The organism is Actinokineospora fastidiosa (assembly GCF_014648415.1).
In the GTDB taxonomy this organism is placed as follows: domain Bacteria; phylum Actinomycetota; class Actinomycetes; order Mycobacteriales; family Pseudonocardiaceae; genus Actinokineospora; species Actinokineospora fastidiosa.
Window position 1 is genome coordinate 1 of the sequence record NZ_BMRB01000004.1, and the last position, 57,436, is coordinate 57,436.

Here is a 57,436-nt window from a genome sequence, read left to right on the forward strand (position 1 = left end):
GGCATCGGCTGAGCCCGCCGACGCCCGCACCCGGCGTTGCCCTCGCCGCCGCCGACACCCTGACTTCTCCTGCGGCCCCGCCGGAGCCTCCTCGAACCCGCCCTGCCGAGCGGCCCTTCCCGTCGGTCAGGCAGGCTTGGCGGCCACGGTCACGGCCTGGACGCCGGGCACGGACTCGGCCAGGACGCGGGCCACGTGTCGGTCGGCGGGGTCGTCGTGCTCGTCCAGGACGGTCACCGCGCCGTCGGCCACGGTCACGGTCCAGCGGCGGCCGCCGCCGTAGGCGGCCAGCTTGCGGCGGAGCTCGGCGAGGATGTCGAGGTCGTCGCGGGCCAGCACGCGCAGCAGGTCGCGGCGGGTCAGCATCCCGACCAGCCTGCCGTTGTCGGTCACCGGGACCGAGCGCAGGCCGCGGTCCAGCATCAGCTTGGCCACGCGGGCCACGTCCGCGTTCGGGGCGACCCGGCAGGGATGGGCGGTCATCACCTCGCCGACGGTCCACTTGGGATCACGCGGGCAGTCGTGCGGGGTCCGGGCGTCGGGGAGCACCCGCCCGCGCAGCAGGTCGGCCTCGGTGACCAGGCCGACCAGCCGGTCGCCGTCCTCGACGACCGGCAGCGCGGTGAACCCGTGCGCGGCCAGCAGCGCGATCGCGGCCTTGGCGGGCGTGGCCGGGGTGACGGTGACCGCCGGGCTGGACATCAGGTCGTCGGCGCGCATGTCGGGTTTCCTTCCGTGACGGGGACGATGAGGTCGGAGAGCGGCTTGCGGGGGGTCACCCGCGCGGGCGGGCCGTAGCCCACGCGCAGGATCGCCTGGGGGGTGAGGCGGTTCCCGAGGAAGCGGCGCAGCTCGCCGCGCACCTCGGCCACCTCGATGGGCTGGGACAGCAGCGACGCCGAGAGCCCGAGCGAGGTCACGGCCAGCAGCACCCGCTGCAGCGCCTGCCCCGCCTGCACCTGCTCAGCCGGACCGTCCGAATAGGACTGGAGCACCATGATCAGCGGGGCGGGCTCGAAGTCCTTGCCCGGCACGCGCTCGCGGGCGTGTCCGGCGCCGAAGTCGCGCAGCACCCACTCGTCCTGCGGCTCCGGCGCGGGCCCGCTGGCGGTGCGCGGGACGCCGTCCGCCCGTCCGCCGTCATGCCCGGTCCACGCCGCCAGCTCGCGGGCGACGGCCGGGTCGGCGGCGTGGACGCGGTGGGCCCGCGTCACCAGCTCCCGCAGCCGGGCGCGGTCCTGCGGCTCGTCGACACTGTGCAGCCAGCAGCGCTCGTCGCTCGCGGCGCGGACCAGCCTGCCGCGGTGGGTCGCGGGCACGGCGGCGTCGTGGAAGGGCGCGCGGACGGTCCTGCGGTCCGGGATGGCCCGCGCCAGGGCCGCGGTCGGCGGGAGCACGCGCGAACGCCCGCCGTGGCGCACGACCGCGAGCGGCCGGTCCGGGTCGTCGCCGGGCCACGCCCAGTAGGTGAGGGTCACCAGCGGCCGCACGCCCTGCAGCTCCAGCGCCAGCCGGAGGTTGAGCAGGGCGGCGCCGCAGCCCAGGCGCAGCTCGCGGTCGTCGGGGTCGGTGGCGGGCAGGCGGGCGGCGGGGTCGGCGCGCAGCTCGATCCGGTCGGGCAGCACGGCGAAGCGCCACGGCTGGATGTTGTGCAGCGAGGGCGCCATCCCCGCGGCGGTGAGGACGGCGCTGACCTGCTCTGCGGTCAGGCCCAGCGCCGGTGGCACGGTGGTCATTGCGGTACTACCCATCGTCGGTCGTGCTCTGACACCCTCCACGATCCGATTCGGATGAAGGCGGGCAAACAGTCGAAGGTCCCGTTCGGCTCGGGACAGGTGTCGTCATGTCGGGTTGGCGTGCGTCCGTGTCGCCGTGAGAATGGCGGGAGCGGCGAAGGGATGCGTGGGATGTCCGACATGGGCGAGACGACCGGTTTGGGCGGGCTTCGCCTGGACGAGTTGTTGGCGGAGGTGCAGGAGCGGCTCAGTGAGATCGGCCGTACGCGGGATCGTATGCATGGCCTGTTGGAGGCCGTGATGGCGGTCGGTGCGGGGTTGGAGTTGGATTCGACGTTGCAGCGGATCGTGCAGGCCGCGGTGGATCTGGTCGATGCCCGCTATGGGGCTTTGGGTGTTCTGGGGGGTCGGGAGGGTCTGCTGCAGGAGTTCGTCTATGTGGGCATCAGCCCGGAGGAGCGGGCGCGGATGGGGCATCTGCCGGAGGGGCGGGGTCTGCTCGGGCTGCTCATCACGCATCCGAAGGTGATCCGGGTGCCGGAGTTGGGGGCGCATCCGGCGTCGGTGGGTTTCCCGTCGAACCATCCGCCGATGAGCAGTTTCCTGGGTGCGCCGGTGCGGGTGCGTGAGGAGATCTTCGGCAATCTGTATCTGACGGAGAAGCGGGGGGCGAGGGAGTTCAGCGCCGAGGACGAGGTCGTGTTGCGGGCGCTGGCGGCGGCGGCGGGGGTGGCGATCGAGAACGCGCGGCTGTTCGAGCAGGGCCGCAGGCGGCAGCGGTGGTTGGAGGCGTCCTCGGAGGTCCGCGCCGAGCTGCTCGCGGGGGCCAGCACGGACGACGCGTTGGAGTTGGTGGTGCGGCGGGCGTTGGAGTTGACCGAGGCCGACTGCGTGCTGGTGTTGCTGGCCGATGAGGAGGTGTTGCGGGTGCGCACGGGCACCGGTGAGCGGGGTCGGGCGCTGGTGGGGGCGCCGATCCCGCCGGAGACCCCGGTGCTGGCGGGTGTTCTGGAGGCGGGTGCGGCCGATCTGGTGCCGGACCTGGCCGCCGCGCTGGGCGATGTCCTCGGTGCGGACGCGCTCGGTTTCGGTCCGGCGTTGGTGGTGCCGTTGCGGACCACCGACCGGGTGAGTGGGGTGCTGTTGGCCGCGCGGGACAAGGGGGCGGCGCTGTTCGATCCGGACCTGGTGCCGGTGCTGGACTCCTTCGCCGACCAGGCGGGTCTGGCCCTGCAGGCCGCGCAGGCCCAGCGCGACCGGCGGCTGCTCGACGTGCTGGCCGACCGGGACCGCATCGCCCATGACCTGCACGACCATGTCATTCAGCGGCTCTATGCCTCGGGCATGACCCTGCAGGGCACCCTCCACCGGGTGAGCGGCCCGGAGGTGCGGGCCCGCATCATGCGGGTGGTCGAACAGCTGGACGAGACCGTCCGCGAGATCCGCACCAGCATCTTCGACCTGCACACCGCCGGACAGGAGTCCCCGGGCAGCGCGCGCAGGCGGTTGATGGACGCCATCACCCAGACCGCCGCCGACAGCGGCATCACACCCACGGTGCGCATGTCCGGGCCGGTGGACACCCTGGTGCCGCCCACGGTGGCCGAGCACGCGGAGGCGGTGGTGCGCGAGGCCGTCAGCAACGCCATTCGCCACGCCGCCCCGACCTCGGTCATCGTGACCATCGAGGCGGGCGATGACCTGGTGGTCGACGTGGTCGACGACGGCACCGGCCTGCCCGAACACTTCGCCCGCAGCGGCCTGGCCAACCTCCAACACCGCGCCACCACCTGCGAGGGCACCCTCACCCTCGCCCCTGCCTCCCCCCAGGGCACCCGGCTGACCTGGCGCGTCCCGCTGCCGTAGCGGACAGCTTCGCCGGGACAGCGGCGGGCGGGGCGGTTATGGTCGGGCGCGAACCCAGGCTGGAGGGATCGGAATGGCCAAGCGCACGTGGCGTGATCTCAGCTCGGGCAGGCGCCGGACCGTGATCGCCTTGGGGGCGGTGCAGGTCGCGATGGCCGCCGCGGCGTGGGCCGACCTCGCGAAGCGGGCGCCGTCCGAGGTCACCGCGAGCAAACCCGTGTGGGCGGCGATCATCGCTGTCAACTTCGTCGGCCCCCTCGCCTACCTGCGGTGGGGGCGGCGTGAGCGGGACATGGCGCGGCCGTAGACCGTGTCCGGCGGGGTCCGACGCTGCCACGGGGTGGGCGTCCGCGACGACGATCGACTCAGTCGCCCCACAGCGTCTCGCCCTGCTGGACGACGTGCTCGGAGTACACCCGGTAGTCGGGGACGATCTTGGGTCCGTAGACGACGGGGACGATGACCTTGTCGAGCTCGGCGCCGTCGTCGGGGGAGGTGTGGAAGACCTCGACGAACAGTCGGTCGAGGGTGAAGGCCGCGCCCGCGACGTCGACGGTGATCTGGAACTAGCCGTGGCCGCCGATGCCGTCGCCCGCCATGAAGTGCCCGGTCACCTCGTCGTGGGCAGGAAGACCTGCGCGGCGTCGGCCGATCGTCAGTGGCCGAGCCGCGGACCACACGGCGCGGGCAGCAGGGGCGTTTCAGCTCACTTGTGTCCGCCTGACGACGACGTTGTCGATCGCGACGGGGGTGTTCGGGGGTGCTCGGTGAGTGGGCCTCTTGCCTGCTCGCGTTTGCGGGCGGCGGATGCGGCGAGGGCGGCGGGGGCGATCAGCATCGCGATGAGCCCGACGAAGCCGACCGCGAACGACAGGTCTGTCAGCTCGGCGACGCCTCCCAGCATCGGGGGGCCGATGAGGAAGCCGGAGTACGCGATGCTCGTGACGAAACCGACTTCCCGCGCTCCGCCGTTGCCGTCGTCCCGTTGACCCGCCGCGCCCGCGAGTTCGATCACGAGGGGGAACACGAACGCGACACCGGCGCCCGCCACCACGTACCCGACGTAGGTGAGCCAGGCGACCGGCACGATCGCGGCCGTCAGCAGGCCGGTCCCGGCGAGCAGTGACCCGACGGCCAGGATGCGGACGGCGTCGAAGCGGCGTTGGACCGGTTCGCCGAGCAGCCGCACCACGGCCATCGCGCCTGCGAAGACCGAGTACATGAGCGCCCCCGCCGCCTCGGACATGCCGCGCTCGTGGACTGCGAACAGCGCCGACCAGTCGGCGTTCGAGCCCTCGACGATGGCGGAGACGAACGCGATGCCGCCGAGCAGCCACAGCACCGGGCGGCGCATCAGGCCGCGGTCGAGTCCGCTGCTCCCTCGGGTGTCGGCGGCGGGCTCCTCCCGGGGCACGAACCGGATCACCCCGGCGATGACGATCACCGAGGCGACCATGACCGTCGTGAAGTACGGGAGCAGCTCGACGCGATAACCGGCGGCCAACGCCGCGCTCAGCGAGCCCGCCAGCCCGCCGAAGCTGAACCCGGCGTGGAAGACCGGCATCAGCGGGCGCTCCACCCGGCGGATGACGGTCAGGGCGGCGACGTTCATCGACACGTCGAACACGCCGAAGGCAGCACCCAGCACCACCAGGGCGATGCCGAGCTGCACCGCTGTCGTGACGACGGCGAGGACGGGCAACATCCCCGCGGCGGCGAGGGCGGACGCGAACACGACGACCCGGGCGCCGAACCGGGCGCACAACCGGCCCGCGAACGACGCGGACACCGCCAGGCCGATGCTGGCGCCGAGCAGCACCAGGCCGAGCACGCCCGGGCTCGCGCCGATCTTCTCGGCCAGCGTCGGTATGCGCGGCGCCCACGAACCCGCGATGACACCGTTGAGCACGAACACGATGAACACCGACACCCGTTCGGAGCGCACCCGTCTTCCCCTCGCCTGCTCGCTCTGACTACCCGACACCTGATGCCGAACGGATCGACTCGGCCACCCATGCCGCGAGCGCGACCGTGCTGAGATGGGTGTTGGCCCGCGGGATCACCGGCATCAGCGAGGCGTCCCCGACGTATACATTGGACAGACCGTGCACTCTGCCGTGCGCGCCCGCGACCGCAGCCGGGTCGTCGGCGGGACCCATGGCACAGGTGCCGACCGGATGCCAGTACCCGCCCGCCGTCCTGCCGATCGCCGCTCTGCGCTCGGGCGACCACGGGGTCAGGGTGGCCAGCTCGCGCACCGGGGCGGTCGCGGCCAGGTCGTGGGCCACATCGACGCCGTCCAGCGCCACCTGCCGGTCGTGGCCGTCCGGGTCGCTGAAGTAGCGGGGATCGATCGACGGCGCGGCCATCGGGTCGAGGGAGCGAGCCCGCACCACGCCGCGGGACCGGGGCGCGAGCACGAACACGTACAGCGAGACCGCCAGCGGACCGATATAGCGGCCGCGCTCGTCCTCCTCCGGTCCTGCGGTCGGCACGATGTGCAGGTCCCAGTGGTCGTCGGCCATGCTCGACCGCACCTTGAGCAGCGCCTGGGGCACGTACACGCGGTCCGGCAGGACGAGCGCCGCCGTCGGGTCCAGCGCGAGGTGGACCTTGGAGTGGTCGATGAGGTTCTCCCCGACGCCTGCCAGGGGCAACACCGTCGTCGCGCCCAGGTCGCGCAGCACCGGTTCGGGCCCGATTCCGCTGCGCATCAGCAATGGCGGGTTGCCGTACGCGCCCGCGGCGAGCACCACCGCGCCCGCGGCGATCGTCTGGGACCGCCCGTTCCGCACGATCTCCACCCCGGTCGCGCGCTCGTCCCGCACCAGCAGCCGCACGGCCAGCGCGTCGGGCACCACGTGGAGGTTCGGCCTGTCCCGGGCCGGGTCGAGGTAGGCGAACGCGGCGTTCCAGCGGGTGTGGCCGACGGCGTTCAGCGGCACCCACCCCGCGCCCTCGGCGGCGTCGGTCCCGTTGACGTCGGCCAGGGCGGGCAGGCCGATCCGCGTCGCCCCGGCCACCACGGCGCGGTGCCAGGCGCCGCGATCGGCTTCCGGGACCGCGCGGACCCGCAGCTCGCGCAGCGCGTCGGCCAGGTAGGGGGCGAACGCGGCATAGTCCAGCGCGCCTGCGGAGTAGGCGCTCCAGGCGTCGTAGTCGGCAGGCGCGCCGATCGTGGTCCAGCACGCGTTGCTGACGGAGGAACCGCCGATCACCCGCGCTCGCGAGCAGTACGCGGGCCCGTCGGGGTCCCAGTCGTGGCTGCGCGCGGGCAACCGGCAGTCGAGCAGATCGGCGGGCCACCGGCCCGCGTGGTACGGCCCGTAGTCCGGCCCGGCTTCGAGCAACAGGACCGAGCACCGGTCGTCCTCGCTGAGTCGGGCGGCCAGCACGCATCCGGCGGCGCCGCCGCCGACCACGACGATGTCGGCGCGCAGGTCCTCGGACAACGCCTCTTCCTCCACTTCGCGCCGAGCAGGCACGCGAAATCCCCCTGACGTCACGGCGGTAGCCTTGCTGTGCACCGGAATTCGCCGAGCGGTCACCCGTCAGTGTGACCGCGGCACGGCAGCACGATGTGGGCTGCGGACAGATCAGACCATGCGGTTGCCCGACGACGGCGCGAGCCTGCCGAGCGCGCGGTGTCCAGCATCCCCAGATCCCCCCGGTGGACTGCGCGAAGACGACTGTACCTTGTCGGGTTCCTTCAGTCGAGTGTACTTGTCTTTCATGGAGTCGACCACAAATATGCAGCGTCACCGTCGAAGACATCCGTTCGGCCTAACGGGCGTCCGAAGGTTCACTCCTCCGGGGCATCGGAGGGCTGACCGGGGTGGGATTCTGTCTCATGTGGACGATAGCGCCCACATGGTTAGTGAGGGTCACTCGTCCTTTTGCGACAAACAGCGGCCATACCTGGCTCCCTCAGCGGGAATGCGGATCGCTTGTCGTGTTGACATTCGACGTCGTCCCGCTGCTAGGCTCGATCCAACTCGGTAGCTGCCGTGTGCAACGGCTTTCTGCGTCCATCGATCTGAAGAGGCACGGTAAATGCTGGCACCGGTGTGGGAAGTCGAACCCAGGGCGGACCGGCCGCTGATCGTCCACGTGAACTCGACGGCGACCGGCGGCGGCGTGTCCGAACTGCTCCGCGGGCTCCTGCGTCACCAGGACGCGGGCTGGGCCGTGATCGCGGGCACCGCGGACTTCTACGCGGTGACCAAGTACCTGCATCACCTGCTGCACGGGAACGCCGACCCCGCCCGGCTCGACGATCCGGCGATGCTGCGGACCTACCGCTCGACGATCGCGCCGCAGGCCGACTGGTTCGGGGAGCGGGTGAAGCCGGGCGATGTCGTCATCTTGCACGACCCGCAGACGCTCGGCCTGGCCCCCGCGATCAAGGCCGCGGGCGCTCGGGTGGCGTGGCATTGCCACATCGGCGGCGTCGTCGCGCCCGAACGCGGGCCCGGCGCGGTGTGGCGGGCGTTCGATGCCGAGCTCGGCGCGCTGGACGCCGTGGTCACCACGCTGCCCGAGTTCGCCCCGCCGAACGTGCGCGAGCTGTTCGTGATCCCGCCCGCGATCGATCCGCTCGCGCCGAAGAACCGCGAGCTCGACCCCGACGAGGTCGCCGCGCTGCTGGCCGAGATCGGCCTCACCGCCGACCGGGTCTCGGCAGGGGTGACGGTCACGCAGAGCGCGCCGCTGCCGCTGGACGCGCGCGTCGTGCTCCAGGTGTCGCGGTGGGACCCGCTCAAGGACATGCCCGGCGTCGTCCGGTCCGTCGTCGGCCTGCCCGAGGACGTGCACCTCGTGCTCGCGGGGACCGATCCCACGGAGATCCCCGACGACCCCGAAGGGCTGGAGGTCCTCGGCGCGGTGCGCGCGCTGCTGGCCGAGATGTCGGAGGGGGATCGCGCCCGCGTGCACCTGCTGAACATCTCGATGAAGCAGCCGGAGTACAACGCGCTCGTGGTGAACGCTTTGCAGCGCAGGGCCGACGTGGTGGTGCAGAAGAGCCTGCAGGAGGGTTTCGGGCTCACCGTGACCGAGGCGATGGTCAAGGGCCGCGCGGTGGTCGCGTCCGACGTCGGCGGCCTGTCTCAGCAGATCACGCACGGGCACAACGGCCTGCTCGTCGATCCGGCCGACATCACGGGCCTGCGTGCCGCCCTCGTCCGGCTGCTCGATGATCCCGGGTCGCGGCGGACGCTCGGCGAGCGTGCGCGGGCCAGCGTGCTGGAGCGGTACACGATGCGGCGATTGGCCGGGGACTACCTGCGGGTGATCGCGGGAGGTCCCTGAGCCGGGGACAGGTTCGGCGGTCTGGGGGAAGGCTGTGCTGATTACGGTTCTGGATGTCGGTGGCACCCATGTGCGCTGGGCGCGGTGGTCACCGGAGCAGGGGCTCGGCGAGGTCAGGCGTGTGCCGTCACCGAGTTTCCTGCGCTGCGCCGACACACCCGTCGAAGAGTTGCAGGCCAGATTGGTGCGCACCATGGCCGACGCGGTGCCGCCCGAAGGCGTCGCGGGCGTGTCGTTCGGGGCGGCGCTCGACCACCGCACGGGGACGGTCTACGCGTCCGCCCCGCTGTGGGGAGCGCATGCCGCGCCGTTCGACCTGCTCGAAGCGCTGAGCGCCGCCAGGCCGGACGTGCGCTGGCACGTCCTCAACGACGTCACCGCGGCACTGCTGCACCTGGCGAGCACACCGCGGGCCCGACACCTGCGCAAGGTGCTGCTCGTGACGATCAGCACCGGCATCGCCTGCCGCACGATCGACCAGCGCACCGGCGAGATCCCCCTCGACGGCTGCGGCCTGCAGGGCGAGATCGGCCACCTGCCCGCGACCGTGACCATCGACAACGCGGCGGTGGACCTGTCGTGCGCCTGCGGACGGCCGAGGCACGTGGCCGCGTACTCCTCAGGACCAGGCATCCGGCGGCTCGGCGAGGTCCTGCGGCAGCGCCGTGGCCCGGTCTGGGACAACTCCGCCCTTGGCCGTGCGCTGGCGCGGGGCGCGGCCTTCGAGTCGGCCCTGCCGGCCGCGCTGCACCGCGGTGACGCGGTGGCCGGGGAACTGCTCGACGCCGCGACGAAGCCGATCGCCGATGTCGTGCGCACGGCGCTCTGCCTGGACCCGGAGATCGACCTCGTCGCGCTCACCGGCGGGGTCGCGGTGGGTCTCGGCGAGCATTACCGCGGTGCGCTGCTCGCCCACCTGAGCCGTGATGGTCTGTACCTCACCAGCGAGCGCGCGCCGGAGTGGGTGCGGGACCGGGTGGTCGTCTCCGAGGCGAACGGGCTCGTCGGGGCCGGGATGGCCGCAGCGACCCGCGAGTCGGCGTGAACCGCGCTATCGTGCGCGCGCACGGCACGGTGTCCGTGGCGCGGCTGCCGATCGCCGCCCCGGGGCGGGGCGAGCTGAGCGTCGCGACCGAGTACGCCGGACTGTGCGGCACGGATATCCAGATGCTGCGCGGACTACGGGACGATCCCGCGCGGGTGATCGGACACGAGGGCGTCGCGCGCGTGGTGGCGGCAGGCGCGGGCGTGCCCGCGCGACTCGCCCCGGGCACGTTGGTCGCGATCAACCCGACGCACCCCACGGACCCCGACTTCCTCCTCGGGCACAATGTGGACGGCCTGTTGCAGGAGCGCACGCTGGTACCCGCGACCGCGGTCTCCTGCGGCCTGGTGCTCCCGTTGCCGGAAACGACCGATGCCGCGGTGGCGGGCCCGCTGCTGGAACCGCTGGCTGTGGTCCGGTACGCGTTGGCCGAACTGGGCGCGTTCGCCCCCGCGACGCTGCTCGTCATCGGCGACGGGATCGTCGGGCACCTCGCCGTGCGGGCCGCGGGCCGGTGGCTCGGTCCGGGCATGCGAGTGGCGTTGGCGCACCACACCGGTCCCGGCCTGGCGTTCAGCGCGTCCCGCCCCTACCGGGCCGACCTGCTGCTGGACACCGTGTTCGAGGTGAAGCTGGACGGCCCGGTCGCCGCGCTGATCGCGACGCCGCGCGATGCCACGGTGGCGGCGCTGGAGTCGGCGCTCGGGGTCGGGGCGGAGGTCGTCGACATCGTCGGCGGACTGCCGCCCGGCGCCACGACCCCCTTGCTGCCAGGGGTGGACCTGACCGCCGTGCGCGCGGCCAATCGCGGCGGGCTGCCCGACCCGGTCCGCGTGACCACGGCGCGGCTGGGGACGGGCAGACCGGTTCGGCTGTTCGGCCACCGGGGGGTCGGGAACCGGCATCTGCTGGACGCCGCGGCCGAACTCGCCCGCGATCCCGGCCGCTACCGCGACCTGATCACCCATGAGACCGACCTCGACGGCGCGGCCCGCGTGATGCGGGCGCTGGCCCGCTCGCGCGAACGCACGATCGACGGCCGTCGGCTGATCAAGCTCTCGGTCCGAACCGCGGAGGACACTCGATGACATCGCTGGCCGGGCGACGCATGATCGTGGTGGGCGGCACGACCGGGATCGGCCGCGGCATCGCCGACGCCTGGGCGGCGGCGGGCGCCGACGTCGTGGTGTGCGGCCGCAGCAGGCCTGCCGACCCCGGGCGGCTGCGGTGGGAGCGGGTGGACCTCACCGAGCCTGATCACGCCCGCGACCGGCTGGCCGCGCTCGGCGCAGGCCCCGTGCACGCCGTGTGCTTTTCCTCGGTCTACTACGGCGAGGGGCGGGCCGACTTCCGCGATGTGTCGATCGGGGAGTGGCGTGCCCAGCTGGCGGTCAACGTGACCGGGCTGTGGATCACCCTGCAGGCCTTCCTGCCCGCGCTGCGGGACGCAGGGCCGGGTCTGGTCGTCGGCGTCTCGTCGGAGGTCGCGTTCAACGCCGGGCCGGGAAGGTCGGGCTACGCCGCCTCCAAAGCTGCGGCGAAGACGCTGTTGGACTCCATCGCCCAGGAGGAGGACGAGGTGCGCGTGGTGCAGGTGCTGCCCGCGGGCATGGTGGACACTCCGGGCATCCGCAGGCGCAGGCCCGTGGGCTTCGACTACAGCTCCTACATGACCCCGTCCTGCTTCGCTCGGGTGGCGACCGAGCTGGCGGCGACCTCGGGGGAAGGCCGCCACGGGGACAGCCTCGTGGTCGACGGCGACGGCGGCTGGTGGTCGGCCTACGACCGCCCGCCGGTGTCGCAGAGCCGGAGGCCGGTGTGACCTGCCTGGTGGGGCTCGCCGAGTGGCGGCTGCCGGTGTCCGGCGTCGAGGCCGTGCGGCTGGCGGCGGCTGTGGGCGCCGACGGCGTGCAACTCGACCTCGGCGGACCAGGCCGGGGTCACTGGGTCGACGCGCCGGGCCGCGTGGACGCGCTGCTTGCCGCGGCGCACGCCCAGGGAGTGCGGCTGCTCGCGCTTGCGGGCAACCGGTTCAACGATGTCGGCCTGACCTCCGACGCCGCGACCGTCCGGCCGTTGCTCGAGCGGTTGCTGGACGCGGCGGTGGCGTTGGGCGTGCCGCTGGCGTTCGTGCCGAGCTTCCGCCGCGGCGCGATCGACGGCCCGGACGCGTTCGCGCGCACCGCCGAGGCGCTGCGCTGGGGCGCGGCCGAGGCGGCCGCGCGTGGCCTGGTGCTGGCCAACGAGAACGTGCTCGCCCGCGATCAGGCCCGGGCCCTCGTCGACCGGGTCGGCTCGACCGCCTTCCGGCTGGTGCTGGACACGTTCAACCCCGTGACGGCGGGGCTGCGCGCGGACGCCCTGGTCGCGTCGCTGGGCGACGTGGTGGCCGATCAGGTCCACCTCAAGGACGGCCCTTCCGACGGCGGCTCCTCCCCGTTGCTCGGCGCCGGGGAGGGGAGGCTCGACGACGCCGTGCAAGCGCTGCACGCCCACTCGGTGGCGGTGCGCGCGCTCGTGGTGGAGAACGACTACCGCGACGGAGATCTCGCGCGGATGTCCACCGACCTCGCCTGGGCGCGGCGCCGTGCCCGGCGTTTCACTCCGACAGAGGCAGGGAGATGACCGATACCCAGCTGCCGATCACCGTCGAGGTGTCGGCGTTGCTGTTCGACATGGACGGCACGCTCGTCGACTCGACGGCCGTCGTCGAGCGCACTTGGCGCTCGTTCGCCGCCAGGCACCGCCTGGACCCCGAGCGGATCCTCGCGGTCTCGCACGGGCGCCGCACCGAGGAGACCGTCGCCGAGTTCGCGCCCGCGGGCGTCGATGTCCGCGCCGAGGCGCTGCGGGTGATCGCCAGCGAGGTCGGCGACACCGACGGGATCATCCCGGTGCCCGGCGCGCCCGAGCTGCTGGCCGCGCTGCCCTCGGCGGGCTGGGCCGTGGTGACCTCGGCGGGCCGCGCGCTCGCCGAGGCCAGGATGGCCGCGGCCGGGCTGCCCATGCCCGCCGTCGTGATCAGCGCGGATGACGTGCGGGCAGGCAAGCCGAGCCCGGAGGGCTACCTGGCCGCCGCCGACCGGCTCGGCGCCGCGCCGGAGGACGCGATCGTCTTCGAGGACGCCGAGGCGGGAGTGCGGGCCGCGCGGGCGTCCGGCGCCCGCACCGTGGTGGTCGGCGCGTGTGCCGCGCCCTCCACCGAAGGGCTCGACCGGGTCGCGGATCTGCGCGGCGTCCGGGTCGAGCAGGCGGCCGGACGGCTGCGGGTGTCGTACCCGAGTATCCGAATATGGGGGATGGGGAATGACTGAGACGACCGGACTGCACGTCGACGGGGCCGGGTCGTGGCTCGTCCGCGCCCGGAAGGAGGTCAGCTATGAGGTGCGGGTCCGCGACAACCTGTTCCGGCCCGACCGGTCCGACCTGGTGGAGATCGGCTCGGACTCCCCGGGTGGTCGCCGCCGGGTCGTCGTGATCGACGGCAACGTCGATCTGCTGCACGGCGAGCGGATCCGCGCCTACTTCGACCACCACGCCGTGGACTGCGCGATGGTGGTGGTCAAAGCGGATGAAACGGTGAAAGACCTCGCGACCGCCGCACGGGTCGCCGAGGAGCTCGACCGGTTCGGCATCGCGCGCAGGCGGGAGCCGGTCATCGTCATCGGCGGCGGCGTGCTCATGGATGTCGTGGGCCTGATCGCGAGCCTCTACCGGCGCGGGACGCCGTTCGTGCGGGTGCCGACCACGCTCATCGGACTCGTCGACGCCGGTCTCGGCGCCAAGACCGGGGTGAACTTCAACGGCCACAAGAACAGGCTCGGCTCCTACGCGCCCGCGGAGCTCACCCTGCTCGACCGGTCGTTCCTGTCGACTGTGGACCGCAGGCACATCAGCAACGGGCTCGCGGAGATACTGAAGCTCGCGTTGATCAAGGACCGGGCGCTGTTCGAGCTGCTGGCCGAACACGGACAGGTGCTCCTGCGCGAGAAGTTCCAGGGCCGCACGCCGATCGGCGACACCGCCGCGGTCGCTGTCCTGCACGCGGCCACGCAGGGGATGCTGGAGGAACTGCAGCCGAACCTCTGGGAGTCCGAGCTGGAGCGCTGCCTGGATTACGGGCACACGTTCAGCCCCACGATCGAGATGCGTGCGCTGCCCGCGCTGCTGCACGGCGAGGCGGTCTGCGTGGACATGGCCCTGACCACCGTTCTCGCCTATCGGCGGGGATTGCTGAGCGAGGACGAGCGCGACCGCGTCCTGACGGTCATGGCGGCGCTGGAACTGCCGACCTGGCATCCCCTGGTCGCGCCCGACGTCCTGCTGCAGGCGCTTGCGGACACGGTGCGGCATCGCGACGGACAGCAGCGGCTGCCGCTGCCCGTCGGGATCGGCGACGTCACCTTCGTGAACGACGTCAGCGCGCAGGAGCTCGAGGCGGCGGCAGTCCTGCAGCGAGAACTGAGCGAAACGCGTTTTCGTCGCATCGCCGCAGGTAAATGCGTATAACCGAATAGCGCTCAAGCGGGGAGTCGGGCAGTCCGCCGGTGAGTCGTCTGTCTTGACGGTCAATACGGGATAGTCTAGTTTTGTAGTGGGGGGTACAGTTTAGGTCGCGCCAGTGCGGCGGCCCACTCCTCTGTCCAGAGTAAGCACTCCGCTGTTCGTCCTTTCTCCTGTTCATGTCTGACAACAACCTGGGGGTTGTCTAGATGTCGACAAGGCTTGCCCTGCTCGCCGACACCGCGGTCAAAGTCCCGGTGAAGACCCTGCTGGACGCGGATTCTCCGAGGTTGGCGGGCATCGATGAATCCCACGCGCAATTGCTTGCCGCACTGCACACTTCTTTGCCTCCTATCATCGCCCACCGCGACACCATGCGGGTCATCGACGGTATGCACCGCCTGCGCGCCGCCATAATCCGCGGCGACGACGCGATCGAGGCGCGCTTCTTCGAGGGGAGCGAAAAGGACGCTTTCGTCGTCGCCGTCGAGGCCAACGTCGGGCACGGGCTCCCGCTGACGATGTCCGACCGCATGGCGGCGGCCAAGCGCATCGTCCGCACCCATCCGGAGTGGTCGGACCGGGCGATCGCGACCGCGAGCGGGGTCGCGGCGAAGGTGGTCGCCGCGATGCGGTGTGCAAGTGCGGATATTCCGCATTTGCACACCAGGATCGGCCGGGACGGCCGAGTCCGTCCACTCGACTCCGCCGCGGGCCGCAGGCTCGCTGGCGACCTGTTGCGGGAGAACCCGCAGGCCTCGCTCCGCGAGATCGTCCGCGCGGCCAACATCTCCCTCGGCACCGCGCGGGACGTGCGGGAACGGTTGCGGCGGGGCGAGGACCCGGTCCTGCCGAGGCAGCGCGACGCGCGCGACAGGCGGCGGCGGCCCGCCCCTGAGCCCAAGGTGATCGGCAGCGTGAACGACGGGGACCGCGGACGCGTGGCGGGGGACATGGTCTCGGTCCTGCGCAGGCTCCGCACCGACCCGTCGCTGCGCTTCAGCGAGGACGGCCGGTTCCTGCTCCGCCTCCTGGATGTCCACGCCATCGACGCGGACACCTGGAAGCGGCTGACCGACAACACCCCGCCGCACTGCCTGCGGACGGTCGCGGAGTTGGCCGAGGGCTGCGCCGACGTGTGGCGGCGGTTCGCGGACCAACTCAAGCAGTACCAGCGCGAGTCGGCCTAGTCGCCGAGGATGACCGCAACGGCACCGGGCGCCGCGCCCACATCGCCAACCGAGCAGCAGCCGCCGTTCCTCGGCGCGTCATCCCGTCGCAGGCGGGCAGCGCTGGTGGTGCTCGCGGTCTCGGCGTTCGTCGTCGTGACCACCGAGATGCTCCCCGTGGGGCTGATGGCGCTCATCAGCGAAGACCTCGATGTCACGCCCGCGAACGTCGGACTGCTGATGACCGGCTACGCGTTCACCGTGGGCCTGTCGGCGAGCCCGCTGACGGCGTGGACCTCCCGATGGCCTCGCCGCAGCCTGTTCCTGGTCGTCTGCGCTGTCTTCGCGAGCGGAACGGTGCTGGCCGGACTGGCGACGAGCTATCCCATGCTGTTGGCCGCCCGGCTGCTGTGCGGGGCGGCGCACGGGGTGTTCTTCTCGATCGTCAACGGGTACGCCGCGGCGCTCGCGGGTCCCGCGCGCGCGGGACGGGCGGTGGCGGTGATCGTCGCGGGGAACCTGGTGGCCATCGTGCTCGGGATGCCGCTGGGCAGCGCGTTGGCCTCCGTCGCGGGGTGGCGGGTCGCGTTCGCCATCGTCGCCGCCGTGTGCGTGGCGATGCTGGTCGCCGCCTTCTCCATCCTCCCCGCGGTGCCCGCGCAGCCGACCGTGCGGCTGGTCGACCTGCCGCGGGTGGCGCGCACGCCAGGTCTGCGCTCGATCGTGGTGGTCACCGCGCTCGTGTGCCTGGCGCACTTCACCGTCTACACGTACGCGACACCGCTGCTGCACAACGCGGGCATGTCCAGCGGAGCGACCAGCGGGGCGTTGCTGCTGTACGGGTTGGCGGGGCTGGCCAGCACCTGGCTCGTCGGCGTCGTCGCCGACCGGCGCATGCGACTGTGCCTGTTCGTCGCGATCGGGGCGCACGTGAGCGCGCTGGTCGCGCTCGCACTGGGCGCCGAGGTCGGGCTCGTGACGGTCGTGGCCTTCGCCGCCCTGAGCGCCGCGTTCACCGCGCTGACCATCGGCCTGCAGGCCGTGCTGCTCACCATCGCCGACGGCCACGTCGACGCGGCCAGCTCGCTGTACGTGGCCACGTTCAATATCGGCATCGGCGGCGGCGCCTTTATCGGCGGACTCGTCGTCGATCGCGCGGGTGTCCATTCGCTGCCCTCTGTGGCAATCTTGTTCGTAACCGCTGCGGCTGTGGTCATGTGGAGAATTCGCGACCCCCGAGCGTGACTTCTGGCAATCCGTGGACAAGCAGAGATACGGAGATCTCCTTGAGTGCACAGCGTCACCCCGTGCCCGCCGGGGGCACCGCGGACAATAAGAGCTGGTTCAAGAGCGCGGTCTTCTACCAGCTCCACGTGCGCGCGTTCCACGACTCGAACGGTGATGGGGTAGGTGACCTGGAAGGGCTTCGGCAGAAGCTCGACTACCTGGAATGGCTCGGCGTGACCTGCATCTGGTTGCTGCCGATCTACGAGTCGCCGCTCGGCGACGGCGGATATGACGTGTCCGACTACGAGACGATTCAGCCGAAGCTCGGCACCACGGCGGAATTCCGGCGGCTCGTCGCCGACGTGCACCGGCGCGGAATGCATATCATCACCGATTTCGTCCTGAACCACACGAGCGTCGAGCACGCCTGGTTCCAGGCGTCGCGCTCCGACCCGGACGGGCCGTACGGGGACTTCTACGTCTGGTCCGACACGAACACCGGGTACCCGGACGCGCGCATCATCTTCAACGACAGCGAGCACTCGAACTGGGCCTACGACCCGGTGCGGAAGCAGTACTACTGGCACAGGTTCTACACGCACCAGGCCGACCTGAACTTCGAGAACGAGCGGGTGCAGCAGGCGCTTCTCGACGTGATGCGGTTCTGGCTGGACCTGGGGGTGGACGGGTTCCGCCTGGACGCCGTGCCCTTCCTGTTCGAGAGCGAGGGAACCAACTGCGAGAACCTTCCCGGGACGCACCAGTACCTGAAGCGGCTGCGCGCCGAGATGGACCGCCTCTACCCCGGGCGACTGCTGCTCGCCGAGGCCGACGAGTGGCCGAACGACGTGCTGGAGTACTTCGGTGATCCGGCGGTGGGCGGCGACGAGTGCGACATGGCCTTCCACTTTCCGCTGACCCCCCGCGTGTTCATCGCGCTGCGCCGGGAGGAGCGCTACCCGATCTCGGAGATCCTGGCCGAGGTGCCCAAGATCCCGGACAACTGCCAGTGGGCGATATTCCTCCGGAACCATGACGAGCTCGCGCTGAGCATGGTGTCGGAGGAGGAGTACGAGTACATGCATTCGCAGTACGCGCCCGAGCCGAGGATGCGCGTCAACACCGGTATCCGACGCCGAATGGCGCCGCTACTCGACAACGACCAGGACAAGCTCCGGCTGGTCACCGCCTTGCTGTTCAGCTTCCCCGGCTCGCCGGTCCTCTACTACGGCGACGAGATCGGTATGGGCGACAATATCTGGCTGCCCGACAGGGACGGCTTGCGCACGCCGATGCAGTGGTCGGCTGAGGCGAACGCCGGATTCTCCGAATGCGCCGCCGATGAGCTCTACCTGCCGGTGGTGTCGGACCCGGAGTACGCCTGCGACGTGGTGAACGTCGCCGACCAGCGGAACCGGGAGGGGTCGCTGCTGCGGTTCGTGCGCTCGATGATCGCCATCCGCAAGGCGCACCCCGAGTTCGGTCTGGGGTCGTACGAGGAGCTGGACACCGGAAATCCGGCGATCCTAGCGTTTGTCAGGAGGCACCAGGGTTCGTTCGTGCTGTGTGTGAACAATCTGTCCTCGGTCGAACAGTCGGTGAGGCTGGACATCGAGCGGTACGGCGTGGCGAGCCTGACTGATTGTCAGGACCACCAGACAGTCGTGAGGACCGACGATGGCGCCTACGAGCTGGTTCTTCCCCGGTTCGGATTCCGCTGGCTGCAAAATCAAACCCTGACCAAGGCCTTCATCGACGATTTCACGTCGGTCAGCGCGCTGACGGCAGGAGATGGTGAGAACATAGCGGCCGTGAGTTGACGAGTTCCGGTGAGCCGCGACACGCCCAACCCCGGCGTGGAGTCGGAAGGGATTACCGTTCATGCGCTTGCTGACGTGTAGTAATAGCGGGCCGATCGCATCGTCATCGGGAAGTCGGGGAGGTGCGGGCACGCCACCGCCGGGCGGTCTCGTGCCCATGCTCTCCGCGCTCCTCGACGACTTGGGCGGTGCGTGGTTCTTCTCGGCGACGGGGGACCAGCGACCGTCCCAGCCGACCCGGAACGACGTCACCTGGTTTCCGGTGACGGTGTCCGGCCAGGAAACGTCCATGCGCAGCAGGGCCGCCGCCATCAAGCTTTTCCTGTGGACGTTCCACTACCTCCACGACACCTCGGTGGAGCCCGCGTTCGATGCGCGGATGCTGGCCGATTGGCGGGCATACCAGGAGGTGAACGCCCAGTTCGGCGATGCGCTGGCGAGGGGCGGCGATGACTCGGCCGACGAGGTGGTGCTGGTGCACGACTTCCACCTGATGCTGGTGCCGGGACTGTTCCGCTCGCGCCTCGGTCGGCGGAACAGCACGCTCGTCTACTTCCACCACGTTCCCTGGTGCGACCCCGGCTACTTCGGCCTGCTGCCGGATGAGGTGCGCGGCGCTGTCCTTCGCAGCCTGCTGAGTTGCGACGTCGTCGGGTTCCACAGCTCGCTGTGGGCACAGAACTTCATGAGGTGCTGCGAGCGGTATCTGCCCGGGGTCCAGGTCGACGGCCACGTCGTGGCCTATCGGGACAACGCCACCAAGGTCGTCGCGGCACCGGGGCCGATCGATGTCGACAGCGTCCGGTCGTTGGCCGACGGTGCGCTGGTCCAGCAGTGGCGTGAGACCTTGACGGCACAGGCGGGGAACCGGAGGATTGTCGCGAGGGTCGACAGGGTGGATCTCTGGAAGAACATCGTCCGGGGTTTCGACGCCTATGAGCTCGTGCTGGACCGCACACCGTCGATCGCCGACGAGCACTGGTTCTGCGCCATAGTCAGCCCGCCTCGGTTTCCCAATGCCAGGCACGCGGAATACGAGGCACGGTGCCGTGCCGCCGAAAGTCGCATCAACGCTCGATTCGGCAGCGCCGGGGACGCGGTGACCATGGTGTACCCGACCGGTTCGGAGAACCACCGGGCGCGCGCGATCGCGGCGCTGTCGCTGGCCGACGCCGTGCTCGTGAACCCCACGTTCGACGGCCTGAACATGGTGGCGAAGGAGTCCCTTGTGGTCAATCCGCAGGCGCCCTTGCTGCTGTCGCGCAACGCGGGGGCCTTCGACCAACTCGCGCCCGCCGCGATCGCGGTGGATCCCTTCGACGTCCTGTCGACAGCCGACCTGGTGGAAACCGCGCTGCGGACGCCGCCGCGCCCGCGCGACGCCACCCACCGCGCCTGCCTCGACGACCTGGCGGCCGAGACCGCCCGCGCGTGGTTCGACCGGCTCTTGTCCGGGTGACCCCGTCGTGTCCCTGAGCAGGAAACCGCAGCAGTAAGAGCAGGTAATCCCGAATGGGGGTCAGGTGACCGAGATCGTCAAACCGCCCGTGGTGCCGTCACGACTCGGGGTCGGCCCGATGTCGCGGCACGTGGTCGAGGCCGTCGTCCGCGCGGCCTACCGCCACGACCAGCGCCTCATGCTCGTCGCGAGCCGCGGGCAGATCGACGCCGAGGAGCTCGGCGGCGGCTACGTCGGGAACTGGTACACGGAGGCCTATACGCGTTTCGTGAGGTCCATCGACCCGGAGGGCCGTGTCGTGCTCTGCCGGGATCACGGCGGGCCGTGGCAGCGGCAAGTCGAGGTCGACAAGTCCTACAGCGAGGCCGAGGCGATGGCGGCCAGCCTGGCGTCGTTCCGGTGCGACATCGACAGCGGCATGACGTTGCTGCACATCGATGTCTCCAAGGACGCCGCCGGTCCCGCCGAGTTCGAGACGGCCCTCAAGCGCCTGGTGACGCTGTACGCGGAGTGCCATGAGCACGCCAAGGGCCGCGGCCGCGAGGTCGCGTTCGAGGTCGGACTCGAACAGCAGGAACCCTCGATCGACGACCCGGCGAACTTCGCGGACGGACTCGCCGACATCATGCGGGAACTCGGCGGCGCGGCCCTGCCGCGTCCGGTGTTCGTGGTGGCGCAGACCGGGACCAAGGTCGTCGGGAAGGACAACACCGGCGATTTCGAGGGGCACGGGAAGCAGGTCCACGACGTGCGGGCCATGGCGCGCACGTGCTGGTCGTACGGCGCCGCCTTGAAGGTGCACAACGCGGACTACCTCAGCCACGCGCGGTTCAGCCAGCTGGTCTCGGCGGACATCGGCGCCGTGAACGTCGCCCCGGAGTTCGGTGTCCTGGAGACACAGGCGATCCTCACCTGGCTCAGGGCGACGGGGCTGCGCTCGGCGGAGGAGCAGTTCCTGGAGTTGGCGCTCGCGTCCGACGCCTGGGGCAAGTGGTTCCCGGACGGCAGCGGCACCGACCACGACAAGGCAGTGGTCGCGGGTCACTACGTCTTCAGCACCCCGGAGTTCCGGGAACTGAAGGGCAGGCTGGACCGGGCGGCCCACGGCGAGGCCGGCCTCGACCATGCCATCAGAACGACGCTCGACGCACACCTCGACCGGTACATCACGTGGTTGCGGCCGCGCTGAACTTGGAGGAACCGTGGTGGAGTTGGATGTCCTGCTAGGTCTCACCGACGGCGCCGAGCGGCCGGTCGAGAGCTCGGCGCCTGCCGGATTGCGGCGGCTGGCCTCGTCCAAGCGCATCGTCAAGCCGTGGGGCGAGGAGCGCTGGCTGGTTCCGGAGGGCAGCCCGTTCGGGTTCAAGGCGATCCTGGTGCGGGCGGGCGCGCGCACCAGCCTCCAGTACCACGAGGTGAAGGAGGAGGCGAACCTGGTCCTCCGAGGCCGCGGGCGGTTGACGTTCGCGAGCACGACCGAGGCGGCCCGCACGGAACACGAGTTGGCGCCGGGGGACATCGTGCACGTCGCTCCCGGCGAGGTGCACCGCATCGAGGCGCTTTCCGACCTCGTGCTCCTCGAGGTGTCCACACCGGAGCTGGACGACGTGATCCGGATCGAGGACGACGCGGCTCGGGGCAACGGCCGGATCCCCCAGGAGCACCGTGGCTGACCGGGCGGCCGACCACTGGCGAATCGGTGTCCTGTCCGGCACCGGTACCGCGCTGAAGCGAACGATCCCTGCGCTGCGGGAGTCCGAACTCTGCCGGGTGTCGGTCGTTCACGGACGGAACCCCGACCGCCTGCGGGCGGCCGCCCAGCACGCTCCCCACGCGAAGCTGGTCACCGACGAGCGGGAGTTCGAGGAACTCGCCGCCCACTACGATGTCGTCTTCATCGGATCCCCGCCGTTCCTGCACCCGCGGCACATCGCCCTCGCGGTCCGGCTCGGCAAGCCGATCCTGTGCGAGAAGCCGCTCGTGTCACGCCCGGACGACCTGGCCGCGGTGGTCGACACCCTGTCGGGTCACGACATCCCCTTCATGCTGGCGCACCAGCTGCGGCACCAGGAAGCGGTGCGGCACATCTCCTCGCTGGTCACCGGCGGCGAACTGGGCGTGCCGGTCGCGGCCACGCTCCAGTGGTGCTTCCGGATGAACCATGACGCGCCCAACGCCCGCTGGAAGGCGGACCCGGCCCGCGGGGGCGCCAGCGCACTGACCGACTGCGGCGTGCACTGCCTTGATCTCGCCGCGGCGTTGTTCGGCCATCCCGAGTCGGTGGCGGCCTCGGCGCACTCCGTCAAGAGCGCCTCGACGATGGACACGGTCGTGGTTCTCCTGTCGTGCGGCGGACTGCCGGTGATGGTCGTCGCCTCCCAGCAGGGCCACCCCGGAGCCAACGACCTGACCATCACGTTCTCCGATGGCCTGGTCCAGGCGAAGGGGATGCTGGGCGAGGCGGCGCTTCCCGCTGTCACCTGGACGCAGGGCTCGGCGACGACCACCCGCTCGTTCGACCCGGTCAACCTGTACCGAGCGGAGGTGGAGGACTTCTGCCGGTCGTTGTCGAACGGGCACAGCGTGGGGACCACGTTGGCGGACGCGGTCGCCGTCTGCGCGACCGTGTTCGCGGCGGAGGAGTCGGCCCGTCGCGGTGAAACCGTGACGATCAAACGCTAAGCCCGCACGCGGACCGGCGGCTCGGCGATGGCGCCGCCGTCGATCAACCGAGCAGCTCCGCCAGTTCCACGCGGTGCTCGGCCAGCCAGCCGTAGGCGGCGGCGATCCTGGCCGGTGTTCCGTTGTCGCGCAGTCTGACCATCGCCGGGTCGCCCGCCGCGGCGCCGGTTTCGATGCCGCGGCGGCTGCGGTCCTGCCACCAGAGGATGGTGTCGACCACGTCGCCGTGGTCGATCGCCCCGTAGCCGTCGCAGATGGTGCGGATGAGTCGGGCGGCCTCGGTCACGTCGATGACGGCGTGGCCGAGGTCCAGGTACTGCCAGCAGATGTGGGCGATGTCGTGGACGCGTTCGCCGGGTGCGGCGAGGTCCCAGTCGACGAAGGCGAAGGGCTCAAGCCCACCCGCGGCATTCCGATAGACGGTGTTCCTCGGCGACAGATCGTTGTGGCAGACCACTGCCGCGCCGTGGGCAAGTGGGGTGCCCTCGGTGAGATCGTGCAGTTCGCGGGCCAGGGCCGCGACCCTCGCCAGGCTCGCTCCGGTCCGGACGACCGCCTGGTGTTCGGGGCGCCAGACCGCTTGGCCGGGAAGGTAGGTCAGGATCTCGCGGTTCTCGCTGTCGACGCCGAGGAACCGGGGCGCGCCGGACCAGCCTTGGGCCGCCAGGTGCTCAAGCAATCGGTGCACGTATGCGGAACGCGGTTGCTGCGGCCTGCGAACGGTATCGCCGACGCGGGTCACCGCGTTGATCCAGCCGCCAGGCAAAGACTCCGACACCCGCCCATAGTGCCCCAGCGGGCATGGATTTGCCGACCTGTGTCGAAGGTCTTGACGCTGCGCGACATCCGGTTTCGCGCTGAATGCGCTCACTGCGGAAGCGTGGATGTCGGCAGTCGCGGTCACCACCGACAGTCTCGACAGATGTCGTCTCTTTGCGTGATGATGTCGATAGGTTGCAGATCGTCGCCTCGCTGCTGACGACGACTCCCTCCGGGACCCCTCCCGCCGCAGCCCGATCCACGTTCGCCCTGCCCGCGCCGCGGACTCATCGCCGCAGAGTCGGCGTGATCCGGTCCGTTCCCGCCCGCGTGCGCCGTACGACCAGGACCGCGCGCCGACCCCAGGATTCCGAAGGAGCTGCACGATGGCGCTCAGAATCACCGTGATCGGCGCCGGGTACCTCGGCATCACCCACGCGGCCGCCATGGCCGAGCTCGGCTTCGAGGTGCTCGGCCTCGACATCGACCTGGACAGGGTGCGGGCGCTCGGCGAAGGGCGCCTTCCGATCTACGAGCCAGGACTCGCCGACCTGGTCCACCGGCATCTCGCCGGTGGCCGGGACAGCACGGGAAGACTGCGGTTCACGAGCGAGTACGAGGAGGCGGCCGAGTTCGGCGACCTCCACTTCATCTGCGTCGACACACCGCAGGAGCGGACCGGCTTCGCCACCGACATGTCCAAGGTGGACCGGGTCGTGGACACGCTGGGTCCGCTGCTGCGCAGGCCCGCACTGGTCGTCGGGAAGTCGACGGTCCCGGTCGGGAGCGCGGGCAGGCTGGCCGCCCGGCTGGCCGGGCTGTCCCCGGTCGGGGCCGACGCCGAGCTGGCCTGGAACCCCGAGTTCCTGCGCGAGGGCTTCGCCGTCGCCGACACCCTGCGGCCGGACCGCATCGTCATCGGCGTCGCGGGCGACCAGGCCGAGAAGCTGCTGCGCGAGGTGTACGCGGTGCCGATCGCGAACGGCGTGCCGTTGCTCGTCACCGACCTCGCGACCGCGGAGCTGGCCAAGACCGCCGCGAACGCCTTCCTGGCCACCAAGATCTCCTTCATCAACGCCATGGCCGAGATCTGCGAGGCCGCGGGCGGCGACGTCGTCCAGCTCGCCGACTCGCTCGGCCACGACGAGCGGATCGGCAGGCGATTCCTGCAGGCGGGCATCGGCTTCGGCGGCGGCTGCCTGCCGAAGGACATCCGGGGGTTCCTGGCCCGCGCCGACGAGTTGGGCGCGGCGTCGGCCTTGGGCTTCCTGCGGGAGATCGACTCGATCAACATGCGCCGTCGCACCCACATGACCGAGCTGGCCCGCGCCGCCGTGGGCGGAAGTCTCCTCGGCAGGCGGGTCGCCGTCCTCGGCGCCGCATTCAAGCCCGACTCCGACGACGTGCGCGACTCGCCCGCGCTCAACATCGCAGGCCAGCTCCACCTGCAGGGCGCGCAGGTCACCGTGTTCGACCCCAAGGGGATGGACAACGCCCGCGCCGCGTTCCCGACCCTCGCCTATGCCTTGAGCGCCACCGAGGCGGTGACCGGCGCGGACGTCGTGCTGCACCTGACGGAGTGGTCGGAGTTCCAGGAGCTGGATCCGCTGCGGCTCGGCCGGGTCGCGGGCGCCCGCCGGATCATCGACGGCCGCAACACCCTCGATCCCGAAGCCTGGCGGGAGGCGGGGTGGTGGTTCCGGGCGATGGGCAGGCCGACCCTCTGACCAGAAAAGAGCCGAAACATGCGTCCAGACAAGCGGGTTCTCGTCACCGGCGGCTGCGGCCTCATCGGATCGCACCTGTGCGAGCGGCTGCTCGCCGACGGCTGCGAGGTGATCTGCCTCGACAACTTCAGCACCGGCACCGCGAGGAACGTCCGACCACTCGTCGATGATCCCGCGTTCCACCTCGTCGAGGCCGACGTCACCGCGGGCATCGGGCTCGACGGCCCCCTCGACGCCGTCCTGCACCTCGCCAGTCCCGCCTCCCCGTACGACTACCTCCGACTGCCGCTGGAGACCATGAAGGCGGGTTCGCTCGGAACGCTGCACGCACTCGACCTCGCCGCGGCCAAGGGCGCGACGTTCCTGCTCACCTCGACCAGCGAGGTCTACGGCGACCCGCTGGTCCACCCGCAGCCCGAGTCGTACTGGGGGAACGTGAACCCGGTCGGGCCGAGGGCCGTCTACGACGAGGCCAAGCGGTTCAGCGAGGCCCTGGCCGTCGCCTTCCAGGACGCCAAGCAGGTGGCGACGAAGATCGTGCGGGTCTTCAACACCTTCGGCCCCCGGATGCGGGCCGACGACGGCCGGATGATCCCGACGTTCATCTGCCAGGCCATCGACGGCAGGGCGCTGACGGTCACCGGGGACGGCAGCCAGACCCGCTCGCTGTGCTACGTCAGCGACACCGTCGAGGGCATCGTCAGGACCTTGTGGTCCGACGACGAGCACGGGCCGGTCAACATCGGCGGTGGGCTGGAGATGTCCGTGTTGGACACCGCCCGGCTGATCCTCGCGCTCACCGGTTCCCGCTCGCCCATCGAGTTCGTCGACCGGCCGCAGGACGATCCCGCGGTCCGGCGGCCGGACCTCACCCGTGCTGCCACCTCGCTGGGCTGGCGGCCGGTCGTGGACGTCGAGACCGGGTTGCGGCGGACCGTCGACTGGTTCCTCGCCACCAGGACGGTCAGCACGCTCGCGGGCTGACCACCCCCGGCCGATCGAAAGGTTTCTCCCAGTGCCCCCTCTGACAGAGCCCTCGGGCATCTCGGTGGTCATCCCCACCCGCGGCGACCCGGCTTCGGTGGCCAGGCTGCTCGCCTCGCTCGCGCGCTCGGCGAAGGAACTGCCGCCGCAGGTGGACCACGAGGTCATCGTCGTCGACGACACCCCGCAGCCGGAGCTGCGGGAGATCAGGCAGGTCTGCGCCGACCACGGCGCCCGGTACCTCGCGGGCCCGCGCCGGGTCGGCGCGAAGCGCAACGCCGGGGTCAGCCGCTCTCGGCATCCGCTGATCCTGTTCATCGATTCGGACTGCGTCGCCACGCCCGACCTGCTGCGCCACCACCTCGACGCGCACCGCGCCGAGGTCGCGCCGTCCGGGCGGCCGGTCGGCGCGGTGGCCGGTCCGACCCTGGTGGTGGAGCCGGACGAGAGCCCGGCCTGGCGGACGGTCAAGCACTCCGTCGTGGTCAATTCGCCCTGGCTGTGGCCACAGCGGTTCGCGGAGGTGTGGTGGGCGGCCACGTCGAACCTGTCGGTGCGCCGCGACGCCTTCGAGGCGATCGGCGGGTTCGACCCCGACACCTACACGGTGGTCGGGGGCGAGGATGTCGACCTGGGGGTGCGGCTGCACGCGTCGGGCTACGCCACGGTCTGCAGGCCGGAGGCCGTGGTCGGGCATGCGACCGACGGGATAACCAGTATCCGCCAGTTCCAGCGCAAGATGCTGTTGTACGGGCGCGCCTGCGTCTACAACTGCGCGCGGCAGCCGGAGCACGCGCGCTGGTCGGCGAACCCGGTCTCGTTGCTCGGCCTGCTCTGGGCGGTGAGCCTGCCGGTCCGCCGCGGCGCGCTGGTGGGGGCGCTGGGCACGGCGGCGGCCCTCGCCTGGTTCGGCGCGCAGGCCGCCCGCAGCGCGGGCGATCACGGCACGAGTCTGATCGAGGGCGTGCGCGCCACCTCCGTCGACTGGTGCTTCCACCTCGGTATCACCAGGGAAGCCCTGGCCAGGAAGCGCCCGGCGCTGGCGTTCCGCCGCTTCGACTACTTCCGGGCAGGCAACTTCATCCCGCTGCCAGCGGACGCCGAGACGACGGGAAAGGACACCGACGAATGACGCCCATGCTCGTCGTGCAGACGGGGATATACGGCTACGGCATCTTCGGAAGCCGGGCCGAGGAGAACCTGGAGGCGGCGCTCGACCTGGTCCGCGCGACCGGGTACGACGGGATCGAGGTGATGACCTCGCTGACCGGCGATCCCGGCCGCCTTGTGGCGGCCTGCGCCGACCGGGGTCTGGTGATCGCGGGTTTCCACGTGTTCTGGCACGAACTCGACGACTGCTGGGAGGCCGCGCGGCGGATCGGGGCGCCCCGGCTCATCCTGTCGGGGATGCCCGCGGACAGCGAGGAGAACGTCAGGGCGGCGCTCCCCGCGCTGCGCTCCACCGCCGCCAAGGCTCGTGAGCACGGGTTGCGCCTGCTCGTGCACAACCACGCCGAGGAGGCCCGCCCACTGGCGAGCGGGCGCTCCACGCTGGAACTCCTCGCTGATGAGCTGCCTGCGGAGGACCTCGGCTTCGTCGTGGACCTGCATTGGGCGTCGGTGGCGGGCGACCTGGCCAGGACGATCGCGGCCACGGCCGGACGCTGCGACTACTACCACGTCAAGGACGGCCTCATCGCCGAGCCGGAGAACAGCCGTTCCTTCGACCTCGGCGCCGGGGAGGTCGATCTGGCCGAGGGCTGGCGGCTGGCCACGGCTGCCGGTCCGATCGCCGTGGCCGTCGTCGAGCGCGGCATGCCCGCAGAGCCCCTGGAACCCGCGCTCCGGCACGACGCCGCGTTCGTACGCGGGCTCTTCGACCAGCGGCCGCGGGTGGCGCCCCGATGAGCGGGGAACGGGTCCGGATCGGGCTGGTCGGGTGCGGGGCGATCAGCGAACTCGGCCACGCCGCCGCCTTCCGCGCGCTCGAAGCGGACTGCCGGGTCGTCGGCGTCGCCGACATCGTCGCCGATCGCCGGGCCCGGCTCGGCGACCTGCTGGACGTGCCCGAGGCCCACCGGTACCCGGATGCCACGGCGCTGCTGTCCGATGGCCCGACGACCGACCTGGTGGTGGTGGCGTTGCCTCCCGCGCAGAGCGCGGAGGCGGTCACCGAGACGCTGGCTGCGGGAGCCCGGGTCCTGACGGAGAAGCCGATGGCCGCGAAACCCGCCGAGGCGTGGGCACTCGCGCGCAGCGCGCCCCGCAACCGGCTGGGCGTCGTCCACAACTACCGCTACCGCAGCGATGTCCGGCAGGCCATGGCGCACCTGCGCGCCGGGCGCATCGGCGCACCGCGGTTCCTCCGGCTCGAACGACCGGATCCCGGTCACTTCGCGGGCGCGGGCGCGGAACCGGACTGGCGGCGGACCGGTTCGGTGTCGGGATGCCTGCTCGACAACGCCTACCACTGGATCTACCTGGCCGAGGAGCTGGCGGGCTCCGCGATCGTGGAGGTCGGCGCCGTGCTGGCGCCCGACGACGGGACCGCGAACGATCTGGCCCTGCTGACGCTGACCCACGCCCGCGGCGCGCTGACGTCCGTGCAGGCGGCCTGGTGCGCGGCCGACGCCGCGCCCGTGATCGAGGTGCACGGCTCCCGCGGCTCGCTGCGGCTCACCGGGGACTGCGGCGAGTGCTTGAGCAGCGTGCCCGCGCCCGCCGCCGAATCCGACCGGGAGCCCGCCTACCTGGCCATGTACCGCGACGTGCTGGCCGCGGTGCGGGCGGACCTTCCGTTCGGCGCGCCCGCGGCGAGGTGCGCCGAGGTGCTGGAAGTGCTCGACGCGGCGGTCCTGGCCGCGAGGACGCGGCGCGCCGTGCCGCTGACCGCGCGGACGGGGTCGGCGGCGAACGACATGGACGAGCAGACAGGGAGTGCATAGATGGCGGACCCCGTTCTCCACGAACCGACCCTCCCCGACGAGGACCAGCTGACCGTCGCGATGTGTTCGGTGGGCAGACCGGCGCTGTCGCGTACGCTCACCGAACTGCGCGCCGGGGACATCGGCCAGATCCGGGAAGTCCTCATCGTCGACAACACCCCCGGCGGGACCCTCGACGGTCCGCGGCTGCGGGAGATCCTCGACCCCCTGCCGCTGCGCCTGCTGCGCAGCAGCGGGCCCGCCTCGATCGGGCGCAACGCGGCGCTCGCCGCCGCGACGACCGATGTCGTGCTGTTCATCGACGACGACTGCCTGCCCACCAGCACCTGGGCGAAGGCGATGGCCGCGTACCTGGCGGCCGAGCCGTCCGTCGCCGCGGCCTTCGGCGCTGTCGAACCGGTGCCCGTGCCGGGCGGGCACCTGGAGTGGACCGAGATCCCGAAGCTGGGCACGGTGGCGTGGGGGACGGCCTACACCGAGGGCAGGCAGCTGTGGTGCCCCGCTGTCTCGGCGCCGCCGTGGAAGGGCGGGATCACGCGCGGCGAGCCGACCGTTCCGTGGTGCGTCGTCGGCTCGTCCAACAACCTCGCGCTGCGTCGGAGCCGCCTGCTGCCCGACCGGCCCGCTTTCCTCACCCATCTCGGCCCCGGCACCGGGGCGGGCTCGGGGGAGGACACCGAACTCGGCTACGCGCTGATGGCGAGCGGGCGCGATGTCGCCTACCTGCCCGAGTCGGCCGTGTACCACGACTCCTGGCTTGAGATGCACCACGCCGAGCGGGCCCACCGCTGCTACTTCCGGGGCAACACCGAGGCGTTGGGGCACCACGCCCTGGCGGGCGACCCCCGGGCGGTGGAGCTCCTGATGGCCTACTGCACCCACTTCCTCGCCAACAACGCCTTCGGGCTTCGCGACCTCGGCGCGCTGATGGAGTGGGCGTACGGCGATCTGCGGGCGGGCGCGACCCGTCCGCCGCTGCGGAAGTCGGACCTCAAATGACGGCCGCGGAGCGGCCCCTGCGCTGGGGTGTGCTGGGCGCGGCGCGGATCGCCGAGGGATACGTGCTGCCCGCGCTGCACCGGTCGACGGGTTCGGTCCCGGTGGCGGTCGCCAGCAGCAGGCCGCAGGCAGGCAAGCGGCTGGTGGACACGTTCGCCTTGGAACGCGCCTACGACGACTATGGCGCGTTGCTGGCCGACCCGGACGTCGAGGCCGTGTACCTGGCCCTGCCGAACGCGTCGCACGCGCGGTGGACCGTCGCCGCGCTCAAGGCGGGCAAGCACGTGCTCTGCGAGAAGCCGCTCGCTGTCTCGGTGGAGCAGGTGGACGCCATCGCCGAGGCCGCAGGAGCCGCGGACCGGGTCGTGGTCGAGGCGTTCATGTACCGGTGTCACCCCCAGTTCCGGCACCTGCTCGAGCTGCTGGGCGCCGGTGTCATCGGCCAGGTGCGCGCGATGCACGGCGCGCTGTCGTTCGTGCTCGACGATCCCGGCGACATCCGGATGGCCGCCGACCTCGGCGGCGGCGCGCTGCTGGATCTCGGCTGTTACGTCGTCGACGCCGCGGTCGCGGTGTACGGCGAGGCTCCGCGGGGCGGGCTCGGCGTGCTGACGCCGGGTCCCACGGGAGTCGACACCCACTCCGGCGGGGTGCTGGACTTCGGCGACGGGCGCACCGCCGTGGTCGAGGTGAGCTTCCGGTTGCCGTGGCTGGGTTCCCGGCTGGAGGTCCGCGGCGAGCGCGGCAGCCTGGTGCTGCCGCAGGCGTTCAACCCCGGCACCGCGCCGACCGAGCTGCTGGTCGTCGACCAGCACGGCGCGCGCGACCGGATCGAGTTCCCGGGCGTGGACATGTACCAGCTCATGGTCGAGGAGTTCACCGCCGTCGTCCGCGGCGGCGGGCGACCGTTCCACCGCATCGGCGACTCGCGAGCTGTCCAACTCGGACTCGACTACCTGCGTACGGCAGTGCGCTGACCAGAAGGAGACCAGATGCGGTCCGACAGCGAACTCCTGGACATCCCGGTCGCACCCTTTGAGCTGACCGAGCGTCGGCGGCGCAACCAGGAACTCAACATCGCCGAGTACCGCGACCGGGCGGTGCGACTGGAGAGCCGTCCACTCGCGCTTTTCGTCGAGCTCACCCAGAACTGCAACCTGAGCTGCCCGATGTGCCGGTTCGGCGAGAAGTACCAGAAAGAGTGGAACATGACGGAGGAGCTCTACGAACGGCTGGCCGACGAGCTCTTCCCCTCCGTGCACCTGGTCGACATCCGCGGCTGGGGGGAAAGCACCATGCTCCCCCTGTTCGGCAGGCATGTCGCCCGCGCGCTGTCCTACCGGGTCAAACTCCGCCTGGTGACGAACGGGCAGATCAACCGGCCGCCGGTCTGGGACATGATGATGCGCGCCCACGGCCTGGTCACGATCTCGGTCGACGCCGCGGACCCGGAGCTGTTCACCAAGCTGCGCGGCGGCGGCACGATCCCGAGACTGGAGCGGACCCTCGCCGAACTCGTGTCCGCGCGGGACCGGCACGGCGTCCCGCGCGACCACCTCAGCTTCAACACCGTCGCCAGCCTGGACAACCTGCACGACCTGGCCAACGTCGTCTCGCTGGCGGCGCGGATGGACGTGCCGACCGTGGTCATCCATCCGATGGTCGCCTCCCTCGACGACCCGTCGCACCTGCGGCACGACCTGGACCGGACGCAGGAGGCCTACGCCGCCGCCGCGGAACGCGGCAGGCGGGAGGGCGTGGTGGTGCAGCTCGGCGCCGCGCCGGACCCGTCGCTCGCCATCCCGGAGATGGTGCGCCGACCAGCGTGCATGCACCCCTGGAGCTACGCCTACGTCCGCTACGACGGTTCGGTCGGGTTCTGCGACCACCTGCTCGGCTCGGACGACTACACGCTGGGCAACCTGCGCGACAGCACCTTCGAGGAGATCTGGAACGGCGAGCGCTGGCAGCGCCTGCGCCAGGCGCACACCACCGGGGACATCCCGGACCAGTTCGCGCCGTGCCGCTACACGTACGCGCAGCGGTACATCGACTTCGAGTACCTGGTGCATCCGGACCGGGAGGCGGGCCTGGTCAGCAACCAGACCCACCGGGAGGTGACCTTCCGCCGTGATCCCCGCGAGGCGCCGTCCGTGCCGTGGGTCCCGGCGGCCGACGGTCCGGAGGCGCTGATCCCGCTGGACGCGGTGACCGGGCGGATGCGGGAGGCGCGGGACTGAGCGGCATGGCGGGGAGGAACAAGCCGACGACACGCCGGGACCCATCCCGCGTCGCGCGGTGGGACACGGGCGTACCGGACGCCCGTTCGCCTGCCCGCTACCTGCTGTGGATCGCTCGCGGTCAACTCGGCGCGATAGCGGGTGCGACCGTGTTCGGCACCGTGTGGATGGTGACGCTCGCGCTGATGCCTGCGCTGGTGGGCGAGACGATCAACCGCGCCTTCGCGCGCGGGGATGAGCCGGACCTGGGCGCGGCGGGGCTCGGCTGCGCGGGCATCCTCGCGCTCGGTGTCGTGCACCATCTGTCGGGGACCCTCCGACACCGGTTCTCCGAGTCGAGCGCCCGGACCGCGGGCATCCGCACGATCCTGGTGCTGACCAGGAAGATCGCCGCTCTCGGCTCCGCCCTGCCCGCGCACGCCGACACGAGCGCGGTGGTGAGCGTCGTGACCGCCGACATCGTCCCGATCGGCGACTTCGTGCGGATGGCGGGCCGGGCGGTCGGCGCCCTGGTCTCCTTCGTCACGGTCGGCGGCCTGCTGCTCGGCACCTCCCTGCCGCTGGGGATCATCGTGCTGGTCGGCATGCCCGCGCTGACGCTGTCCGTCGGGCCGCTGCTGCGCCCTCTCCACCGACGGCAGGACGCCCACCGGGCCGTGTTGAGCGACCTCGGCAAGCACACGGTGGATCTGGCGTACGGGCTTCGGGTGCTGCGCGGCATCGGGGCCGAGCGGGTCTTCGCGCGCCGCTACCGGGAGCACTCGCAGCGGGCACGGGCGGCGGGGGAGCGGCTGGCGCGCGTGGAGACCCTGGCAGACCTGGCGCAGGTCCTGCTCCCGGGCCTGTTCACGGTGCTGACGCTGTGGCTGGCCGCCAGGCTGGCGTTCGCCGGGACGATCGCCCCCGGTGACCTCGTCACCCTGTACGGCCTGGCGGGCTTCCTGGTGCTGCCGATCCAGACCGCTACCGAACTGGTCGACAAGACGGCGAAGGGACTCGTGGCGGCGCGCCGTGTGGTCGACCTGCTGGCGGCCCCGCCCGGCGGTCCGGCCGAGGGCCTGCCGGTCCCCGGGCGACCGTCCGCGGGCGGGGTCGAGTTGGCGGACCCCGCGTCCGGGCTGGTGGCGCGGTCCGGCGAGATGACGGTGGTGCGCGTCGACGACACGGAGGCGGGCGCGGACCTGGCGGACCGGATCGGCGGCTACACCGAGTCGGCGGTGACCCTGCGCGGGGTTCCGGTCACCCGGCTCGCGACGCCCGCGCTGCGTCGGACCGTGCTCGTGGTGGACAGCAGAACGGAGCTGTTCGCGGGCGTGCTCAGGGACGAGCTCGATCCCGGGGGCAGGCACGACGACGCCCGGATCCGCGCAGTGCTCGACGCGGTGTGCGCCACGGACATCATCGACGCGCTGCCGGAAGGGGTGAACAGTCGGATAGGCCCGCGCGGGTACGCCTTCTCCGGCGGCCAGCGGCACCGCCTCGTCCTGGCCCGGGCGCTCCTGACCGACGTGGACGTCCTGGTCCTCGTGGAGCCGACCTGCGCGGTCGACGCGCACACGGAGGCGGAGATGGCACGGCGCCTGTCCCAGGTGCGGGGCGGGGCAACGGTGGTGGTGGTGACCAGCGGCCGGGCCTTCGACACCTTCGCGGACGCCGTGCTCAGGCAGTCAGACGGCACGGGGATGGAGGCGGACCGATGAGCCGTGGCCTTCCGGTCGCCTCCCGTCAGCTGGTCAGGGCGTATCTCCGGGGCGTGGTCGCCCGGCACCGGCGCGAGGTCTTCGGGATCCTCTTCTGGCTCGCGCTGTCCGTGACAGCGGGTCTGGCACTCCCGCCGTTGCTCGGGCACCTGGTGGACGCGGCCGTGACGGGACGGGAGCCCGCGCCGCTGGAGGCGGTCATCCTGCTCGGCGCGACGCTGCTCGTCGTCCAGGTCGTGTTGGCCCGACGGGCGCGGCTGCGCACCCGCGACCTCGGCGAACGGCTGCTGGCCGAACTCCGGGAGGATTTCGTCGACCGGGCGCTCGCCCTGCCGATGGCCGAGATCGAGCAGGCGGGAACCGGTGACCTGCTCACCCGCACCACCCGCGACGTCGCCGCCCTGTCCCGGAGCATCCGGCTCACGTGCCTGGAGATCCTCTCGTCGCTGCTGATAATCGTGCTCGTGGTCGCGGCGATCACCGTGGTCGACCCGCTCTTCCTCGGTCCGGTGCTGGTGTCCCTGCCCGCGGTCTGGCTGGTGACGCGGTGGTACCTGCGCAGAGCACCCGCCGCGTACCTGAGGCAAAGCGCGGCTTACACCGCGCTCAACGAGGGGTTGACCGAGACGGCGCACAACGCGCGCACGGTCGAGGCGCTCGACCGGGCCGAGGCTCGGGTCCGCCGGACGACGACCGATGTGGAGGAGGTGTACCGCACCACCCAGCACACCCTGAACCTGCGCACCGTGTGGCTGCCCGGAGCGGGCCTGGCGAGCCTGGTGCCGTTCCCGGTCATCCTGCTCATCGGGGTGTGGCTCTACGCCAAGGGCTGGGCGAGCGTGGCACAGGTGACGACCGCGACCCTCTACGCGCAGCAACTCGCCGAGCCGATGAATCGGATCTCCTACTACATCGACGACCTGCACCTGGGCCAGGCGGCGCTGACCAGGCTGCTCGGCCTGCCCGCTCCCGCGCCGCCACCGGAAGGCCACCGGGCGCCCACCTCCGGTTCGCTCGTGGCCTCCGGCATACGGTTCGGCTACGGGAACGGCCGCGAGGTCCTGCACGGCATCGGCATCACCGTGCGCCCCGGAGAACGGATCGCCGTGGTCGGGCCGAGCGGGGCGGGGAAGTCGACCTTCGGGCGGATCCTGGCCGGGCTGCACTCTCCGACCCACGGGTCGGTGCTGGTCGGTGGGGTGCCACTGCTGGAATTGTCGCCGCGGCAGTTGCGCGAACAGATCGCGATGGTCACCCAGGAGCACCACGTCTTCGCGGGCTCCATCCGCGACAACCTGCTCCTCACCGATCCCGATGCCGACGAGGGCGCGTTGTGGGCTGCTTTGCGGGCGGTCGGCGCGGAGCCCTGGGTTCGTGGTCTGCCGGACGGTCTGGACACCGCGGTCGGCCTCGGCGAGCCCGAGCCTGCTCTCAGCCGGGTGCAGCAGATCTCGATGGCGAGAATCCTGCTCGCGGACCCCCGTGTCCTGGTGCTGGACGAGGCCACCGCGGCACTCGACCCCGGTGCCGCGCGGGACCTGGAACGGGCGGTCGCCGCGGTGGCGGCGGGCCGCACGGTCATCGCCATCGCGCACCGCCTGCACACGGCGCGCGACGCCGATCGCGTGGCGGTCATGCACGAGGGGAGGCTGACCGAGCTGGGCACGCACGAGGAACTGCTCGCCGCGGGCGGCGCTTATGCCCGATTGTGGGAGACCTGGACGGCGGACGTGCGGCGGTGAGACCGGTCGATCTCCCGGCGCGAATGAAAGTCTGCGCAAGCGCCGTGTAAGTCCTGTCATACACTTGCGATCATGAAGAAGAGGCTTGCCGAGGTCGCGAGCAAGGTGGGGGTGAGCGAGGCGACCGTGAGCAGGGTGCTCAACGGGAAGCCGGGCGTGTCGTCGAGCACGCGCACCGCGGTGCTCACCGCGTTGGACGTGCTGGGTTACGAGCGGCCGACCCAGCTCCGCGGGGAGCGGGCGCGGCTGGTCGGCCTGGTCCTGCCCGAGCTGCAGAACCCGATCTTCCCGGCCCTGGGCGAGATCATCGGCAACGGGCTCGCGCAACAGGGGTTCACGCCCGTGCTGTGCACGCGGACCGCGGGCGGCGTGTCCGAGGCCGATTACGTGGACCTCCTGCTCCAGCAGCACGTGTCCGGCGTGGTGTTCGCCGGCGGCCTCTACGCGTTATCCGGAGGTCACCACGCGCAGGCCGACGCGGGCCATGACCACTACCGGCGGCTGAGCGAACGGAAGCTGCCGACGGTGCTGATGAACGCGGCGGTGGAGAACCTCGGCTTCCCGCGGGCCTCATGCGATGACGCCGTGGCGGCCGAGCAGGCGCTGGCGCACCTGGCCTCGCTGGGCCACGAACGGGTGGGCATGGTGCTGGGCCCGCAGGACCACGTGCCGTCGCAGCGCAAACAGGCAGCGTTCGCGGCGGCGGCCCGCGCTTGCGGGCTCGATCTGCCGCCCGAGGCGTTCGAGCACGCCATGTTCTCGCTGGAAGGCGGGCAGGCGGCGGCCGCTCGGCTGGTGAAGCGGGGGATCACCGGCGTCTTCTGCGCGAGCGACCCGCAGGCGCTCGGCGCGGTCCGCGCCGTCCGCAGGCAAGGCCTGTCGGTCCCGCACGACGTCTCGATCATCGGGTACGACGACTCGGCGTTCATGAAGTGCGTCGATCCGCCGCTGACCACCATCCGGCAGCCCATCGAGGCGATGGGCCGGGCCGCCGTCGACCTGCTGACCATGCAGATCAACGGTATCGCGGTGACCGATGAGGAGCTGCTGTTCGAGCCGGAACTGGTGGTGCGCGCGTCGACCGCGCCCGCGCGACGCTGAAGTCCGCTCGTCACCCATGTTGCTGTAGCCGCAGATCTCTTGCAACCCCAAGGACTTTCGATACCGCGATCACGTCGCCTAACATCGCGGAAGTTCGTGGCGAGACGTGGTGTTCCGGCCCCGCTTTCCGCTGAGCGGGTGGTTCCACGGTGTCTTCCGTGCCGTCGTCCCTCGGTTCGCAAAGGTGAGTGATATGCGGAACGACAAGGTCCAAGTGGTGTTCGCCGTCAACGACCTCTATTGCTTGCCGCTGCTGGTGACGTTGCAGTCGCTGCGGGAGAGCAATCCGGACATCGCGGAACACGCGCACGTCACCGTCCTTCACCAGAACCTGAGACCAGAGTCGGCGGAGCGGATCGGGGTGCGCTGCGACCGGCTCGGCCTGTCGGTGGAGCTGCGTGCGGCCCCGCTGCCGGACCTGCCCTACAACCTGTGTTTCGGCGCGACCCTGACGCACTACCTCCGCTTCGCGATCCCGGAACTGCTGGCCGGGCACGACCGGGTCCTCTACCTCGACGCGGACCTCGTCATCAAGGACGACCTGCGCCCCCTGCTCACCGCGAACCTGCACGGGCTGCCGTTCGGCGCGGTTCGCGATCCGAACAACCCCTTGTACCGATACGGCCGCGCCGCGCCGGGCTGGAGAGCCCTCGGCATCCCAGACGATCGTGAATACTTCAACAGCGGTGTGATGCTCCTGGATTTCTCGGCAGGCGCAGGGGAGGTCTTCGACCGCGCCTTGCGCGTGATCGAAGACCACTCGGAGATGCTGCGGCTGCACGACCAGGATGCTCTCAACATCGCCGCCGCCGACCGGTGGTGCAGGCTTCCCCGCAGGTGGAACGCGTTCCCGTTCTCGGCGCTCCTCCGCACGGAGTGGATCCAGTACGGCGCCGAGGACCTCGTGCCGATGGCCGACCTGCTCGCCGAGGAGCCGGACGCGGCCATCCTGCACTACGTCACCCCGTCCAAACCATGGCTCGGCCTGCTCCCTGATGGTCCGGCCAACGACCTCTACCAGGCCCATCTCACCACTGTCCTCAATGCTGAGTCGGAGCTGTCGATCGGCTGACTCAGCCCACCTGCCACGCACGAGGTCCTTGTGTCCCACGGGCATCACCCTTTAGGTGGAAGAGATCAAGCCGGGCCATCCGAAAACGGGTAGCGGGTCATCCGTCTCCGTCAGACCGCTCGGTGGAGATGAACCCGGAAGCGACGGGCCCCTGTTCCAGGCGAGCAGTTCACAGGCGCCGGACGCGCAGCACGCAGGTCAGCATCGGGAGGGTGAACTCGCCGTCCGCGGTTTTTGGTTCGCTCGCAAGGAAAGCGCGGATCCGGCCGAGCGTGGTCTCTTGTTCCTGTTCCGGCATGACGAGCATGCCCGCCCGCGTCGCCAGTGTCGCAACGAGAGAGTCGGCGGTGCGGCGCTGCCCGTGCGGGAACTCGGCCTGCTCCGGCGCGCCGAACCGGGCGGCCCCGCCCGTCTTGGGCAGATGCACGTCGGCTGTCTCGGTGCGCCAGCCGGTGGGCGTGTCACGCGGGCCGATGGCCGCGCTTCCGCTGACTCGCGCCAGCCCGGCGACCCAGTCGACTCGGTCGTCCAGGACGTTCCACAGGCCTGCCAGGATGCCGCCCGGCGCCACGACCCTGGCGATCTCGGGTCCCGCGAGGGCCATGTCGAACCAGTGCATGGCGTTGCCTGCCAGCACGGCGTCGACGGAGGCATCCGGCAGCGGTATCGCTTCAGCGCTGCCCGGCAGGGCGCGGACATCCGGTAGCGCGCGGCGCAGCTCGGTCAGCATGGCTGGGTCGGGCTCGACGGCAGTCACGTCCGCGCCCACCGCGACCAGCGTGGCGGTCAGCTTGCCGGTTCCGGCGCCGAGGTCGAGCACCCGCAGGCCGGACGCGGGCTCGAGCGCCCAGCGGACCGCGGCCTGCGCGTAGTCCGGGCGGTGCTCGGCATACGCGGACGCCGCCACGCCGAACGACGAGGCGTGACGGAGCCGCTGGGCCTCCTCCACGCGATCACCTATCGGCGCTCGGGTGCCAGGGCTGGCGGCGAAGCCGGGGGCGTCAGCGGGTGGCGCGGCGGTAGCGGGCGGTGAGGGCTTCGGCGATGCCGATGAGCAGGACGGAGGCGACGACGGCGATGATGAAGCCGAGGACGTTGAGTTCGAAGATGTCGCCGGTGTCGAGCAGGTTGGCGATGGTGCCGCCGATGACCGAGCCCGCGAGGCCGAGCAGCAGGGTGGCGAGGATGCCGAGGTTCTGCCTGCCGGGTTTGATGAGTCGGGCGAGCGCGCCGATGATGAGTCCGGCGACGATGAAGCCGATCATGTGTGCCTCCTGGTGGAGTGCGGTCAGGGCAGGAACAGGTCGGGCGGGATGTGCAGGGCGAGGTTGATCAGGCTGTGGACGCGGGCGGTGATGGCCGCCAGCAGGCCGTGGGCCTCGGGGGCGACGGTGTCGGCCGCGGCTTGGAGTGCGCGCAGGTCGTGGGCGACGCGGTCGAGGGCGGCGGGCAGGTTCGCGCCGGGTGCGGTGAGGGCCGCTGCGATGTCGTCGAGGCTCACGCCGTGGGCCTCGAGTTCGCGGATGAGGGCTATCCGGTCGACGTCGGCGGGGCGGTAGAGGCGGTAGTTGCCGCCGCTGCGCTCGGCGGGGACGAGGAGGCCGATGCGGGTGTAGTGGTCGACGGTGCGGGTGGTGACGTCGGCTCGCGCGGCGAGTTCACCGATGCGCAGCAGCTCGCCGGGCATGGGCCTCCTCCTTTCGCGGCGGTCGTTCGACGGTTCCCGGCAACCATACAGTGCGACGTGCTAGTGTCGGTTTTATGCAGTTCGGCGACGCTGAGGCATGTAGTAGTCGGCCGGGTTCGGCCCGGCAGTACAGAGGGCGTCTGCCCCGCGAGGGCGCGACGCCATGTTGATCGTGTGGGGCTTGCTGGCCATCACGGTGTTGACCGTGGCCACCGGCTATTTCGTGGCCCAGGAGTTCGCGTACCTGGCGGTGGACCGGGGCCGGTTGCGGCAGCACGCCGAGGACGGCGACAAGGCCGCCGAGCGCGCCTACCGGGTGGCTGGCCGGCTGTCGTTCATGCTGTCCGGCGCCCAGTTCGGGATCACCGTCACCGCCCTGTTGGCGGGCTATGTTGCGGAGCCGCTGCTGGGTGAGGGCCTGGCCGCGGTGCTGGGGTCGGCGGGGGTGCCGGAGGCGGTGTCGCTGTCGGTCTCGGTGGTGCTGGCGTTGGGGTTCGCCACCGTCGTGCAGATGGTGCTGGGGGAATTGTTCCCGAAGAACCTGGCCATCGCCGAGCCCGAGCGGCTGGCCCGCGCGCTGAGCCGCTCCACCTTGGCCTACCTGGCGGTGGCCGGTCCGCTGATCCGCCTGTTCGACGCATCGGCCAACAAGCTGCTGCGCATGGTGGGCATCGAGCCGGTGGAGGAACTGCCGCAGGGGGTGACCCCGGAGGACCTGCAGCGCATCATCGACGACTCCGAGGCTGGCGGGCTCCTGGACCCCGAGCTGTCGCGGCTGCTCGACCGCGGCCTGGACTTCCGGGCGTTGACCGCCGGGCAGGCGATGACCCCGAGGGTGGCGGTGCACACGGTGCGCGCCGACGACCCGGCGGCCGAGGTGGTGCGGATGATCGACACCGGGCACTCCCGGTTCCCGGTCGTCGGGTCCGATGTGGACGACCTGGTCGGCGTGGTGGGACTGGCCGAGGTGCTGGCCGTGGAGCCCGGGCGGCGGGAGGCCACGAGGGTGCGGGAGATCGCGGGCCCCGCGCTGCTGGTGCCGGACTCGCTGCCGCTGCCCGCGGTGCTGGAGCGGCTGCGGGCCGAGCGCAGGCAGCTGGCCGTCGTGCTGGACGAGTTCGGCGGGTTCGCCGGGGTGATCTCGCTGGAGGACCTGGCCGAGGAGCTGGTCGGGGAGATCCACGACGAGGACGACGGCGTCGAGCCCGCCATCGTGCGCGAGCCGGACGGTTCCTGGGTGGTTGCGGGACGGATGCGCATCGACGAGATCGCCGATGCCACCGGCCTTCCGCTGTCCGGTGACGACGTCTACGAGACGGTGTCGGGGCTGGTGTTGCACGAGTTGGGCCGGGTCACCCATGTCGGCGACACCGTGCGCGTCGAACTCCCCGCGGTCCTCGGCGAGTCCGATGAGGACGAGCCGCGGCCGGGCCGGGTCGTGCTGATCGAGGTGACCGCCGTGTCCCGGCACGTGCCGCAGACCGTGCGGCTGTCCGTGGCCGATGCCGCGGAGGTGGAGCGATGAGCGTCGGCTGGGCCCTTGCCGTCTCCCTGCTGTTGTTGGTGGGCAACGCGTTCTTCGTCGCCGCGGAGTTCGCGCTCACCGCGGCCAAGCGCTACCGGCTGGAGGACGACGCCGCCGCGGGCAGCCGCGCCGCCCGGGCCGCCATCGCGGGCATCGACGAGCTGTCGGTGATGCTCGCAGGCGCCCAGCTCGGAATCACGCTGTGCACGCTGGGATTGGGCGCGCTGGCCAAGCCCGCGGTCGCGGAGCTGACCGACCCGCTGCTCCAGGCCGTGGGGCTGCCCACCGGGCTCAGCTACGGCATCGCGTTCGCCCTGAGCCTGGTCATCGTGGTGTTCCTGCACATGGTCGTCGGCGAGATGGCGCCCAAGTCCTGGGCGATCGCGCACCCGGAGACCTCCGCGCGGATGCTCGCCCTGCCGTTCCGCTGGTTCACCAGGTCGGTGCGGTGGCTGCTCTCCGGCCTCAACCACACCGCCAACGCGATGCTGCGGCTGGTCAAGGTCAACCCGAGGGACGCCCTCGCCCACAGCTACGGCGCGGAGGACCTGCGGATGCTGGTGCGCCAGTCCGGCGAGCACGGCACCATCCCCGAGGGCCAGCAGCGCCTGCTGACCCGCATGCTCGCGCTGCAGAACACCACCCTCGCCCAGGTCATGATTCCCCGGGACAAGACCGTCACCGTCACCGAGGACCACACCGCCCGCGAGGTCGAGAAGCTCAGCCACCTCTCCGGTCGCTCCCGGTTTCCGGTCATGGACGCGGGCGGCCGGGTCACCGGGCTGATCCACGTCCGGGAGGCCATGCGCGCCACCGCGGCGGGGGTCGAGGTCCCCGCCCGCGACCTCATGGGCGACGTGCTCCTGCTGCCCGCCACCGAACCCGTCGCCGCCGCCGTCACGACCATGCGCGCCCACCGCGCGCAACTGGCCCTCGTCACCGCCGACGACGGCGCCGTCGTCGGCATCGCCGCCCTGGAGGACCTGCTCGAGGAGCTGATCGGCGAGTTCGACGACGAGACCGACACCCCCACCCGCTCCTGACCCACACCCTCGGTCCGACCGGGCCGAGCCCTACCCGCATGAGAGGACGCTCCGTGTTCAAACGAATGCTCTCCGCCTTCGGCGTCGGCGGACCCACCGTCGACACCGTGCTCGACAGCCCGACGGCGATGCCCGGGCAGACCGTCACTGGACGGGTCAGCATCCAAGGCGGCAGCGCCGAGGCGGCCATCGACCAGATCGTGCTGTCCCTGGTCACCCGCGCCGAGGCCGAGCACGGCGGCCACGAGGCCCACGGCGTCGCCGAGTTCCACCGGGTGGTGGTCCAGCAGGGAGTGCGGGTCGCCCCGAACCAGCGCCTGGACATCCCCTTCCAGCTCCCGCTGCCCTGGGAGACCCCGATCACCGCGGTCGGCCCCACCCAGCTGCCCGGCATGACCGTGGGCGTGCGCACCGAGCTGGTCATCTCCGCCGCCCCCGACAAGGGCGACCTCGACCCGCTCACGATCACCCCGCTGCCCTCCCAGAACGCGGTGCTGGACGCCTTCGGCCAGCTGGGCTTCACCTTCCGCTCGGCCGATGTCGAGATCGGCCGCATCCACGGCATCCCCCAGCAGCTCGGCTTCTACCAGGAGATCGAGTTCTTCCCGCCCGCCCACGCCGCGGGCCGGGTCACCGAGGTCGAGCTGACCTTCGTGGCCACCCCCGGCGGCGTGTGGGTCGTGCTGGAGGCCGACCGCCGCCGCGGCTTCCTCCAGCCCGGCGGCGACGCCTTCGGCCGCTTCCACATCGCCCACGCCGAGGCCGAGACCACCGACTGGGCAGCGCTCATCGGTGACTGGCTCACCCAGGTCGCCGACCGGGGCCCCGCCTTCGGCGGCGGGATGAACCCGGCCTTCGGCGGCGGACACGCCCCCAACCCCGCCTTCGGGCACCCGCAGCAGCACGGCCACTACGACCCCCACCACCACGGCCACGAACGCCGTGGCCCCGGGATGGGCGGCGTCATCGCCGGAGCCGCCGCGGGCGCCATCGGCGGCATGATCATCGGCGACATGATCGGCGACGCCTTCGAAGGCGACGACGGCGGCGACGATTTCGCCGAGGAGTGACCGGCTAACCTCTTCATCAAGATCAACTCCCCACCGGAAAGGACACCCGTGAGCATCTCCGCCGACCTGGCCAAGCAGCTCGACAAGGCCTACGAGGACCTGCCCCTGGCCGACCTGCTCGACGCCCCCGTGGCCGCGCTCGCCGGGGTCAGCGAGGGCGACGCCGAGAAGTTGGCCGCCGCGTTCGGCATCAAGACCGTGCGCGACCTCGGCGCCAACAAGCACTTCCGCCTCGCGGCCGCCCTGGCCGACCTCGACGCCAGCACCCGCTAGAACCGCTGACCCGAAGACCCGCCCCGCCGAGACCGGGGCGGGTCTTCGCCGTCTTCACGGAGGATCGAGCGCCGGGCCCGCCACCGGGCTCGGATGACGGGTCAGGGTTCGACCAGGCCGGTGCGGATGGCGTAGCGGGCGATGTCGAGGCGGTCGCGGAGGCCGAGCTTCTGCAGGATGTTGGCGCGGTGGCGGTCCACCGTCTTGACGCTGATCACCAGGTGTTCGGCGATGTCCTTGGCCGAGTGCCCCTCGGCGATGAGTTTGACGATCTCCTCCTCGCGCGGGGTCAGGATGGTCTCGGGCAGGCCGGGGCGGTCGCCGCGCAGGTACTGGCGGATCAGCGTGGCCACCGCGCCCGGGTAGAGGAACGGCTCGCCGCGCATGGCGGCCCGGCAGGCCTCGATGAGGTCGCGGTCGGCCACGGACTTGAGCACGTAGCCGGACGCGCCCGCCTTCAGCGCTTCGAACAGGTACTGCTCGTTGTCGTACATCGACAGGATCAGCACGCGGATGCCCGGGGCCCTGCGGGCGATCTCGCGGGTGGCCTGCAGCCCGGTCATCCTCGGCATGGCGATGTCGAGCACGACGAGGTCGACGTCGTCGGGCTTGGCCGCGGCCACCGCCTCGGCGCCGTCCGCTGCCTCGGCGACCACGCGCAGGTCGGCCTCGGCGTCGAGGATGAGCCGCAGGCCCTGGCGGACCAGGGCGTGGTCGTCGGCGAGCAGGATGCGGGTCTGGGTCACGAGGGGCCCTCCAGGTCCAGGCGGACGGTGGTGCCTCCGCCGGGGGGTGAGTCGATGGTCAGCCGGGCGCCGATGAGCAGGGCGCGTTCGCGCATGCCGCGGATGCCCGCCCCGGCGGTCGTCGCGCCGCCCCTGCCGTTGTCGGCGATGCGCAGCGCGGACTCGGTCAGGGTCACCTCGACGCGGGTCGCGTCCGCGTGCCGGGCGACGTTGGTCAGGCTCTCCTGCGCGATCCGGTAGACGACGAGGTCGGTGTCGGCGCCCCGCTCGGGCACCGGGCCGATGGCCGTGGTCACGACGATGCCGCTGGCCTCGGCGAACTCCCCGCACAGCGCCTTCATCGCGCTGCGCAGCCCGAGGTCGGCGAGCACCCCGGGGCGCAGCCTGCGCGCGACCTCGCGCACTTCGTCCAGGCTGGCGCGCACGGTCTCCTGCACCGCGTGCAGGTCGTCGAGCAGGTCGGCGGGGGCGCGGTCGACGGCGCGCTTGAGGCCCAGCAGGACCACCGTGAGGCTCTGCCCGATCTCGTCGTGCAGTTCGCGGGCGATGCGCTCGCGCTCGGCTTCCTGCGCGGCCAGGGCGTGGGCGCTGCTGGCGCTGCGCTCGGCGGCCAGCCGGTCGAGCATGGCGTTGAACGTGTCCACGAGGTGGCCGAGGTCGCCGTGGCCGCGGTCGGGGAACCGGGTGACCGGGGAGAGCAGGTCGACCCGCTGCATGAGCTGGGTCAGGCCGTTGAGCGGGGCGAGGCTGCGCCGCACGAGCAGGGCGTTGATGGCCAGGATGCCCGCGAGGCCCACGGCCAGGACGACGATCTCGGTCTGCAGGACCGTGCGGGAGACCGTCGCGGGGGAGAGGGCGAGGGCGAGGGTGCCCGCGGTGAACACCAGGCCGTTGATCAGCGACAGCCTGCGGAACAGGGACCGGGTGGGCATCGGCGGTGCTGCGCCCATCCGTCGAGTGTGGCCACTGCCGCCATCGGCGTCCATGGGTGCCCTCCCCCAACGTCAGGTCGGTCGCGGGCCGCTGACCCGCGGAAATGGGTGTCAGACCCCATAGTGCCGAACGCGCGCGCGACGGACACTGGAGCGGCGGACGGAAGGAGGACGACATGCAGGTCAGCCACACCACGGTGCCCGGCACCGGGAAGGTCCACCACTTCCTCGCCCGCGGTGGGCGCCGCCTCGCCGTCGTCACCGGGCCCGGCGCCCGTCGGAGCCTGGTGGTCTACGACCGAGGGGACGAGCCCGCGCTCACCGTGGACCTGGAGGCCGACGAGGCCGACCAGGTCGCCGACACGCTGCGCAGCAAGCCGCTGGTCGACCGGGTGGCCGCGCTCGAGCGGCGGCTCGCGGCCCTGGAGGGCACGCCGTGACCGCCGCGGCGCGAAGGGGTGTGGACATGCGAGCCGCCGACATCGCCGTGACCGTCCCGACGATCACCAGGATGGACCCGGTCGCGAAGGCCCTGCGGGTGATGGCGGTGAGCAGGCTGCCCGGCCTGGTGGTGGTCGACGAGCGGTCGCGGCCGAGCATCGTGCTGCCCGGCACCCAGGTCCTGCGCCTGGCCGTCCCCGACACCTTCCGCGACGACCCGGCGCTGGCCAGGGCCATCGACGAGGCGCACGCGGACACCTTCTGGGAGGAGTTGGCCGGCCTGACCGTCGGCGACTGCCTGCCGGACAAGCCCGCGAAGCCCGTCACCGTGGCCGCGGACGCGACGCTGTTGGAGATCGCCGCGCTCATGGGCAGGCACCGCAGCCCGCTGGTGGCGGTGGTCGGCCCGGACGGCGCGCTCGTCGGCGCCATCACCCTGGAACGCCTGCTCACGAGCCTGGCCGTGTTCGGCTCCGGCGAGTAGTCCCACCCGCTCCCAGCCCGCCCGCGACCGCTGGCGGGCGGTTCCGCCGTGCCCGGAGGTCGCCGATGGAGTCCGAATCGTGAGTGGGCCGCTGGCGCTCGGGATCTTCCTGGTGGCCTTCTTCTTCATCGCCACGGAGAAGGCCGACAAGGTCAAGGTCGTGCTCATCGCCGCAGGGCTGATGGCGGTGCTGGGCCTGGTGCCCGGGTCGGAGGTGTTCTTCTCCGAGCACGAGGGCATCGACTGGAACGTCATCTTCCTGCTGTTCGGGATGATGGTGATCGTCGGGGTGGTCCGGCAGACGGGCGTGTTCGACTACCTGGGCATCTGGGCGGCGAAGAAGTCGCGGGGAAAGCCGTACCGGCTGATGGTGCTGCTGATGGCCATCACCGCCATCGCCTCGCCCCTGCTGGACAACGTCACCATCATCATGCTCGTCGTGCCCGTGACGGTGGTGGTCTGCAACCGGCTGCGCATTCCGGCCCAGCCCTACATCATCGCCGAGGTCCTGGCGTCCAACATCGGCGGCGCCGCCACGCTGATCGGCGACCCGCCCAACATCATCATCGGCAGCCGGGCCGGGCTGTCCTTCACCGACTTCCTGGTCCACATGGCGCCGCCGGTGGTCGTCATCTTCGTGGTGTTCACCCTGTTCACCAAGATCCTGTTCCGCAAGGAGTTCCGGTACAACCCCGAGCACGTCGCCGCGGTCATGGCCCTGCAGGAGCGGCGGGCGATCACCGACCCCCGGCTGTTCGTGCGCTGCATGCTGGTGCTCGCCGGGGTCGTCGTCGCCTTCGGGCTGCACGCCGTGGTGCACATCGAGCCGTCCGTCGTCGCGCTGGTCGGCGCGGGCGTCATGCTGGTGGTGTCCAAGGTGGATGCGGCCGAGGTGCTCGCAGGCATCGAGTGGCCGACGCTGGTGTTCTTCATGGGCCTGTTCGTCATGGTCGCCGGTCTGGTGCACACCGGCGTGATCGCCGCCATCGGGGACTGGGCGATAGCCGCGGTGGGCGACGACTTCCTCGCCGCCGCCACCGCGCTGCTGTTCGGCTCCAGCGTGCTGGGCGCCTTCTTCGACAACATCCCGTACGTCGCCACCATGGCGCCCGTCGTGGAGGGCCTCGTCGCCGAGGCGCCCGACCCGGCCACCGGCCAGGCGCTGTGGTGGGCCTTCGCCCTCGGCGCGGACTTCGGCGGCAACGGGACCGCCGTCGCCGCCAGCGCCAACGTCGTGGCCATCGGCATCGCCGCGCGCACCGGCCACCGCATCAGCTTCTGGCGGTTCACCAGGTACGGCATCGTGGTGACCCTGCTCAGCACCGCGCTGGCCTGGGTGTACGTGTGGCTCCGCTATTTCTGACCCACGGCAGCGCTTCTTCTCGCCATGCAATCGGATTGGCTTTGGCTTCTCTGCCTGATTCGCAGGGTGGCTATTGCGGTGAGTTACTTACCTGAGTAATGCCGGAGCAGGTGCAAGGGTTCGGGCCTGTCCGCGGAGGTCTATCGGTCGGTTCGCGGGAGAGGTCCGACATCGGAGTGGCGGCCGGGGCGGAGCGCGGCGTGCTGTTGACCGGGGCCGGGGCCGTTCCGCGCGGCCAGCGCGTCGGCGACCGCTCCGGTGGCGAAGGCGTACACGCACTTGTGCAGCAGATCCACTGCCAGTTCCGCGCGCGGCCAGGTCTGCGGGGGCGCGCCGACGCCGGTGGCGTTCTCGACGATCTGGTCGTTGGTCAACCGCACCACCGCGAACATCCCCGAGGCGACCGGGCCCCGCAGACCGGCGTTGGCCATCAGCGCCCGAACGACACCCAGCAACGCGCCCTGGCCGAAGTGCATCGAGAGGTTGCGCGCCCGCGAGCGCCGCTCCGGCCGATCGGTCAGCCGCGCCACCACCGTGCCGGGCACGTGGGAGTCGGGCCTGCCGGTCACCCGCTGCTCAACCTTCTCGGCGACCGTCATCACCGCCACCCCGACCAGCCCGGCGAGCACACCCTGACCCAGCGAACGCTTCAGCATGTCCTCGGGATACCCGCCGGGCGGGAGTCCATGTCAGGCGAGGGCCGACGACACCGCGCCCCATCGGCTCGCCCGGACGGTGATCGGGGGGCTGGTCATCCTCCCTGGCCATGCCCGGGAGACGGCACCCACGGCGAGGCGGATCGGGCTCACTCGCGTCACGGCCAAGGCGTGCTTCAGGCGCGGTGACCGCCGTGCGTGAAGTCAGCAGGCCCGGCACGGGCATCAGCCGTGGACCACGGCACGGAATCACCCGATCGAGGAGCGTGGGCGGGATCAAGAAGCGTAGGTGTCGCTGGTTCGGGTAGCTGACACTGTGGCCAGGAACAGCGCCAAGCAGTCCAGCGCGGAACGGTCGGGGACGCCGTTGTGGCTGTGGCCGGGTGTCGGCGGCGTGGTGGGTTTCGTGTGCGCGCTGGTGTCGGTGCCCGTGCGGCTGGACCGGCAGCACCCGCTCGGGTGGCCCGGCGGCCTGGACTCCGCGACGGCCTTCCTGCAATCGCTTGCCACGTCGGTGATCACCGTCACCGGCTTGACGTTCACGCTGATCATCGTCGCCCTGCAGTTGGCCTCCCAGCAGTTCTCGCCGCGCCTGCTGCGGGAGTTCATGCGCGATCGGGTGATCAAAGCGGTGTTGGCCGTCCTGGTGAGCACTTTCGTGTTCGCCGTGACGGCGCTGCGGTACGTCGGGCACGAGGAGTCGGTGCCCGACCTGACGCTGTTGATCGCGTCCGCGGGGAGTCTGGCGGTGCTGACCGCGATCCTGGTCTTCATCACCCACATCGCGCGGGTGCTGCGGGTCGACACCATGATGCGGGCCGTCCACGACGAGACCGACCGGGCGATCAGGAAGTTCTACCCCGAGTACGGCGACCCTCGGCCCCGATCGCCTGCCGAGCTGGACGTCGACGGCGTCGGCGAACCGGTTCACGCCGAGTCCAGCGGCTTCGTCAGGTTCGTCGACATCGGGCAGCTTCTCCGCACCGCCGCGGCGTCGGACGCCCTGATCGAACTGGAAGTGCGCCCCGGCGACCACGTCGTGCGCGGCACGCCGCTCGCGTCCGCGTGGAGCCGCCGGGCCGAGCCCCTCGATCTCCCGGCGGTGGAGGCCGGTGTGCGGAAGGGCGTCGTGCTCGACTACGAGCGCACGGTGGAACAGGACGCGGCGTTCGGGTTCCGCCAGCTGACCGACATCGCGGTCAAGGCGCTGTCGCCCGGCGTCAACGATCCCGTCACCGCGATCCACGCCGTCGGGCACATGTCCGACCTGCTGGTGAAGACCACCGGCCGACGGCTCGGCGGCACCCTCCACGAGGACGACCGGGGCGTGGGACGGGTCGTGGTCCCGGACCGGGACCTCACCTACTACCTCGATCTGGCGTGCGGCCAGATCCGCCGCTACGGCCGCCGCGAACCCACCGTGCTCAACGCCCTGCTCCGGATGCTGCGCGACGTCGCAGCCGCCGCGCGCGACGACGACCAGCGGGCAGCCGTCGCCGTCCAGGTCGACCTCATCACCGACGAGGTCGACCCGTCACTCAGCCGGTACGACGTCGACGGGGTCGAGGACATGGCCCGCCGCGTCCGGCTGGCCCTGACCGGCGACCTCCGCGCCGCCTACCGCGACCGCAGCGGGGAGACCCGCTCCAGTTGAGCGCCACCCGATGCCGCGGACGAGTGATCGTCCCGAAAGGGGGACGGGGAGCCCGCTCTGGTCGGGCTCCCCGTGTCGTGCGCGGGGGGTCAGGGCCCCGCGGCGGCCTGGGCCTTGGCGTTGCGTTCGAAGACCGACCAGAAGGCGGAGGTGCAGTAGGCGCAGTCGGGGCCGAAGTACAGGCCGCGGGCTTGGTCGTCGTGCATGAGGTGGAGGCGGAACCAGGAGGTGATGGCGCCGTGCAGGGCGGGGATGCCGTAGTGGTCGGCGCCGCGCTGCTCGGCGAAGATCGCCGGGACCTGGGTGGCCTGGTTGTAGGGGGTGCGGACGACGATGGGCACGATGATGGTGTCGTTCTGGCCTGCGATGAACAGCGCGGGACCGCGCACCAGGCTGCCGCTGGTGGTGGCGAGCGGGTAGATCGGGGCGATGGCGTCCACGCGGGGGTCGGCTCCGGCGTCGATCGCGGCGCCGCCGCCGAAGGAGTGGCCGGTCGCGCCGACGTTGGCCAGGTCGACCTTGCCATGCAGCGGGCTGCCCGCGCGGTTGTTCTCGCTGGTCAGGTAGTCCAGGCCCTGCAGCATGGGCGCGCCGTTGCCCGCGTTGCCCTCGGCCGCGGCGACGATGAAGCCGTGGGAGGCGAGGTGGTTGAGCAACGGCATGTACCGGTCGAGCTTCGAGCGGGCTCCGTTGTTCCACAGCACGACCGGGTGCGTGGTGCAGCCCAGCGTGCCCGGTGCGACCGGTCGGACGACGGTGGTGCCACGGCCGTTGGAGGCGGAGGTCACCGCGAAGGGGCCGGTGGCGTCCCACTGGCCGTTGACCGACTTGCAGGGTGAGGTCGGCGGGACGGTGGTCGTGGTGGGGCCGCTCGTGGTGGTGGTCGGTGTGGTGGTGGTCGTGGGGTTCTGGGTCTCGTGGTCGATGATGATGTTCTTGATCTGGGTGAACACGCCGGTGTCGCTGGGGAAGCTGCCGTGGCCGATGCAGGTCGGCGTCTGGAGGTTGGTGGCTCCGGCTAGCTCGGCGGACGTGCTCGGGTTGACGTTCCAGTCGCAGGTGGAGCGCTGGGTGGTGTAGCGGACCGCGGGAGAGCCGGGGACCTCGGTGCCCGCGTTCAGCGCGGCCAGCCAGGGCGAGCCGATGGCGAACTGCTTGCACGAGACGTAGGTGTACTGGCACATGGAGGCGGTGGTGGTGCCGTGGTGCGGGCCCGCCATCGAGAAGTACAGCGACACCTTGTCCTGCGCGCCGGGGACGTTCTTCAGGTAGGACCGGGCCGCCAGGGTGGAGGCCGACCAGGTCACCAGCACGACCTTGCGGGCGCCGGTCCGGGCCAGCACGCTGTCGACCTTCTGCCCGATCTCCTGCCCGGCCCGGGTGAGGTCGCCGGTCATGCTGGTGCTGTCGGTCCAGGTCTCGACTCGGTCCGACCGCCACCCCGCGGCGACGAACTTGGTCCTCATCGGCTCCATGTGCTGCGTCGTGCCGGTCATGCCCGGGATGATGATCACCGGATCGTGCTCCGCCGCCGTGGTGGCGGCCAGGTCCGCGGTTGCCTGGGGCGACAGCCCGACCAGCGTCAGCGCGGTGGCGGCCACCGCTGTCAGCGCGGCGAGCAGCGCCGCACCGCGGCCGCGGACTTGAGTTGTGGACATCGGACAACCTCCTGAACAGGAAGTGGTGCAGGGAAAAACAGGAGACCGGGATCACCCTGTTTCGTCGATGTTATGAACAGGAAAACAGCCTGACCATGTGTCCGCGCACATTCTTGGCGCCCTTCTGCATGTGGCGAGCCACATCCCGTGGCCAAGGCACAACCGGGCGCGACCGCGTGTGTGGCTACGGACATGGTCGGTGCCGACACGGTCCGTTAGTTTCGGGAAATCGGGTTGGCGATTTCCTGCAATGCGGCCCGGTATTCCCCTTCGTCTTTTCCCCGGAGGACGACCTCGTCCAATCGTCGAGTCGGCCCAGACGCGGTCGCCAGTGGATGGTGCAGGCGTGGAGCAGGTGGGCGGTGTCCTCGGGCAGGTGACGCTGTTGTCGGGAGACAGGGTCGCCCTGGTCGAAGGGCGGGACGGTCAGCTCTCCCCGTTGGTGCGCCGCGCCGAGGGGCGGGAACGGATGTCGTTCGCGATCCAGCGCACGCGGGACGAGCTGTTCGTCGTGCCGCGGGACGCGGCGGCCGATGTCGGGTCCGGCAGGCTGGACCGCAGGCTGTTCGACGTGAAGGCGCTGCTGTCCTACGGCTATGACGACGCCCGCCGCGGTGACCTGCCGTTGATCGTGCAGGGCGGCGCCAGCTCAGGCACAGACCATCATCAGGGCGTACGGCCTGAAGTAGGTCTGTCCTCATCGGACACAGTGGCCTCCGTCGCACGGCGGAGGCCACCGCTTTCCGGAGACCGGCTGCTGCGCGGCGTTCCGCGTGCTGGGGTCGGGTCGCTGCGCGGCCAATCCCGCTCCCCGTGGTCAGGCGCGGACCGCCTGGACCAGCAGGCGGGGGAGGAGTCCCTCAGGAGGAAATCGCACACGCTGGTGTGGAGCGCCCGGGGACGTACTCGTCGAGGTCGCAGGTCGTCGCGATGAACGACCGTTGAGCAGGGCGAACAGCAGGGCGATGGGGAGCGAGTCTACGGCGTCGGTCATGAAGAATCCTTGAATCCCACCATTTCTCCTGATCACTGTGCTGTCAGCGGCTCTCGGCGGCTGGTAGCCTTCCCCCGCGAGGAGGCGGCCGGTGGGGGCGATCAGGTTCAGCCTGCTGGGGCAGATCGAGGCGTGGCTGGGTTCGGACGTCGTGGACCTGGGACACCAGAAGCAGCGGCACGTGCTCGCGGCGCTGCTCGTCGACGCGGACCGGGTCGTGCCGGTGGCGCGGGTCCTGGAGCGGGTCTGGGGCGAGGACCCGCCGCGCAGTGCGCAAACCACCCTCTACAGCTACCTTTCGCGGCTGCGCAGGGCGTTGCCCTCGGAGTCGGAATGCTCGCTGATCGAGCGGCATCCGGGCGGCTACGTGGCGCGGATCGATCCCGACCTCGTCGACCTGCACCGCTTCCGCAGGCTGGTCGCGCAGGCCAAGGCGACCCCGCGCCCAGCCGCGGCCGCCGAGGTGTTGGAGCAGGCGCTGGGCCTGTGGCGGGGCGAGCCGTTCGACGGAACCGACAGCGCCTGGTTCACGGCGCAGCGGACCACCCTGCACCGTGAGCACGCCGTCGCCCGGCTCGACCTGGGCGACCTGCTGCTGCGCTGCGGCCGCGACGCCGACGCGCTCGCCGTCGCGTCGGCGTGCGCGGCCGACGATCCGCTCGACGAGCGGGCCGCCGGTCACCTGGCGCTGGCCCTGCACCGCCTGGGCCGCAAGGCCGACGCGCTCGCCTGCCTCGACCGGACCCGCAGGCTGCTGGCCGACGAGCTGGGGGTCGACCCCGGGGCCGCCCTGGTCGAGTTGCGCGCGCGGGTGCTGGCGGACGACCCGGAGCTGCTGCGGATCGACTCCGGGGGCGGCGGCGCCGAGCCGTCGGCGGCCATCACCTGGTCCGCGCCCGCCACGCTGCCGCCGGACGTGCTCGACTTCACCGACCGGGCGGGGCAGCCCGCGCGGCTGGTCGAGCAGTCGATCACCGGCGGGCGCGTCGTCGCGGTCGTCGGCATGGGCGGGGTCGGCAAGACCTCGCTCGTGCGGCACGTCGCCAACCGGGTCGCCGACCGGTTCCCGGACGGGCAGCTCTGGGTGGACCTCGGCGACGCGAAGCCCGGTGACGTCCTCGCCCGGCTGCTGCGGGTGCTCGGCGTCCCGGACCGCGCCATCCCCGCCGACCCCGCCGAGCGGGGCGACGTCTTCCGCACGCTGCTGCGCGGCCGGACGGTGCTGATCGTGCTCGACAACGCGATGTCGGCCCAGCAGGTCTATCCGCTGCTGCCCGGAACGGGCACGTGCGCTGTCCTGATCACCAGCCGCGCTAAGCCGACCGGTGCCGAGGGCGTCGAGTGCGTCGAGTTGGACGTCTTCACCCCGGACGAGGGCGTGGCGCTGCTGACGAAGCTGGTGGGCGCCCAGCGCGTCGCGGCCGAGCCCGCCGCTGCCGAGCGGATCGTCGCGCTGTGCGGCGGGCTGCCGCTCGCCGTGCGGATCGCCGGGGCGCGGCTGGCCGCCCGGCGCACCTGGCGGCTGGAGCACATGGTGGCGCAGCTGCGCGACGAGTGCCGCAGGCTCGACCAGCTCGCGGTCGGCGATCTGGAGGTGCGCGCCTCCCTGGCGTTGAGCTACGCGGACCTGGCGGCGCCCGCCCGGCGGCTGTTGCGCCTGCTCGGGCTGATCGCCGTGCCGGACTTCCCGCCGTGGGTGGTCGCGGTACTGCTCGAACTGCCGCTGGACGAGGCGGTCGGGCACGCCGAGGCGCTGGTCGACGCGCACCTGCTGACCGTGTCCGAGGCCGACCCTGTCGGGCAGTACCGGTACCGCTGCCACGACCTCGTCCGGCTGTTCGCGGCCGAGCGTGCCGCGGAGGAGGAGACCCCCGACGAGCGCGCCCACGCGGTCGAGCGGGCGTTGGGCGGATGGCTGGCGATCGCCGAGCGGATGGCCGAGTTCGTGCCCGGCCCCTGTTACGCGCGCATCAGCGGCTCCGCGCACCGCCCGCCGATCGACGGGCTGGTTCCCGACCTGCCGCGCGAGTGGTCGGACGCCTGGTTCGACGCGGAGCGCCCGGCGTTGCTCGCCGCGGTGCGCCAGGCGTGCCGGTCCGGGCTGGTCGACCTCGCGTTCGACCTCGCAGGCTGCCTGGAGAAGTACTTCGACCTGCGCGGCATGTACTCGGACTGGCGCGCGCTCAACAGCGAGGTGCTCGACGTGTGCGTCGCACACGGCCACCGGCTCGGCGAGGCGGTGATGCGGCGTGGGCTGCTCGATGTCACGACCTGGATCGCAGGCGGGTCGGGCGAGGCGATGGGCGAGCTGCGGATGGCCGCGGTCGCGCTGTGGGAGCTGTTCACCGAGCTCGGCCACGATGCGGGCGCGGCGGACGTCGCCGTGATGCACTCGTGGTCGTCGACCGCCGCGGGCAGGCACGCCGAGGCCGTGGCCACCGCCGAGGCGGCGCTGGCCATGGCCGAGCGGGCCTGCCACGTGGGCGGGCGGGCCAGAGCCGAACTGGCGCTGGCCGTCGCGCACCACGACAGCGGCGAGTTCACGGCGGGCATCCGGCACGCCGAACGCGCGCTGGTGCACGCGCGCGAGCTGGGCAACCCGCGCTGGGAGGCCACGGCGCTGCAGTTCGCGGGCATCGGGTACCGGGAGGCGGGCGAGTTCGAGGTCAGCGGCCGCCTGCTGGACCAGTCGCTGTCCATCGCGCGCGCCCACCGCGACTGCTACACCGAGGTGCTGACCCTGCTCGCGTCCGCGCGCCTGCACCTGCGGGGCGACCGCGACCGGGCGTGCGGCGACGCCGAGCGCGCATTGGCGCTGAGCCGCCGCTACCGGATGACCCACCACACGGCCGAGGGGCTGGAGCTGCTGGGCCTGCTGGCGTTGGCGGAGAACCGGCCGCACGACGCCGTGACGCACCTGGAGGAGTCCGTCGCGCTGTGGCGCACCCGGGGATGGCACTCCTACCACGCCGCCGCCCTGGAGTCGCTCGGCCGGGCCTACGAGCAGGTCGACCCGGCGGCGGCGCGCCGGGCCTTCGCCGAGGCGCGCGCGGTCCGCGGCGGCGCCGGGCACGTGACCGGCGCGTTCCAGGATCGTCCATAGGTCGTTCAAGCAGGCTCCCCGACCGTTGTCGGTGTTGGTCGACGACGACCAGCCGACAGGAAGGGGATGGAGCAGCGATGTCGAGGATCACCAAGGTGCTGACGCTCGTCGCGGCGCTGTTCGCGCTCAGCACGAGCGCGTCGACCGCAGCGGTGCAGGGGCAGACGGCGGGCACGGGCCAGACGCAGGCGGTGAGCGCCGCGGTCCAGGCGGAGGCGTCCCTGCGGAGCAAGATCGTCTCGATCGCTAAGAGCGAGCTGGCGAACAAGTCCCGCAACCGCGAGAAGGGCGCTAAGAACTGCAACTACTACAGCGGGAAGGTCGGGGGCGGCTCGACGAAGGGCTGCCCGAAGGGGTGGAAGTCCGAGGCGTGGTGCGCGGACTTCCTGAAGTACGTGTGGAAGCAGGCGGGCGCGTCGACCTCGGGCATCACCCCGGCGGCGGCGAGCCTCTACAAGTACGGCAAGACGAAGAAGACCTGGAACCCCGGCAAGAGCATCAAGGGCGTCAAGGTCGGTGACGCGATCGTCTACAACCTGAACAGCAGCGGCACGTGGGCCAGCCACGTCGGCATCGTGACCAAGGTCAACACCAAGACCGGCAAGATCACGGTGATCTCCGGCAACAGCGGCAAGAACTCGATGTACGTCGCCGAGCGCACGTTCACCCCGGACGGCACCGTCTCGGGCTACGCGTCGCCCAAGGGCTGAGGCCTCGGTGGATCGGCGTCACGACCTGCCTGGTCGTGACGCCGATTTCGCTTGCGCGGTCGCTGCATCCCGCGACTGCGGGGGGCAGGCGCGTTGGCTAGCGCAGGTTCTCGAAGTAGGGCTTCATGGCCGGGTAGTAGTCGTCAAAGGACGGTTGCGGCGTGCCCTCGCGGGAGGCGACGAGGAGGTCGAGGTAGTACTCCCAGCCGGGGCCGACCTCGCCGACGGAGTCGACGTTCTCCAGGTGGTGGACCAGCTTCAGCTCCGTCGTGCCGCCGGTCTCGGTGAGCAGCACCTCCAGGTGCCAGCTGCCTGCTTCGTCGGTCATGGACAGTGCGAGCCTGGTGGGCGCCGCGCACTCCTCGATCTGGGCTTCGCACCAGGGCGCGCCGTCCTCGAAGCCGAGTTGGACCTTGATGGTGGCGCCCGGTCGGGCCTCGCCCTCCCATGCGCCGAACCAGCGGGCCGTGCGCTCGGGTTCGGTGACGCTGGCCCACACGTCCTCGGCGGGGGCGCGGAAGGTGCGGGTGAGCACCAGATCGGTGCCGAACAACCTGCCGGTGGGGGTCATGCCGTGTTCTCCTCGGGAAGCTCTGGGCTGGCGCGCCGGTCCCGGCGCGTGCGGTGGACCTCGGTCTCCAGCGCGTCGAGCCGCCGCTCCCACTCCGGCGGCGTGCCGAACCGCGCGATCCACTCGGCGATGTCGGCCAGCGGCGCGGCGTCGAGGGCGTAGACGCGCTGCCTGCCGACGGCGTCGTCGCGCACCAGCCCGCTCTCCCTGAGCACCCGCAGATGCCGCGACACCGCGGGCCTGCTGATCGCGAAGCGCTCGGCGATCGCGCCCGCGGGCATGGGGCCGTGCCGCAACATCTCCAGGATGTCCCGGCGCACGGGGTCGGCGATCGCGCTGGCCACGAGGTCCACGACAGAAGCGTAACCTACTGGTTACGCGTCATCAAGGTGCCACTGCGCGGTCGTGGCATTAGGCGCCATCAACGGGCGGCGATAGCG

53 protein-coding genes are annotated in these 57,436 nt (G+C 71.4%); 39 read left to right on the forward strand and 14 right to left on the reverse strand.

What is annotated here, in order from left to right; genetic code table 11:
• Positions 1-126: 126 nt before the first annotated feature.
• Positions 127-720, reverse strand: a complete 594-nt coding sequence (locus tag IEY98_RS22115; protein ID WP_189212530.1) for a CBS domain-containing protein — start codon at positions 718-720, stop codon at positions 127-129.
• A complete protein-coding gene (locus IEY98_RS22120; RefSeq protein WP_189212531.1) occupies positions 702-1,736 on the reverse strand; it encodes an Acg family FMN-binding oxidoreductase in 1,035 nt (344 codons plus the stop codon). The genes IEY98_RS22115 and IEY98_RS22120 overlap by 19 nt, the downstream gene beginning before the upstream one ends.
• Before the next feature lie 162 nt (positions 1,737-1,898).
• Here IEY98_RS22120 and IEY98_RS22125 point away from each other — a divergent pair, with 162 nt between their 5' ends.
• Positions 1,899-3,602: a sensor histidine kinase gene (locus IEY98_RS22125; protein WP_189212942.1), complete on the forward strand. Its 1,704-nt coding sequence runs from the start codon at positions 1,899-1,901 to the stop codon at positions 3,600-3,602.
• Positions 3,603-3,675: 73 nt separating this feature from the next.
• Positions 3,676-3,909 carry a PLDc N-terminal domain-containing protein gene (locus tag IEY98_RS22130; RefSeq protein WP_189212532.1) on the forward strand — a complete coding sequence of 78 codons (234 nt, stop codon included), beginning with the start codon at positions 3,676-3,678 and terminating at the stop codon, positions 3,907-3,909.
• 399 nt (positions 3,910-4,308) lie between these two features.
• On the opposite strand, the gene IEY98_RS22135 is transcribed toward IEY98_RS22130, so the two are convergent.
• Positions 4,309-5,547: an MFS transporter gene (locus tag IEY98_RS22135; RefSeq protein WP_189212533.1), complete on the reverse strand. Its 1,239-nt coding sequence runs from the start codon at positions 5,545-5,547 to the stop codon at positions 4,309-4,311.
• A 28-nt stretch (positions 5,548-5,575) separates the two neighbouring features.
• The gene (locus tag IEY98_RS22140) at positions 5,576-7,087 is read right to left on the reverse strand and encodes a GMC family oxidoreductase (RefSeq protein WP_189212534.1); all 1,512 of its coding nucleotides are present in this window, start codon (positions 7,085-7,087) and stop codon (positions 5,576-5,578) included.
• 580 nt (positions 7,088-7,667) lie between these two features.
• Here IEY98_RS22140 and IEY98_RS22145 point away from each other — a divergent pair.
• From IEY98_RS22145 to IEY98_RS22210, 14 genes are all read left to right on the forward strand, one after another.
• The gene (locus tag IEY98_RS22145) at positions 7,668-8,912 is read left to right on the forward strand and encodes a glycosyltransferase (protein ID WP_189212535.1); all 1,245 of its coding nucleotides are present in this window, start codon (positions 7,668-7,670) and stop codon (positions 8,910-8,912) included.
• A gap of 34 nt (positions 8,913-8,946) precedes the next feature.
• A complete protein-coding gene (locus IEY98_RS22150; RefSeq protein WP_189212536.1) occupies positions 8,947-9,957 on the forward strand; it encodes an ROK family protein in 1,011 nt (336 codons plus the stop codon).
• Positions 9,954-11,045: an alcohol dehydrogenase catalytic domain-containing protein gene (locus tag IEY98_RS22155; protein ID WP_189212537.1), complete on the forward strand. Its 1,092-nt coding sequence runs from the start codon at positions 9,954-9,956 to the stop codon at positions 11,043-11,045. The genes IEY98_RS22150 and IEY98_RS22155 overlap by 4 nt, the downstream gene beginning before the upstream one ends.
• The gene (locus IEY98_RS22160; protein ID WP_189212538.1) at positions 11,042-11,779 is read left to right on the forward strand and encodes an SDR family NAD(P)-dependent oxidoreductase; all 738 of its coding nucleotides are present in this window, start codon (positions 11,042-11,044) and stop codon (positions 11,777-11,779) included. The genes IEY98_RS22155 and IEY98_RS22160 overlap by 4 nt, the downstream gene beginning before the upstream one ends.
• Entirely contained in the window at positions 11,776-12,582 is an 807-nt protein-coding gene (locus IEY98_RS22165; protein WP_189212539.1) for a sugar phosphate isomerase/epimerase family protein, read from the forward strand. The genes IEY98_RS22160 and IEY98_RS22165 overlap by 4 nt, the downstream gene beginning before the upstream one ends.
• Positions 12,579-13,271: an HAD-IA family hydrolase gene (locus tag IEY98_RS22170; RefSeq protein WP_189212540.1), complete on the forward strand. Its 693-nt coding sequence runs from the start codon at positions 12,579-12,581 to the stop codon at positions 13,269-13,271. Before IEY98_RS22165 ends, IEY98_RS22170 begins: the two co-directional genes overlap by 4 nt.
• Entirely contained in the window at positions 13,264-14,466 is a 1,203-nt protein-coding gene (locus IEY98_RS22175) for a sedoheptulose 7-phosphate cyclase (protein ID WP_189212541.1), read from the forward strand. The genes IEY98_RS22170 and IEY98_RS22175 overlap by 8 nt, the downstream gene beginning before the upstream one ends.
• 203 nt (positions 14,467-14,669) lie before the next feature.
• Complete coding sequence (locus IEY98_RS22180; protein ID WP_189212542.1) at positions 14,670-15,650, forward strand: ParB/RepB/Spo0J family partition protein; 981 nt, start codon at positions 14,670-14,672, stop codon at positions 15,648-15,650.
• Positions 15,651-15,659: 9 nt separating this feature from the next.
• Entirely contained in the window at positions 15,660-16,874 is a 1,215-nt protein-coding gene (locus tag IEY98_RS22185) for an MFS transporter (protein ID WP_189212543.1), read from the forward strand.
• 62 nt (positions 16,875-16,936) lie between these two features.
• Complete coding sequence (treS, locus tag IEY98_RS22190) at positions 16,937-18,676, forward strand: maltose alpha-D-glucosyltransferase (RefSeq protein ID WP_229787221.1); 1,740 nt, start codon at positions 16,937-16,939, stop codon at positions 18,674-18,676.
• Between the two features lie 157 nt (positions 18,677-18,833).
• Entirely contained in the window at positions 18,834-20,135 is a 1,302-nt protein-coding gene (locus IEY98_RS22195) for a trehalose-6-phosphate synthase (protein WP_189212545.1), read from the forward strand.
• 64 nt (positions 20,136-20,199) lie between these two features.
• Positions 20,200-21,324 carry a tagatose-6-phosphate kinase gene (locus IEY98_RS22200; RefSeq protein WP_189212546.1) on the forward strand — a complete coding sequence of 375 codons (1,125 nt, stop codon included), beginning with the start codon at positions 20,200-20,202 and terminating at the stop codon, positions 21,322-21,324.
• A 16-nt stretch (positions 21,325-21,340) separates the two neighbouring features.
• Positions 21,341-21,808 (forward strand): cupin domain-containing protein, encoded by a 468-nt coding sequence (locus IEY98_RS22205; RefSeq protein WP_229787223.1) that lies wholly within the window; start codon positions 21,341-21,343, stop codon positions 21,806-21,808.
• Positions 21,801-22,817, forward strand: a complete 1,017-nt coding sequence (locus tag IEY98_RS22210) for a Gfo/Idh/MocA family protein (RefSeq protein WP_189212548.1) — start codon at positions 21,801-21,803, stop codon at positions 22,815-22,817. Before IEY98_RS22205 ends, IEY98_RS22210 begins: the two co-directional genes overlap by 8 nt.
• A 43-nt stretch (positions 22,818-22,860) precedes the next feature.
• On the opposite strand, the gene IEY98_RS22215 is transcribed toward IEY98_RS22210, so the two are convergent.
• Entirely contained in the window at positions 22,861-23,721 is an 861-nt protein-coding gene (locus IEY98_RS22215; protein WP_229787226.1) for a phosphotransferase, read from the reverse strand.
• 241 nt (positions 23,722-23,962) lie between these two features.
• Here IEY98_RS22215 and IEY98_RS22220 point away from each other — a divergent pair, with 241 nt between their 5' ends.
• The 12 genes from IEY98_RS22220 (at position 23,963) to IEY98_RS22275 (ending at position 38,086) form a co-directional block, all read left to right on the forward strand.
• Complete coding sequence (locus tag IEY98_RS22220) at positions 23,963-25,303, forward strand: UDP-glucose dehydrogenase family protein (RefSeq protein ID WP_189212549.1); 1,341 nt, start codon at positions 23,963-23,965, stop codon at positions 25,301-25,303.
• 18 nt (positions 25,304-25,321) lie between these two features.
• Positions 25,322-26,287 (forward strand): NAD-dependent epimerase/dehydratase family protein, encoded by a 966-nt coding sequence (locus IEY98_RS22225; protein ID WP_189212550.1) that lies wholly within the window; start codon positions 25,322-25,324, stop codon positions 26,285-26,287.
• Positions 26,288-26,318: 31 nt separating this feature from the next.
• The gene (locus IEY98_RS22230) at positions 26,319-27,419 is read left to right on the forward strand and encodes a glycosyltransferase family 2 protein (protein ID WP_189212551.1); all 1,101 of its coding nucleotides are present in this window, start codon (positions 26,319-26,321) and stop codon (positions 27,417-27,419) included.
• Complete coding sequence (locus IEY98_RS22235) at positions 27,416-28,195, forward strand: sugar phosphate isomerase/epimerase family protein (RefSeq protein WP_189212552.1); 780 nt, start codon at positions 27,416-27,418, stop codon at positions 28,193-28,195. The genes IEY98_RS22230 and IEY98_RS22235 overlap by 4 nt, the downstream gene beginning before the upstream one ends.
• A complete protein-coding gene (locus tag IEY98_RS22240; protein WP_189212553.1) occupies positions 28,192-29,232 on the forward strand; it encodes a Gfo/Idh/MocA family protein in 1,041 nt (346 codons plus the stop codon). Before IEY98_RS22235 ends, IEY98_RS22240 begins: the two co-directional genes overlap by 4 nt.
• Positions 29,233-30,231: a glycosyltransferase gene (locus IEY98_RS22245; protein WP_189212554.1), complete on the forward strand. Its 999-nt coding sequence runs from the start codon at positions 29,233-29,235 to the stop codon at positions 30,229-30,231.
• Positions 30,228-31,208 carry a Gfo/Idh/MocA family protein gene (locus tag IEY98_RS22250; protein WP_189212555.1) on the forward strand — a complete coding sequence of 327 codons (981 nt, stop codon included), beginning with the start codon at positions 30,228-30,230 and terminating at the stop codon, positions 31,206-31,208. Before IEY98_RS22245 ends, IEY98_RS22250 begins: the two co-directional genes overlap by 4 nt.
• A gap of 15 nt (positions 31,209-31,223) precedes the next feature.
• Entirely contained in the window at positions 31,224-32,471 is a 1,248-nt protein-coding gene (locus IEY98_RS22255) for an SPASM domain-containing protein (protein ID WP_189212556.1), read from the forward strand.
• Between the two features lie 149 nt (positions 32,472-32,620).
• The gene (locus IEY98_RS33310) at positions 32,621-34,171 is read left to right on the forward strand and encodes an ABC transporter transmembrane domain-containing protein (RefSeq protein WP_189212557.1); all 1,551 of its coding nucleotides are present in this window, start codon (positions 32,621-32,623) and stop codon (positions 34,169-34,171) included.
• A complete protein-coding gene (locus IEY98_RS22265; protein ID WP_189212558.1) occupies positions 34,168-35,913 on the forward strand; it encodes an ABC transporter ATP-binding protein in 1,746 nt (581 codons plus the stop codon). The genes IEY98_RS33310 and IEY98_RS22265 overlap by 4 nt, the downstream gene beginning before the upstream one ends.
• A 72-nt stretch (positions 35,914-35,985) precedes the next feature.
• Positions 35,986-37,014, forward strand: a complete 1,029-nt coding sequence (locus tag IEY98_RS22270) for a LacI family DNA-binding transcriptional regulator (RefSeq protein WP_189212559.1) — start codon at positions 35,986-35,988, stop codon at positions 37,012-37,014.
• Between the two features lie 109 nt (positions 37,015-37,123).
• Entirely contained in the window at positions 37,124-38,086 is a 963-nt protein-coding gene (locus IEY98_RS22275; protein ID WP_189212560.1) for a glycosyltransferase family 8 protein, read from the forward strand.
• Between the two features lie 169 nt (positions 38,087-38,255).
• On the opposite strand, the gene IEY98_RS22280 is transcribed toward IEY98_RS22275, so the two are convergent.
• From IEY98_RS22280 to IEY98_RS22290, 3 genes are read right to left on the reverse strand one after another with little or no spacing between them, the layout of a single operon-like run.
• Positions 38,256-39,035 (reverse strand): class I SAM-dependent methyltransferase, encoded by a 780-nt coding sequence (locus IEY98_RS22280; protein ID WP_189212561.1) that lies wholly within the window; start codon positions 39,033-39,035, stop codon positions 38,256-38,258.
• A gap of 52 nt (positions 39,036-39,087) precedes the next feature.
• A complete protein-coding gene (locus tag IEY98_RS22285) occupies positions 39,088-39,351 on the reverse strand; it encodes a GlsB/YeaQ/YmgE family stress response membrane protein (RefSeq protein WP_189212562.1) in 264 nt (87 codons plus the stop codon).
• 23 nt (positions 39,352-39,374) lie between these two features.
• Positions 39,375-39,773: a helix-turn-helix domain-containing protein gene (locus tag IEY98_RS22290; RefSeq protein WP_189212563.1), complete on the reverse strand. Its 399-nt coding sequence runs from the start codon at positions 39,771-39,773 to the stop codon at positions 39,375-39,377.
• Between the two features lie 163 nt (positions 39,774-39,936).
• Here IEY98_RS22290 and IEY98_RS22295 point away from each other — a divergent pair, with 163 nt between their 5' ends.
• Genes IEY98_RS22295 through IEY98_RS22310 form a run of 4 tightly spaced genes read left to right on the forward strand, consistent with a single transcriptional unit; the run spans position 39,937 to position 43,684 of the window.
• Entirely contained in the window at positions 39,937-41,298 is a 1,362-nt protein-coding gene (locus IEY98_RS22295) for a hemolysin family protein (RefSeq protein WP_189212564.1), read from the forward strand.
• Positions 41,295-42,341, forward strand: coding sequence for a hemolysin family protein (locus IEY98_RS22300; protein WP_189212565.1), 1,047 nt, complete (start codon positions 41,295-41,297; stop codon positions 42,339-42,341). The genes IEY98_RS22295 and IEY98_RS22300 overlap by 4 nt, the downstream gene beginning before the upstream one ends.
• Before the next feature lie 53 nt (positions 42,342-42,394).
• On the forward strand, positions 42,395-43,411 hold the full coding sequence (locus IEY98_RS22305; protein ID WP_189212566.1) for a sporulation protein: 1,017 nt from the start codon (positions 42,395-42,397) through the stop codon (positions 43,409-43,411).
• A gap of 48 nt (positions 43,412-43,459) precedes the next feature.
• Positions 43,460-43,684 carry a hypothetical protein gene (locus IEY98_RS22310; protein WP_189212567.1) on the forward strand — a complete coding sequence of 75 codons (225 nt, stop codon included), beginning with the start codon at positions 43,460-43,462 and terminating at the stop codon, positions 43,682-43,684.
• Between the two features lie 101 nt (positions 43,685-43,785).
• Here the strand turns inward: IEY98_RS22310 and IEY98_RS22315 are convergent, their stop codons facing one another.
• Both IEY98_RS22315 and IEY98_RS22320 read right to left on the reverse strand, forming a co-directional pair.
• Entirely contained in the window at positions 43,786-44,430 is a 645-nt protein-coding gene (locus IEY98_RS22315; RefSeq protein ID WP_189212568.1) for a response regulator, read from the reverse strand.
• Positions 44,427-45,380, reverse strand: coding sequence for a sensor histidine kinase (locus IEY98_RS22320; protein WP_229787228.1), 954 nt, complete (start codon positions 45,378-45,380; stop codon positions 44,427-44,429). Before IEY98_RS22320 ends, IEY98_RS22315 begins: the two co-directional genes overlap by 4 nt.
• 158 nt (positions 45,381-45,538) lie before the next feature.
• On the opposite strand from IEY98_RS22320, the gene IEY98_RS22325 reads away from it, so the two are divergent.
• The 3 genes from IEY98_RS22325 to IEY98_RS22335 all read left to right on the forward strand — a co-directional run bounded on the left by IEY98_RS22325 (position 45,539) and on the right by IEY98_RS22335 (position 47,650).
• Positions 45,539-45,802: a cation:proton antiporter regulatory subunit gene (locus IEY98_RS22325; RefSeq protein ID WP_189212570.1), complete on the forward strand. Its 264-nt coding sequence runs from the start codon at positions 45,539-45,541 to the stop codon at positions 45,800-45,802.
• 26 nt (positions 45,803-45,828) lie between these two features.
• A complete protein-coding gene (locus IEY98_RS22330) occupies positions 45,829-46,287 on the forward strand; it encodes a CBS domain-containing protein (RefSeq protein ID WP_189212571.1) in 459 nt (152 codons plus the stop codon).
• A gap of 79 nt (positions 46,288-46,366) precedes the next feature.
• Positions 46,367-47,650 carry an ArsB/NhaD family transporter gene (locus IEY98_RS22335; RefSeq protein WP_189212572.1) on the forward strand — a complete coding sequence of 428 codons (1,284 nt, stop codon included), beginning with the start codon at positions 46,367-46,369 and terminating at the stop codon, positions 47,648-47,650.
• A 140-nt stretch (positions 47,651-47,790) separates the two neighbouring features.
• Here IEY98_RS22335 and IEY98_RS22340 read toward each other — a convergent pair whose 3' ends face one another.
• Complete coding sequence (locus IEY98_RS22340) at positions 47,791-48,306, reverse strand: hypothetical protein (protein WP_189212573.1); 516 nt, start codon at positions 48,304-48,306, stop codon at positions 47,791-47,793.
• Positions 48,307-48,622: 316 nt separating this feature from the next.
• Here IEY98_RS22340 and IEY98_RS22345 point away from each other — a divergent pair, with 316 nt between their 5' ends.
• Entirely contained in the window at positions 48,623-49,960 is a 1,338-nt protein-coding gene (locus tag IEY98_RS22345; protein WP_189212574.1) for a DUF2254 domain-containing protein, read from the forward strand.
• 89 nt (positions 49,961-50,049) lie between these two features.
• Here IEY98_RS22345 and IEY98_RS22350 read toward each other — a convergent pair whose 3' ends face one another.
• Positions 50,050-51,618 carry a poly(ethylene terephthalate) hydrolase family protein gene (locus tag IEY98_RS22350; RefSeq protein ID WP_189212575.1) on the reverse strand — a complete coding sequence of 523 codons (1,569 nt, stop codon included), beginning with the start codon at positions 51,616-51,618 and terminating at the stop codon, positions 50,050-50,052.
• A gap of 346 nt (positions 51,619-51,964) precedes the next feature.
• Here IEY98_RS22350 and IEY98_RS22355 point away from each other — a divergent pair, with 346 nt between their 5' ends.
• The 3 genes from IEY98_RS22355 to IEY98_RS22365 all read left to right on the forward strand — a co-directional run bounded on the left by IEY98_RS22355 (position 51,965) and on the right by IEY98_RS22365 (position 56,425).
• Positions 51,965-52,552: a hypothetical protein gene (locus tag IEY98_RS22355; RefSeq protein ID WP_189212576.1), complete on the forward strand. Its 588-nt coding sequence runs from the start codon at positions 51,965-51,967 to the stop codon at positions 52,550-52,552.
• Between the two features lie 151 nt (positions 52,553-52,703).
• Positions 52,704-55,715, forward strand: coding sequence for an AfsR/SARP family transcriptional regulator (locus IEY98_RS22360; RefSeq protein ID WP_189212577.1), 3,012 nt, complete (start codon positions 52,704-52,706; stop codon positions 55,713-55,715).
• A 77-nt stretch (positions 55,716-55,792) separates the two neighbouring features.
• Positions 55,793-56,425 (forward strand): CHAP domain-containing protein, encoded by a 633-nt coding sequence (locus IEY98_RS22365; protein ID WP_189212578.1) that lies wholly within the window; start codon positions 55,793-55,795, stop codon positions 56,423-56,425.
• Between the two features lie 97 nt (positions 56,426-56,522).
• Here IEY98_RS22365 and IEY98_RS22370 read toward each other — a convergent pair whose 3' ends face one another.
• A complete protein-coding gene (locus tag IEY98_RS22370) occupies positions 56,523-56,996 on the reverse strand; it encodes an SRPBCC family protein (protein ID WP_189212579.1) in 474 nt (157 codons plus the stop codon).
• Positions 56,993-57,349 (reverse strand): metalloregulator ArsR/SmtB family transcription factor, encoded by a 357-nt coding sequence (locus IEY98_RS22375; protein ID WP_189212580.1) that lies wholly within the window; start codon positions 57,347-57,349, stop codon positions 56,993-56,995. Before IEY98_RS22375 ends, IEY98_RS22370 begins: the two co-directional genes overlap by 4 nt.
• Positions 57,350-57,436: the final 87 nt, after the last annotated feature.

Coding starts and splice junctions, on each gene's coding strand:
- IEY98_RS22115 (WP_189212530.1), bottom strand. CDS start 720: ATGCGCGCCGACGACCTGATGTCCAGCCCGGCGGTCACCGTCACCCCG.
- IEY98_RS22120 (WP_189212531.1), bottom strand. CDS start 1,736: ATGACCACCGTGCCACCGGCGCTGGGCCTGACCGCAGAGCAGGTCAGC.
- IEY98_RS22125 (WP_189212942.1), top strand. CDS start 1,899: ATGCGTGGGATGTCCGACATGGGCGAGACGACCGGTTTGGGCGGGCTT.
- IEY98_RS22130 (WP_189212532.1), top strand. CDS start 3,676: ATGGCCAAGCGCACGTGGCGTGATCTCAGCTCGGGCAGGCGCCGGACC.
- IEY98_RS22160 (WP_189212538.1), top strand. CDS start 11,042: ATGACATCGCTGGCCGGGCGACGCATGATCGTGGTGGGCGGCACGACC.
- IEY98_RS22170 (WP_189212540.1), top strand. CDS start 12,579: ATGACCGATACCCAGCTGCCGATCACCGTCGAGGTGTCGGCGTTGCTG.
- IEY98_RS22175 (WP_189212541.1), top strand. CDS start 13,264: ATGACTGAGACGACCGGACTGCACGTCGACGGGGCCGGGTCGTGGCTC.
- IEY98_RS22180 (WP_189212542.1), top strand. CDS start 14,670: ATGTCGACAAGGCTTGCCCTGCTCGCCGACACCGCGGTCAAAGTCCCG.
- IEY98_RS22185 (WP_189212543.1), top strand. CDS start 15,660: ATGACCGCAACGGCACCGGGCGCCGCGCCCACATCGCCAACCGAGCAG.
- IEY98_RS22195 (WP_189212545.1), top strand. CDS start 18,834: ATGCTCTCCGCGCTCCTCGACGACTTGGGCGGTGCGTGGTTCTTCTCG.
- IEY98_RS22220 (WP_189212549.1), top strand. CDS start 23,963: ATGGCGCTCAGAATCACCGTGATCGGCGCCGGGTACCTCGGCATCACC.
- IEY98_RS22225 (WP_189212550.1), top strand. CDS start 25,322: ATGCGTCCAGACAAGCGGGTTCTCGTCACCGGCGGCTGCGGCCTCATC.
- IEY98_RS22235 (WP_189212552.1), top strand. CDS start 27,416: ATGACGCCCATGCTCGTCGTGCAGACGGGGATATACGGCTACGGCATC.
- IEY98_RS22240 (WP_189212553.1), top strand. CDS start 28,192: ATGAGCGGGGAACGGGTCCGGATCGGGCTGGTCGGGTGCGGGGCGATC.
- IEY98_RS22245 (WP_189212554.1), top strand. CDS start 29,233: ATGGCGGACCCCGTTCTCCACGAACCGACCCTCCCCGACGAGGACCAG.
- IEY98_RS22250 (WP_189212555.1), top strand. CDS start 30,228: ATGACGGCCGCGGAGCGGCCCCTGCGCTGGGGTGTGCTGGGCGCGGCG.
- IEY98_RS22255 (WP_189212556.1), top strand. CDS start 31,224: ATGCGGTCCGACAGCGAACTCCTGGACATCCCGGTCGCACCCTTTGAG.
- IEY98_RS22265 (WP_189212558.1), top strand. CDS start 34,168: ATGAGCCGTGGCCTTCCGGTCGCCTCCCGTCAGCTGGTCAGGGCGTAT.
- IEY98_RS22270 (WP_189212559.1), top strand. CDS start 35,986: ATGAAGAAGAGGCTTGCCGAGGTCGCGAGCAAGGTGGGGGTGAGCGAG.
- IEY98_RS22285 (WP_189212562.1), bottom strand. CDS start 39,351: ATGATCGGCTTCATCGTCGCCGGACTCATCATCGGCGCGCTCGCCCGA.
- IEY98_RS22290 (WP_189212563.1), bottom strand. CDS start 39,773: ATGCCCGGCGAGCTGCTGCGCATCGGTGAACTCGCCGCGCGAGCCGAC.
- IEY98_RS22295 (WP_189212564.1), top strand. CDS start 39,937: ATGTTGATCGTGTGGGGCTTGCTGGCCATCACGGTGTTGACCGTGGCC.
- IEY98_RS22300 (WP_189212565.1), top strand. CDS start 41,295: ATGAGCGTCGGCTGGGCCCTTGCCGTCTCCCTGCTGTTGTTGGTGGGC.
- IEY98_RS22320 (WP_229787228.1), bottom strand. CDS start 45,380: ATGGGCGCAGCACCGCCGATGCCCACCCGGTCCCTGTTCCGCAGGCTG.
- IEY98_RS22325 (WP_189212570.1), top strand. CDS start 45,539: ATGCAGGTCAGCCACACCACGGTGCCCGGCACCGGGAAGGTCCACCAC.
- IEY98_RS22330 (WP_189212571.1), top strand. CDS start 45,829: ATGCGAGCCGCCGACATCGCCGTGACCGTCCCGACGATCACCAGGATG.
- IEY98_RS22340 (WP_189212573.1), bottom strand. CDS start 48,306: ATGCTGAAGCGTTCGCTGGGTCAGGGTGTGCTCGCCGGGCTGGTCGGG.
- IEY98_RS22350 (WP_189212575.1), bottom strand. CDS start 51,618: ATGTCCACAACTCAAGTCCGCGGCCGCGGTGCGGCGCTGCTCGCCGCG.
- IEY98_RS22365 (WP_189212578.1), top strand. CDS start 55,793: ATGTCGAGGATCACCAAGGTGCTGACGCTCGTCGCGGCGCTGTTCGCG.
- IEY98_RS22370 (WP_189212579.1), bottom strand. CDS start 56,996: ATGACCCCCACCGGCAGGTTGTTCGGCACCGATCTGGTGCTCACCCGC.